General features: G+C 70.1%; 35 protein-coding genes (1 of these 35 running past the window's edge). 21 read left to right on the top strand and 14 right to left on the bottom strand.

Translation table 11 applies throughout. The features are described 5' to 3' along the window. Window positions 1-444: 444 nt before the first annotated feature. The gene (locus tag M0G41_RS15030; RefSeq protein ID WP_248210693.1) at window positions 445-693 is read left to right on the top strand and encodes a DUF6868 family protein; all 249 of its coding nucleotides are present in this window, start codon (window positions 445-447) and stop codon (window positions 691-693) included. Window positions 694-828: 135 nt separating this feature from the next. Here the strand turns inward: M0G41_RS15030 and rapA are convergent, their stop codons facing one another. The 5 genes from rapA to M0G41_RS15005 form a co-directional block, all read right to left on the bottom strand. Continuing rightward, window positions 829-3696, bottom strand: a complete 2868-nt coding sequence (gene rapA, locus M0G41_RS15025) for an RNA polymerase-associated protein RapA (RefSeq protein ID WP_248210691.1) — start codon at window positions 3694-3696, stop codon at window positions 829-831. Next, entirely contained in the window at window positions 3693-5660 is a 1968-nt protein-coding gene (locus tag M0G41_RS15020) for a M13-type metalloendopeptidase (protein WP_248210690.1), read from the bottom strand. The genes rapA and M0G41_RS15020 overlap by 4 nt, the downstream gene beginning before the upstream one ends. Before the next feature lie 195 nt (window positions 5661-5855). Next, window positions 5856-8603, bottom strand: coding sequence for a M16 family metallopeptidase (locus M0G41_RS15015; RefSeq protein ID WP_248210688.1), 2748 nt, complete (start codon window positions 8601-8603; stop codon window positions 5856-5858). 689 nt (window positions 8604-9292) lie between these two features. Then, entirely contained in the window at window positions 9293-10684 is a 1392-nt protein-coding gene (locus tag M0G41_RS15010) for a M16 family metallopeptidase (RefSeq protein ID WP_248210687.1), read from the bottom strand. Between the two features lie 14 nt (window positions 10685-10698). Then, entirely contained in the window at window positions 10699-12036 is a 1338-nt protein-coding gene (locus tag M0G41_RS15005) for a M16 family metallopeptidase (RefSeq protein ID WP_248210686.1), read from the bottom strand. A 118-nt stretch (window positions 12037-12154) separates the two neighbouring features. Between M0G41_RS15005 and M0G41_RS15000 the strand changes: the two genes are divergently transcribed. From M0G41_RS15000 to M0G41_RS14955, 10 genes are all read left to right on the top strand, one after another. Next, window positions 12155-13561, top strand: coding sequence for an MBL fold metallo-hydrolase RNA specificity domain-containing protein (locus M0G41_RS15000; protein ID WP_248210685.1), 1407 nt, complete (start codon window positions 12155-12157; stop codon window positions 13559-13561). 3 nt (window positions 13562-13564) lie between these two features. Further along, the gene (locus tag M0G41_RS14995; RefSeq protein WP_248210684.1) at window positions 13565-14977 is read left to right on the top strand and encodes an FGGY family carbohydrate kinase; all 1413 of its coding nucleotides are present in this window, start codon (window positions 13565-13567) and stop codon (window positions 14975-14977) included. Window positions 14978-15038: 61 nt separating this feature from the next. Further along, the gene (locus tag M0G41_RS14990) at window positions 15039-15869 is read left to right on the top strand and encodes a ferredoxin--NADP reductase (protein WP_248210683.1); all 831 of its coding nucleotides are present in this window, start codon (window positions 15039-15041) and stop codon (window positions 15867-15869) included. Window positions 15870-16008: 139 nt separating this feature from the next. Continuing rightward, the gene (locus tag M0G41_RS14985; RefSeq protein ID WP_248210682.1) at window positions 16009-17442 is read left to right on the top strand and encodes a M28 family peptidase; all 1434 of its coding nucleotides are present in this window, start codon (window positions 16009-16011) and stop codon (window positions 17440-17442) included. 568 nt (window positions 17443-18010) lie between these two features. Further along, window positions 18011-23407 (top strand): beta strand repeat-containing protein, encoded by a 5397-nt coding sequence (locus M0G41_RS14980; protein ID WP_248210681.1) that lies wholly within the window; start codon window positions 18011-18013, stop codon window positions 23405-23407. Window positions 23408-23428: 21 nt separating this feature from the next. Next, entirely contained in the window at window positions 23429-23938 is a 510-nt protein-coding gene (locus tag M0G41_RS14975; protein WP_248210680.1) for a phage tail protein, read from the top strand. 9 nt (window positions 23939-23947) lie between these two features. Continuing rightward, the gene (locus M0G41_RS14970; RefSeq protein WP_248210678.1) at window positions 23948-24466 is read left to right on the top strand and encodes a phage tail protein; all 519 of its coding nucleotides are present in this window, start codon (window positions 23948-23950) and stop codon (window positions 24464-24466) included. Between the two features lie 10 nt (window positions 24467-24476). After that, on the top strand, window positions 24477-25004 hold the full coding sequence (locus M0G41_RS14965) for a phage tail protein (protein WP_248210677.1): 528 nt from the start codon (window positions 24477-24479) through the stop codon (window positions 25002-25004). A 2-nt stretch (window positions 25005-25006) separates the two neighbouring features. After that, window positions 25007-25339 (top strand): twin-arginine translocation signal domain-containing protein, encoded by a 333-nt coding sequence (locus M0G41_RS14960; RefSeq protein WP_248210675.1) that lies wholly within the window; start codon window positions 25007-25009, stop codon window positions 25337-25339. Between the two features lie 63 nt (window positions 25340-25402). Next, complete coding sequence (locus tag M0G41_RS14955; protein WP_248210674.1) at window positions 25403-25876, top strand: GNAT family N-acetyltransferase; 474 nt, start codon at window positions 25403-25405, stop codon at window positions 25874-25876. On the opposite strand, the gene M0G41_RS14950 is transcribed toward M0G41_RS14955, so the two are convergent. The 3 genes from M0G41_RS14950 to M0G41_RS14940 form a co-directional block, all read right to left on the bottom strand. Beyond that, window positions 25869-26171 carry a DUF6916 family protein gene (locus M0G41_RS14950; protein WP_248210673.1) on the bottom strand — a complete coding sequence of 101 codons (303 nt, stop codon included), beginning with the start codon at window positions 26169-26171 and terminating at the stop codon, window positions 25869-25871. The genes M0G41_RS14955 and M0G41_RS14950 overlap by 8 nt on opposite strands. A gap of 1878 nt (window positions 26172-28049) precedes the next feature. Beyond that, a complete protein-coding gene (locus tag M0G41_RS14945; RefSeq protein WP_248210672.1) occupies window positions 28050-29975 on the bottom strand; it encodes an acetyl-CoA hydrolase/transferase C-terminal domain-containing protein in 1926 nt (641 codons plus the stop codon). After that, a complete protein-coding gene (locus M0G41_RS14940) occupies window positions 29975-33076 on the bottom strand; it encodes a sensor histidine kinase (RefSeq protein WP_248210671.1) in 3102 nt (1033 codons plus the stop codon). Before M0G41_RS14940 ends, M0G41_RS14945 begins: the two co-directional genes overlap by 1 nt. Before the next feature lie 142 nt (window positions 33077-33218). On the opposite strand from M0G41_RS14940, the gene M0G41_RS14935 reads away from it, so the two are divergent. The 5 genes from M0G41_RS14935 (at window position 33219) to murD (ending at window position 40287) form a co-directional block, all read left to right on the top strand. Then, window positions 33219-33794 carry a hypothetical protein gene (locus tag M0G41_RS14935; RefSeq protein WP_248210669.1) on the top strand — a complete coding sequence of 192 codons (576 nt, stop codon included), beginning with the start codon at window positions 33219-33221 and terminating at the stop codon, window positions 33792-33794. Then, on the top strand, window positions 33791-34387 hold the full coding sequence (locus tag M0G41_RS14930) for a hypothetical protein (protein WP_248210668.1): 597 nt from the start codon (window positions 33791-33793) through the stop codon (window positions 34385-34387). Before M0G41_RS14935 ends, M0G41_RS14930 begins: the two co-directional genes overlap by 4 nt. 567 nt (window positions 34388-34954) lie before the next feature. Beyond that, the gene (locus M0G41_RS14925) at window positions 34955-37585 is read left to right on the top strand and encodes a bifunctional aspartate kinase/diaminopimelate decarboxylase (RefSeq protein ID WP_248210667.1); all 2631 of its coding nucleotides are present in this window, start codon (window positions 34955-34957) and stop codon (window positions 37583-37585) included. Further along, window positions 37578-38939, top strand: coding sequence for a UDP-N-acetyl-alpha-D-muramoyl-L-alanyl-L-glutamate epimerase (gene murL, locus M0G41_RS14920; RefSeq protein ID WP_248210666.1), 1362 nt, complete (start codon window positions 37578-37580; stop codon window positions 38937-38939). The genes M0G41_RS14925 and murL overlap by 8 nt, the downstream gene beginning before the upstream one ends. Continuing rightward, complete coding sequence (gene murD / locus M0G41_RS14915; RefSeq protein ID WP_248210665.1) at window positions 38920-40287, top strand: UDP-N-acetylmuramoyl-L-alanine--D-glutamate ligase; 1368 nt, start codon at window positions 38920-38922, stop codon at window positions 40285-40287. Before murL ends, murD begins: the two co-directional genes overlap by 20 nt. Window positions 40288-40579: 292 nt before the next feature. Here the strand turns inward: murD and M0G41_RS14910 are convergent, their stop codons facing one another. Next, the gene (locus tag M0G41_RS14910; protein WP_248210664.1) at window positions 40580-42631 is read right to left on the bottom strand and encodes a response regulator; all 2052 of its coding nucleotides are present in this window, start codon (window positions 42629-42631) and stop codon (window positions 40580-40582) included. A gap of 129 nt (window positions 42632-42760) precedes the next feature. Between M0G41_RS14910 and M0G41_RS14905 the strand changes: the two genes are divergently transcribed. Beyond that, window positions 42761-43288 carry a SixA phosphatase family protein gene (locus M0G41_RS14905; protein WP_248210662.1) on the top strand — a complete coding sequence of 176 codons (528 nt, stop codon included), beginning with the start codon at window positions 42761-42763 and terminating at the stop codon, window positions 43286-43288. A 46-nt stretch (window positions 43289-43334) separates the two neighbouring features. Here the strand turns inward: M0G41_RS14905 and M0G41_RS14900 are convergent, their stop codons facing one another. Then, a complete protein-coding gene (locus M0G41_RS14900) occupies window positions 43335-44009 on the bottom strand; it encodes an SOS response-associated peptidase (RefSeq protein WP_248210660.1) in 675 nt (224 codons plus the stop codon). Window positions 44010-44164: 155 nt separating this feature from the next. Between M0G41_RS14900 and M0G41_RS14895 the strand changes: the two genes are divergently transcribed. Continuing rightward, entirely contained in the window at window positions 44165-44746 is a 582-nt protein-coding gene (locus M0G41_RS14895; RefSeq protein ID WP_248210658.1) for a hypothetical protein, read from the top strand. A 2-nt stretch (window positions 44747-44748) separates the two neighbouring features. Beyond that, window positions 44749-45306 (top strand): cob(I)yrinic acid a,c-diamide adenosyltransferase, encoded by a 558-nt coding sequence (locus tag M0G41_RS14890; protein WP_248210657.1) that lies wholly within the window; start codon window positions 44749-44751, stop codon window positions 45304-45306. Here M0G41_RS14890 and M0G41_RS14885 read toward each other — a convergent pair. Genes M0G41_RS14885 through cobT form a run of 3 tightly spaced genes read right to left on the bottom strand, consistent with a single transcriptional unit; the run spans window position 45282 to window position 47625 of the window. Further along, complete coding sequence (locus M0G41_RS14885; RefSeq protein ID WP_248210655.1) at window positions 45282-45830, bottom strand: histidine phosphatase family protein; 549 nt, start codon at window positions 45828-45830, stop codon at window positions 45282-45284. The two genes, M0G41_RS14890 and M0G41_RS14885, sit on opposite strands and share 25 nt — an antisense overlap. Further along, window positions 45827-46594 (bottom strand): adenosylcobinamide-GDP ribazoletransferase, encoded by a 768-nt coding sequence (gene cobS, locus M0G41_RS14880; protein ID WP_248210653.1) that lies wholly within the window; start codon window positions 46592-46594, stop codon window positions 45827-45829. The genes M0G41_RS14885 and cobS overlap by 4 nt, the downstream gene beginning before the upstream one ends. After that, window positions 46591-47625: a nicotinate-nucleotide--dimethylbenzimidazole phosphoribosyltransferase gene (gene cobT / locus M0G41_RS14875; protein ID WP_248210651.1), complete on the bottom strand. Its 1035-nt coding sequence runs from the start codon at window positions 47623-47625 to the stop codon at window positions 46591-46593. The genes cobS and cobT overlap by 4 nt, the downstream gene beginning before the upstream one ends. Window positions 47626-47705: 80 nt before the next feature. Here cobT and M0G41_RS14870 point away from each other — a divergent pair, with 80 nt between their 5' ends. Then, window positions 47706-48452, top strand: a complete 747-nt coding sequence (locus M0G41_RS14870; protein ID WP_248210649.1) for a sulfurtransferase — start codon at window positions 47706-47708, stop codon at window positions 48450-48452. Window positions 48453-48755: 303 nt separating this feature from the next. Further along, entirely contained in the window at window positions 48756-49385 is a 630-nt protein-coding gene (locus tag M0G41_RS14865; RefSeq protein ID WP_248210648.1) for a response regulator, read from the top strand. Between the two features lie 47 nt (window positions 49386-49432). Here M0G41_RS14865 and rne read toward each other — a convergent pair whose 3' ends face one another. Next, window positions 49433-51641, bottom strand: partial view of a ribonuclease E gene (gene rne, locus M0G41_RS14860; RefSeq protein WP_248210646.1) — the 3' portion only. Its footprint extends 1001 nt past the window's final position; only the last 2209 of its 3210 coding nucleotides appear in the window; its start codon lies off the right edge, out of view; it ends in the stop codon at window positions 49433-49435.

Genomic DNA, 51641 nt, shown 5'->3' with positions numbered 1-51641 from the left:
TCGTGCTCTGCAAATGGGGCGGGGAGCCGCTCTACATACGAGGTCAGCCAAAGCTGCCCCAAGGAGCAAGCGGCTTCCCCGGAAATCGACCGGTGGTATAGGCGAATCTGAAGCCGGATCCAATGTACAAGGAGCCAGCTTGCTGGCGATCGTCCCATCCGGGGCGCCTATCGCCAGCAAGCTGGCTCCTACAGCGGGACCGGGGCGAATGCGAACTTCGCGCCCGGAGTTCACCTTCCGCTACGCACACTCCTGGCCGAAATCAGCCGGTCACCCCGCTGCATGCCGAGTTCAGATTGGTCGACCAAGGTGTTGAATCGGTTGGGCAAGGGTGGTCGGGTCGCGGGCGTTTGGAAGGGAGTGGGTAGGTCGGCTTGATCCTTCGCAAGCTGGCGCCGGGCGAGGTCGATACGATGAGGTGCCGCCCTGTGCGAGGCCCCGCTCATGGACACCGACTTCCTGTTCCGCTTCCTGCTCTGCTCGCTGGCGGTGAACTACGCGATCCTGGTGATCTGGTTCCTCGCCCTGGTCTTCTTCCGCGATGGGATACGCGCCCTTCACGGGCGCTGGTTCCGACTCTCGGAGCCGGTCTTCGACGCTCTCCACTACGGCGGCATGGGCCTGTTCAAGATCGGCGTCATCCTGTTCAACCTGACGCCGTTGATCGTGCTGTGGTGGATGGAGGGTGGCTGAGCAGGAGCGGCTCCGGAGGAGGGCCCGCAGCGGAGGCGATGTCAGAGCGGTGCGCCAGGACGGCGCCCTGATCGTGCGACTGGTCGAGCGGCGTCCTATGCTTGCACCCGCTGCGCCGCGGCGTGGCGCAGCGGATCAGCTGGCCAAACGCAGGAAATCCGGGCTGACCACCAGGCGCAGGGCGTCGAGGCGGGGGCGCGCCTGGGGCAGGGCGGCGAGCACCGCCTCGCGTTCGGCTTCGAGGCGGGCGATCTCGTCCTCACGCACCGCCGGGTTGATCCGCGCCAGTGCGGCCAGGCGCTCGACCTCGTGGCCGAGCAGGCTGTCCGCGGTGGCGGCGGCCTGTTCGGCGCGCTCGCCGGCCAGCTTGGTGGCCTCTTCGCCGGCGCGCTTGAGCATCGGCGGCAGCAGGGTGGCGATCGGCTTGCGCAGGCGCTGCAGGTCGACGAGGCGGTCCGCCGCGCGCTCGATCGAGCGGGTGCTGGGATGGAAGCCTTCGCGCAGCTGCAGGCGCGTATCCACGGCCACCACCACCGGTTCGGGCGGCAGGAAGCGTCCGACCTGCAGGGCGCGGTCGGCGATGCACTCGAGCACATAGACCGCCTCCAGCACCACGGTGCGCGCAGGCAGGGCGTCATCGACCAGGAAGGCGGCGTTGCCGGACTCGGCCGAGAGCAGCAGCTCCTGCGCCGACAGCACCATCGGATGGTCAGGGCGCAGATAGAGCAGGTCGTCGCGGGCCAGCGCCTGGGCGCGGTCCAGCGTCGCCTGGCGCGGGCCGTCCTTGAACTCTTCGAAGGCGTCCAGCGTCAGGTACTCGGGATCGAGCAGGACGACGCCCGGAGCAATCGTCTCGTTATGCACGCCGAACTGCTCGAACAGGCGCAGCGGGTAGTCGTCGACGTGGGCCAGGTCATCGTCCAGGCGCAGGGCCTGCAGCAGTCGGCCCTTGGCGGCGCCACGCTGGCTGGCGATCTCCAGCAGGCGATCGCGACCGTTCTGGATCGCCTCGCTCAGCTCGGCGTGGCGCGCGCGGGTGGCGGCCACCAGCTCGGCCAGCGCCGCGTCCTGTTCCTCGTCGTCGGCGTCGAGGCTGGCGAGGTCGATCAGGTCCTGACCGAACTCGTGCAGCAGCTCGCGGCCGTCGGCGCAGACCTGCTCGAAGGCGCCGAGGCCCTCGTCGAACCAGCTCAGGAGCAGCTGCTGCGGGCTGCCCTCGACCACCGCGGCGTGGATCTGCACATGGCCGCGCTGGCCGATGCGGTCGAGGCGGCCGATGCGCTGCTCGAGCATGTCCGGATCGGCCGGCAGGTCCCAGAGCACAAGGTGCTGGGCGAACTGGAAATTGCGGCCCTCGGCGCCGATTTCCGAGGCGATCAGCAGGCGGGCACCGTCGGCCTGGGCAAAGAAGGCCGCGTTGCGATCGCGCTGCAGCAGATTCATGTCTTCGTGGAAGCGCGCGACCTGGAGTCCGGAGCGCAGGCGCAGGGCCTCTTCCAGCGCCTGCACCTTGGACCGCGAGCGGCACAGCAGCAGGCACTTCGCGGGCGCGATGCGTTCAAGCAGCGCGAGCAGCCAGTCAAGCCGCGGATCGCGGGTGTAGTCGTGCTCCGGCTCGGCGTGCCCGGGCACGCCGACGTCGGCGAGGAACTCGGCGAGCAGACGGCCGAGCAGGGCGCGGTCCTCGCCCGCCGGCAGGGTGGCGAGATGCTTGATGCGCTTGGGGAAGCCGCCGACCGCGGCGCGGCGGTTGCGGATCATCGAGCGACCGACGCCGTGGCGATCGACCAGCTCGTCGACCAGGCGCGAAACGGCCAGGGCGCGGCGCTCCTCGCTGGCGGCATCGATGTCGTCGAGGTGGCGGGCCAGGGACTCGGGGTCGCTGCTGAACAGCGGTGCCAGCGCCTCGCGCTGGGCGGTGTCGGGCGCCGCGCCATCGAGCAGGGACTCGACCGCGGCGGAGACCGAGATCAGCTGGTCGCTCTCGGCGAGGAAGGTTTCGAGCGAGGCATAGCGCGCCGGGTCGAGCAGGCGCAGGCGGGCGAAGTGCCCGCTGCGGCCGAGCTGCTCCGGCGTGGCGCTGAGCAGGATCACGGCTGGTACCTTCTCGGCCAGCGCCTCCACCAGCCGGTAGGCCGGGCTGGCCTCCTCGGGTGACCACTCCAGATGGTGCGCCTCGTCGACCACCAGCACGTCCCATCCGGCTTCCAGCAGCTGCTCGCGGCGCTCGTCGTCGGCGGCCAGCCAGCCGATGGCGGCGATCACGCCCTGCTCGTCCTCGAACGGGTTGCTGGCGTCGCCGCCCAGCTCCATCGACTCGCAGCGCTCCTCGTCGAAGATCGCGAAGCGCAGGTTGAAGCGGCGCAGCAGCTCGACGAACCATTGGTGGACAAGGGCCTCGGGCACCAGGATCAGGGTCCGGGAGGCACGGCCGCTGGCCAGCAGCTGGGCCACGATCAGGCAGGCCTCGATGGTCTTGCCAAGGCCTACCTCGTCAGCCAGCAGCAGGCGTGGCGGACGACGCGCGGCGGCGATCTCGGCCACCCGCAGCTGGTGCGGGATCAGATCGATGCGCGCGCCGAGGATGCCCCAGCCCGCATGCGCCTGGGCCTGGGCGCGCCGCCGCAGGGACTCGAGGCGGAATTCATAGGCACGGTTGCGGTCGACGCGCCCACCGAGCAGTCGGCTGTCGGCCTTGGAGACCGGCTGCTCGGCGTCGAGCTGGCCTTCTTCGTACCAGTCGCTGCCGCCGCGGTAGCGGAGCAGCCCGGCGGCCTCGGCGACCTCCTCGACGTCCAGTTCGCGGCCGTCGATGCGGATCCGCTCGCCGGCGCGGAAGTTGGCGCGGGCCAGCGGTGCACTGGTCATCGCGTACTGGCGCACCACGCCGGTACCGGTGAAGACGATCTGCACGCTGCGCGCGACCACGCGCATGACCGTGCCGAGGCCCAGTTCGGGTTCGGCCGTGGAGAACCAGCGCTGGCCGGGGACGAAGGGACTCACTGCGCCGCATCCTCCGTGGCCGCCCACAGCTGGACCCGCGACGGCGCCTGCAGCATGGGCTGGCCGGGCTTGCAGCCAAAGGCTTCCGCGAACCCCGGCAGATGGGGCAGGGGCCCGATAGCGCGGTAGCGCGCAGGCGCCTGCGCCGCGTGCAGCAGTTCGGCGCGGCGGGCATCCTCGCTGGCGTTCTCGCGCCACAGGCTGGCCCAGGTGACGAAGAAGCGCTGGGCCGGAGTCAGGGCGTGCTGCGCGGGAACGGAGAGGTCCGCCTGGGCGCGACGGAAGGCGGCCCAGGCGAGCTCCAGGCCGGCGAGGTCGGCGACGTTCTCGGGCAGCAGGCGCGCGCCATCCAGCGGACGCTCGCCGAGGCCCGGATAGGCGGAGTACTGGGCGACCAGCGGCTGGGTGGCGCTGATCCAGGCCGCGCGCTCGGCCTCCTCCCACCAGGCGACAGGGGCGCCCTTGGCGTTGAAGCTGGCTCCGCCAAGGTCGAAGCCGTGGGCCAGCTCATGGGCGAGCAGGGCGCCGATGCCGCCGTAGCGCACCGCGGGTTCGGCAGCAGGGTCGAACAGCGGCGCCTGCCAGAGCCCGGGGCTGGCCAGCAGGCGGTTCTGCTCGCGCAGGTAACCGAGCTGCGGGCGCAGCGCGTCGGTCTGGCCGCCGGGAAGGAAGCCGCCGCCATGCCGCGGCTGCCAGCGGTTGATGGCCAGCACATTGCCGACCAGGGTGCCGGCGTCGAGGGTCAGCGAAGCGAGATCCGGGCGCTGACCGGGAATGCGCAGGTCCAGTTCCAGCGCCTTCAGCTTGGCCAGCGCGGTCTCGCGGGTTTCCTCGCTCCAGCGCGTCTGTGCCGGGATGGCCAGGGCCAGGCTTTCGCGCAGTTCGCCGAACAGGGTGCGGGCGGCCTCCTGACGGGCGGCGTCGAAGTAGGTGTCGATGTAGCGCTGGGCGAAGGCATCGCCGAGCCAGAGCTCGACGATCTCCAGCGCGCGGTCCTCGGCGGTGGCCGGGGGCTCGCTGCCGTGCAGGCCGCGGCGGACGAAGCGCTCGTACGGCTCGCGGAACGGGGCATCCAGGTAGGGGGCGAGCAGGTGGGCGAGGCGGAAACGCAGCCAGGCGCGCCACTGCACCGGGTGCAGCTCCTTGACCAGGCGTTCCACTGCCAGCAGCTGGTCGGCCCCGGCAAGTTCGATGCTGCGGTAGCCATCCAGCCCCTTGGCCCGGATCAGCTTGCGGAGGTCGAGCAGCGGGAAGCGCCGTTCGAGGTCGCGAAGGGACAGGGTCTCCGGCGCCGGCGCGGTCGCCGCCGCAGCCACCCGCGACTCGAGGTCGATGACCCAGGCCGAGTCGGAAGCCGGATCGGTGCTGCCCACCAGGGGCAGCAGGGATTCGATGTAGGCGCGGTAGCGGCCCAGCCACTCGCGGGTGGGGGCGTCCTGGCGGGTGTAGAACGCCGGGTCGGGCAGGCCGAGCGGCTGCGCCGTGATGCGCAGCACGTCCTTCTTGCTGCCGGCCGAGAAGCGCACCAGCACGGGGATGCCGCGTTCCTGGTAGGCGCGCAGCAGCTCGGGGACCTGGTCGCGATGCTCGAAACCCTGCAGTGCGGGCAGCAGGGCGGCCAGCGTGGTGTCGCGCGCAGCGCGCAGCAGGTTCTCGTCCAGCGTCGAGCGCGCAAGCAGGGCGATCGGCGTGTCGAGCGGGTCGGTCGGCTCGCGCATGATCGCCTGCAGAAGCGCGATCCGCTGCCCGCGGACCGCCGACTTCAGCTCACTGAACCGATTGATCCTCGAGGCATCGGCCGGGACGGGGGTGTTCTTCAGCCAGCCGCCGTTGGCGAACTGGTAGAGATCCGTGCAGGCCGCGACTTCGGTGGCGAAGTCGCGGGGGTCGAGCTTCTCGAGTGCGTCGGTCTGGCTGCTTGCCAGCGTCGCGGCGAGCAGCAGGGTAAGGCGAATGGCGGCCATGGGCCCTTGGTCTTGCGGCGAAGCCCGCGATTGTAGCCCCTGCGCCACGCTTCCTGCCTCGGGATTTTCGCCAGCGCCGCGCAAACGCCGCCCGGCCTTGCCATCGGCCGCGCCCGTCCGGGCTTCGATATTTAAGCCCGAACGGGTGGAGCATTGCGGCAGGCCGGAAGGCAGGCCCGACGCCAGTCGCGCGCCTTACTCCTCGCCCTTGCCTGCCGCGACCTTGGCGAAATCGCCGGCCATGAAGCGGGAGAACTTCAGCGGGCCGAAGTGCCTGCGAGCTGCGTCGTTCACCGCCTCGACGTCGAGCGACTGCAGGGCGCTGTCGAAGGCGGCCTCGAAGGCCATGTTCCGGTCGAGGTAGCGCTGCCCGCGCAGCATGCCGACCAGTGCGTTGTCCTCGCCCCGGCTGGTGCGCCGGGCTTTCAGCAGGCCATCCACCGCATCGCGGAACTCGGCCTCGGTGATGCCCTTCTCCAGCAGCAGGGCCAGCTCCTCGTCGAAGGCCGCGTCGACCTTGTCGATGTTCTCCGGCGCGGCGATGGCATAGGCGGCCAGCGTCGCCCGCTCGTCGAGGGCGCCGGCGCTGAACTGCGAACCGACGCCGTAGCTCAGGCCATCACGCTGGCGGATCCGATCGGCCAGGCGCGACTTCAGCGAGCCACCACCGAGCACATAGTTGGCGACGACCAGGGCGGGATAGTCCGCATGGATGTCGGAGATCGGCAGGTCGGCGCGGACGATCCACATGGCGTTGGCCTTGTCCGGCGCCTCCAGCTTCTCGCGGGCCGCCTCGACCTCGCGATACGGGTTGGCGATGCGGACGAAGGGCCGGCCGCGGGTGAAGTCGGCGAACAGCTGCTCCAGGCGGGCGCCGGTCTCGGCCGCGTCGAAGTCGCCGACCAGGGCGATCTCGCCGTCGCCGCTGCCGTAGAACTCGGCATGGAACCGGCGCAGCTCGTCCAGCTTGACCTCACGCAGTGCGGCGATCTGCTCGGCAAAGGTCTCGGCGTAGAACGGGTGACCCTTCGGCCAGGGACTGAAGTGGCGACCCAGCGCATTGGCGGCGATCGCCTGGGGCTCGGTCATCTGGCTTTCCACCCCGGTGATCAGCTGGGTCCGCAGCTGCTCGAATTCCGCCTCCGGGAAGGCCGGCTCACGAAGCAGCTCGGCGACCAGGTCGAGCACCTCGGGCAGGTGCTGGCGCAGCGTGTTGCCGCTGACGCTCACCGACTGCGCGGAGCCCGAGAAGCCGACGCTGGCCTTCAGCTCGTCCAGCCGGCGGGAAATGTCCTCGCGCGAACGCTTCGCACTGCCGCGGGTGAGCATCGAGCCGACCATCGAGCCGGCCAGCGCACGGCCGGTGACGTCCGCCTCGCTGCCGAAGCGGAAGATCATGCTGAACACCACGGTGTCACCGCGGGTTTCCTTGCTGAGCAGGGACAGCTCGGTGCCGTTCGACAGCTCGGCCAGCTGGGTGCGCGCATCGATGTTGGCGGGGGTCGCCTCGAAGGCCTCGCCGGCGGCCACGGCGGCCCGCCCGGTGTAGCCCTCGAGCAGCTCGGAGGCGGGCTTGGCTTCGCTGATCTCGGTGCGGTCGGGCTCGGCGGTCGGGATGAAGCGCCCCAGCGTGCGGTTGCTGCGCTTGAGGTAGTAGGCCGCCACGCGGTTGACGTCGTCGAGCGTCACCGCCTCGATCCGGTCGCGGGCGAGGAAGAACAGCCGCCAGTCGCCCTGGGCGATGGATTCCGACAGGCTCATCGCCAGCCGGTTGGCGTCATTGATGGTCTGCTCGACGCCCTTCTCGAAACGGCGCTTGGCGTCGTCCAGTTCGGCCTGGGTGATCGGCGTCGCGGCGATGTCCTCGAGCAAGGCGAGCATGCCCGACTCCAGCGCGTCGAAGTCGCCGTCCTTGGGTGCCTCGGCGAGGAACATCAGGTAGCCCGGCTCGGCCAGCGCAAGGTCGAAGGCGCCGACGAAGGTGGCGAGCTTTCCTTCGACCAGGGTCTTGTGCAAGCGGCCGGTCGGGGTATCGCCGAGGATGTCGATCAGCAGCGAGAGCGGGGCGAAGTCCTCGTGGCGACCGGAGGGGCCGTGGTAGCCGACGCCGAGGTAGCGGGTCTCGCCGACGCGGCGCACGTTGACCTCGCGCTCCCCATCCTGGGTCGGCTCGCGGGTGTAGGTGGCGGGAACCGGCGTGGCCGGCTTCCCGATCGCCCCGAAGGCCTTGGCGATCTCGGCAAGCGTGCGCTGTGGATCGATGCGCCCGGCCACCAGCAGGGTGGCGTTGTCCGGACGGTAGTAGCGGCGGTAGAAGTCCTGCAGCCGCTCGATGGGCATGTTCTCGATGTCGGCCCGTGCGCCGATGGTCGAGTTGCCGTAGTTGTGCCAGAGATGGCCGACCGAGGAGATACGGCTGATCAGCATGCCGACCGGGTTGTTCTCGCCGGCCTCCATCTCGTTGCGGACCACGGTCATCTCGGAGTCGAGGTCCTCGCGGCGCACCAGGGAGTTGACCATGCGGTCGGCCTCCAGGCGCAGCAGCCAGTCGAGGATCTCCTCGTCCGCGGCGAAGCTGGAGAAGTAGTTGGTGCGATCCAGCCAGGTGGTGGCGTTGAAGCGGATGCCGCGCTTCTTCATCTCGCCGGGGATGTCCTTGTGCGTCGGCGTGTCCTTGAACAGCAGGTGCTCAAGCAGGTGCGCCATGCCGGTCTCGCCGTAGTTCTCGTGCCGGGAGCCGACCTCGTAGGTGATGTTGACGGTCACCGTGGGCTTGCTCGGGTCCGGGAACAGCAGCACGCGCAGCCCGTTCTCCATCCGGTACTCGGTGATGCCCTCGACCGAGGTGACCTGCTTCATGCCCTCGGGCGGCGCGAGGGCCAGGGCGGGCGCCGCGACCAGCAGGCCAAGCAGAAGGGCAGCGAGGAAACGGGGTGTTCTCATCGGAATCTCCGGAACCGGACCAGATTCGGCGCCGCCTCGGCGCCAACGGGTCGGGAGTGTAACCGGAGCATGTCGACAGACGATCAGCCGTGGTCGTGCAGGCGACCAAACGCGGACATCCATAGGGTGCGGCTGGCCGCACCGGTCGTAGCGTCCGAACGCCCGTTTCGCTGCGGCCAGCCGCACCCTATGGAGCTTCGCCGACGCCCGACGAAGCCCGACTGCAGGAGCGCCCCCGGGCGCGACCGCGGAACTACGGATCCACCACAGACCGCGGTCAGAGCGGAACTCCGCGGTCGCGCCCAAGGGCACTCCCACAGTCGGATCTCGTTGAGTTGCGAGAGTGCGGTCGAAGCGGGGGAACCTGGACGCGACAGAAGGGCACGAAGCAGCCTTTCATAGGGTGCGGCTGGCCGCACCGGTCGTAGCGTCCGAACGCCCGTATCGGTGCGGCCAGCCGCACCCTATGGAGCTTCGCTGACGCCCGACGAAGCCCGACTGCAGGAGCGCCCCCGGGCGCGACCGCGGAACTACGGATCCATCACAGACCGCGGTCAGAGCGGAACTCCGCGGTCGCGCCCAAGGGCACTCCCACAGAACATCGGCCCAATTGATGCACCGGGGTGAATGTGAATTTCGCGCCCATTTTCGCCGACCGCCCGAGTCCCGGGCGGTCGGTGCACCGGGCCTCAGCGCTTCGGGATGAAGCGCGGGTCGGACAGGGCCATCTCGGTGACCTCGCCGTACTTCGCCGCGACTTCGCGGATCTGCGCTGCGTCGCCGATCAGGACGATGGCGAGGTGGTCGCGGGTCGGGAACACCTCGCGGGCGGCGTTGACCTGTGCGACATCCAGCGCCGCAAGCCGCGCGGCCAGGCCCTCGACCTCATCGCGGCCGAGCCCGTAGAGATCCAGCTCGGTCAGGCGGCCGGCGAGCTGGGCGTGGGTTTCCAGGCGCGGTGGAAACTGTCCCAGCATGTAGCGTCGGCCCGACTCCAGCATGGGCTGATCGATGCCCTGCGCATGCAGGCGGTCGATCACCTCGAGGGTCAGGTCCAGCGCCTGCGCGGTGGCGTCGGTGCGGGTGAACGAGGCGATCGAGGCGGCGCCGGGGCGGGCCAGACGATCGATCCGCGCGCGGGCGCCATAGGTCAGGCCGCTCTCCACGCGAAGCGCGGTGTTCAGCATGGAGGTGAAGCGGCCGCCGAACACGGTCTGCACCAGATCCTGGGCGGTGCGCTCGGGTGCATCGACGGCGGCGCCGACGTTGCCCAGCCAGAAATAGGTCTGGGTGGCACCGGGCTTGTCGACCAGCAGCACGCGGCGGCCCTCGACCCGGGGCGCGGCCTCGACGGCCGGGCGCTCGTCCTGGGCCTTGTCCCAGCCGGCAAGGGCTTTCTCCAGGCTTGCGCGCAGGCTCGCCGGCTCGAAATCACCCACCACGGCGATGGTCGCGCGATCGGCGCCGAGGTGGGCGGTGCGGAAGGCCTTGAGGTCGGCGAGGCTCACCGCGGCAAGGCTGGTCTCGTCGCCGCCGCTGGGTCGCGAATAGGGGTGTCCGGCGAACAGCCAGGCATTGCCATAGCTGCCGATCAGCTGGTCAGGGCCGCTGTCCTTGGCCGCCTTGATCGACTGGATGGCGCGGGTGCGCACCTTGTCGAACTCGGCTTCCTCGAGCTTCGGCCGCAGCAGCAGGTCGGAGACCAGCTCGACCATCAGCGGCGCGTCCTTGGCCAGGAACTCGGCGCCGATGACCAGCGACTCGCGGTTTGCCGAGACGCTCAGCCGGCCGCCGACGGCGTCGACCGCTTCGGCGAAGGCCGCAGCGTCGCGATCACCCGCGCCCTTCTGAAGCAGCTGGGCGAGGAGTTCTGCGGTGCCCTCCTTGCCCTGGCCGTCGGCCAGGCTGCCGCCGCGGATCTGCATGCTAAGGGCGACCATGGGGACATCGTCGCGCGGCATGGTGATCAGGGTGGCGCCATTGTCGAGCGTGCTTCGCTCGAAGGCCGGAAGCTTGATCCCGTCGCTGGCCGCGACAGGAAGGGCGAGGGCCAGGCCCATCAGGCAGTGGATCATTCGCATGGCAGGCTCCTGGCTCAGTCTTCGGCGGTGGGGACGAGGGTGCCCACCGTGCGGTTCTCGCGGCGCAGCACCCTGGCCGCGACGCGCTGGATGTCGGCGCTGGTCACCGCGGCGAAGCGCTCGGGCGCCTCGAACAGCTTGCGGTAGTCGCCGTGGAAGACCTGGTAGCTGCCCAGCGCCTGGGCCTTGCCGGAGATCGTCGCCTGGCTGCGCCAGAAGCTGGCCAGGGCCTGGTTGCGCGCCTTCTCCAGCTCGCTCTCGGCAATGCCCTCCTTGACCAACTTGTCGAGTTCGGCGTCGACCAGTGCTTCGAGCTTGCCCAGGTCACCGCCCGGCGTGCCGACCGCGTAGACCAGGAACAGCGAGGGATCGAAGCCGGGGCGGAACGAGGTGCCGGCCTGGACCGCGGCCTGGGCCTGCTCCACCAGGGCCTGGTTGAGTCGCGAGGAGCGTCCCTGACCGAGGATCGCAGCCAGCAGTTCCAGCGCCGTGCTGTCGGGATCGGCGGCGCGCGTGGCGTGGTAGCCCATGGCCAGGATCGGTACCTGGGCGGCCTTGTTCACCACCACCCGGCGTTCGCCCTGCTGCTCGGGCTCGACCGTGGTGACCGGGCGCGGCGCCGGCTGGGCGGGGATCTTGCCAATGTACTGTTCGGCCAGCTCGAACACCCGCCTGGGCTCGACCGCGCCGACCACCAGCATCACTGCGTTGTTCGGCGCGTAGTAGGTGCGGTAGAAATCGCGCAGCTGGTCGATGGTCCAGTTCTCGATGTCCGAAGGCCAGCCGATGACCGGGAACTGATAGGGATGGGCGACGAAGGCGGTCGCCATCAGCTGCTCGAACAGCGCGCCGAAGTTGTCGTTGTCGACCCGCGTGCGGCGCTCGGAGTAGACCACCCCGCGCTCGCTCTCGACCACCTTGGGGTCGAAGTCGAGGTTGGCCATGCGGTCGCCCTCGAGGTCGAAGATCGTCTCCAGCGAGGTCACCGGGAACCAGTCCTGGTACACGGTGAGGTCGTTGCTGGTGTACGCGTTGTTGCTGCCGCCTGCCGCCTCCATCTCGCGGTCGAAGGACCCCGGCGCGCGGCGCTGGGTGCCGTTGAACATCATGTGTTCGAAGTAGTGGGCGATGCCGGTGATGCCCGGGTACTCGTTGCGTCCGCCGACCTTGTAGAAGGTGTACAGCGCGACGTTTGGGATGTCATGGTCGGGCCAGACGATGACCTGCAGGCCGTTGTCGAGGGTGCGGCTCTCGATGCCGCGATCATCGGCGGCCGGTGCGGCGACAGCCGGCAGCGCGGCGCAGAGCAGGGCGCCGGCAAGCAGGCGGCGCAGGGATTGGACGAGGGGCATGGCGGGTCCCGCTGGTGGGCAAGCCCTGCCTTATAGACAGCAGGTACCGGCACGGCAAGTGCGCAAGGTCCTGCAGGCCCCGTGATACCTTTCAATCACGGCCCGCTGGAGATCCGCGATGGCGAGGAAGGCACTGATCCGGGTCCGCTTCCACGGGGCGGTCGGCGAGGTCACCGGCTCGCGGCACCTGGTCGAGGCGCTGGGGCATCGTGTGCTGCTCGACTGCGGGCTGATCCAGGGTGGTCGCGACGAGCGCGGCCGCAATGCAGCCGGTTTCGGCTTCGACCCGTCAGGCCTCGACGCCGTGGTCGCCAGTCACGCCCATATCGACCACATCGGCCGACTGCCCCTGCTGGTCAGGCGCGGCTACGCCGGGCCGATCTATGCCACCCGCGCCACTGCCGACCTTGCCCGCATCATGCTTGAGGACTCGGCGCGCCTGGCTGCCGCCGACGCCGAGCGCGACAATCGCGGCCGACAGCGTCGCGGCGAGGCCCTGGTCGAGCCGCTCTACCTGCTGCGCGACGTCCACGACACGCTGCGCCTGTTCAAGCCGATGGACTATGGCGAGCGCCGCGAGATCCTGCCCGGCATCACCCTGTGCTTCGAGGACGCCGGGCATATCCTTGGCGCGGCCATCGTCGAGCTGGTGGTGGAGCAGTCCGGCCAGCGCCGCACCCTGGTCTTCTCGGGCGATCTGGGCCCCGACCACGCACCGATCATGCGCGACCCGACGCCCATGCGGCAGGCCGACCTGGTGCTGATGGAAAGCACCTACGGCGACCGCAACCACCGCTCGCGCCGGGAGACCATCGACGAGCTGGGACGGGTGCTCGAGAAGGCCCACGAGGACGGCGGCAACGTGCTGATTCCCGCCTTCGCGGTCGGCCGCTCCCAGGAGCTGCTCTACTGGCTGGCGCGCTACTGGAAGGAGTGGGGGCTGGAGCGCTGGCAGATCATCCTCGACTCGCCGATGGCCGCGCGGGTGACCGAGCTGTACCAGCGGCATACCCCGCTGTTCGATGCGCAAACCCGGGCCATGTTCGAGAAGGGGCCGCATCCGTTCCGCCTACCCAACCTGCGCACCGTGGTCGACGTGCAGGACAGCATGGCGGTCAATCGCCGCGCCTCCGGGCAGATCATCATCGCCGGCTCGGGCATGTGCAACGGCGGTCGCATCCGCCACCACCTGCGCCACAATCTGTGGCGGGAGAACTGCGACATCATCTTCGTCGGCTACCAGGCCCGCGGCACCCTTGGCAGGCAGCTGGTCGACGGCGCCGACTTCGTCAATATATTCGGCGAGAAGATCCGGGTACGCGCCCGTCGCCACACCATCGGCGGGCTCTCCGCGCATGCCGACCAGGGCCAGCTGGCGGCCTGGTACGGGCATTTCAACGGGCATCCCCCGGTGGCGCTGGTCCACGGCGAGGACGAGGCGCGCGAGGCGCTGGCCGGCGTGCTGCAGAAGCAGTTCAGGGCCCGGGTCACACTGGCCCGGGCGCGCGGCAGCATCGAGGTCTGAGCGATGCCCCGGGCGGCCCACTGCCTGCTGCTCGATATCGGCGGCCAGTCGCTGCGTGCCGTGCTGGTCGATGAGCGGGGCGTTTTCGTTGCGATGGAACGGCGTGAGGTGGGCGTGGCGCATCCGCAGCCCGGCTGGGTCGAGCACGACGCCGAGGCCTTGCTGCGAGCCCTGCGTGACGCGATCGATGTGCTCGGCCACCTGTATGGCGAGACCGTCGCCGCGGTGCAGGCTGCCGGCATCAGCTGCCAGCGGGCCAGCATCGTCTGTTGGGATCAGGCTAGCGGTGAGGCGCTGTCTCCCGTGATCTCGTGGCAGGACGTACGCGGCGTGGCGCTGCTCGACGCGGCGGGCCTGGATGACGCAGAGGTGGCCCGGTGCACGGGCATGCGGCCCAGCGCATTCCTCGGCGCCAGCAAGCTGGCCTGGTGCGCCGCGCGGTTGCCCGCCGTGCAGCAGGCCCAGCGCGAGGGGCGGCTCGGCTGGGGCCCGCTGGGCAGCTTCCTGCTGTTCCGCCTGCTGCGTGAGGCGCCGTACGTCTGTCCGGCCAGTCTTGCCCAGCGCAGCCTGCTTTTCGAGCCGGCGGCGCACCGATGGAGCGATGCGCTGTGCGCCGCCTTCGGCATCGATCCCGCCAGCCTGCCCAGGCCCAGCACCGATCTGGCCGGGTTCGGAACGCTGCCGGTCGGCCATCTCGATGTCCCTGTCCGCCTGTGCGCCGGCGACCAGAACCTGCTGCCCGCGGCGCTGTCGCTTGCGCCGGGCGAGGCGGTGGCCAACCTCGGTACCGGGGCCTTCCTGCTCGCCGGGGCCGATGCCGACGAGGCCGACCTCCAGCACAGCGTGCTGCCCGGCCGCGCCGCGCCTTCCGCCCAGGTCCTCGAGGGCACCGTTAATGGCGCCGCCAGCGCGCTGGGCTGGTGGTCCAGCCAGGGTCGGCGCATCGAGTCCCCGACCCCGCCGTCACAGGCTGACACCCCGCACTTCCTTGATTCGGTGGGCGGGCTGGGTTCACCGCTGTGGCGAAGCGGCATCGCACCAAGGTTCTCCCGCCCGCCGCGCTCCGCGCAGGAAGGGCAGGCGGCCATCACCGATGGCCTCGTCCACCTGCTGCAGCTCAATCTCGAGCGCATGCGCTCGGCGGGACTGGCCAGCGGCCCGATCATGGCCGGTGGTGGACTCGCAGCCGACGACGGCTTGGTCCAGCGCCTTGCCGATCTAGCCGGCGTCGAGCTGCTGCGGCCGCTGCAGACCGAACTCAGCCTGGCAGGGGCCGCCGTCCTGCTCGGCTGCGAAGGCCCCGAACGACGCCGCATGCAGCGAATCAGGCCAGGGCCTGGCGCGGGTCTGGCCTCGGAGCGGTGGCGTGCCTGGCAGGCCTGGATGAACGAGATGCTGGATCCGCGCGCGGCCTGAGGGCGGTCCGTCGCGGGGCGATCGGCTACCCTATGCGCCGTTTTGCCGCTGTCCTGCGCCCATGCTGTCCGATACCCACGAGCACCCCACGCGCGTCGCCACCCGCGATGCCGCCAACAAGCCGTACTCCATCGAGATCGTCCAGAGCGTGCGCCACTGGACCGACTCGTACTTCAGCTTCACCACCACCCGCGACGATGGCCTGCGTTTCGACAATGGCCAGTTCGTGATGATGGGGCTGATGGTCGACGGCAAGCCGCTGCTGCGTGCCTATTCGATTGCCAGCGCCAACTGGGAGGAGCAGCTGGAGTTCTTCAGCATCAAGGTGCCGAATGGCCCACTGACCTCGCGCCTGCAGCACATCCGCGAGGGCGACGAGGTGCTGGTGAGCCGCAAGCCGACCGGCACCCTGCTGATCTCCGATCTGTGGCCCGGGCGCACCCTGTACCTGCTCGGCACCGGTACCGGCCTTGCTCCCTTCCTGTCGGTGATCAAGGACCCCGAAACCTACGAGCGCTTCGAGCACGTGGTGGTGACCCATGGCGTGCGCGGCGTCGGTGACCTCGCCTACCGCGAGTACATCGAGAACGAGCTGCCGCGCCATGAGTACCTCGGAGAGACCATCGCCGCCAAGCTCCGCTACTACCCGGCAGTCAGCCGCGAGGTCTTTGCCACCCGGGGAAGGCTGACCGAGCTGATGGACTCCGGGCGGATGGCCGCCGACCTGGGCCTGCCGGCGCTGGACGCCGAGCACGACCGGGCGATGATCTGCGGCAGCCCGCAGATGCTGGCCGACTTCCGCCGCATCCTCGACGCCCGCGGCTTCAGCGCCGCGCCGCGGATCGGCACGCCGGGTCAGTACGTCTTTGAACGGGCGTTCGTCGAGAAGTAGGCCGCAGGCGCCCGCCGGGCAGTCCGCGGGCGTTCCGTCCCGTCGGGAGCTCGCCGGAGCGCGTAGTGCGACCGCCACGGCTGACACCCCGCGTCGGCTTCGGCAAACTCGCGCGTTCCGCCCGCCAGGAACCGTTCCCATGCGCCTGCAGCTGTCCGCCGCCACCCTCCTGTTCACGCTTGTGGGCGCCGCCAGCGCCTCGCCGCGGATGGAGATCGCCGAGCGCCTGCGCGACCAGGCGATGGCGGGCAGCGAGGGCTATGCCATCGTCGAGTCGCTGACCACCGAGATCGGCCCGCGCCTCGCCGGCACCGAGGACGAGGCGAGGGCGGTGGCCTGGGCCGAGGCCAAGCTGCGCGAGCTGGGCTACGACAAGGTCTGGAAGGAGCCGGTAACCATCCCGCTCTGGCTGCGACGCCACGAGCGCGCCCGCGTGCTCGGCCCCTTTGCCCAGCCCTTGCTGATCACTGCGCTGGGGCACAGCGTCGGCACGGAGGGCCCGCTTCGCGGCGAGGTGGTGGAACTGCCTGATCTGTCCGCCCTGCGCGCCATCGACGATGATCGCCTGCGCGGCAAGATCGTCTTCATCAACCTGCGAATGGAGCGCCACCGCGACGGCGCCGGCTATGGGAAGGCCGCGGACGGTCGCTCGGAAGGCCCGCGCGAGGCCGCCGCCCGCGGCGCCAGGGCATTCCTGCTGCGCTCGGTCGGCACCGACAGCCACCGCTTCCCGCACACCGGCAACACCCGGCGCGCTGTCTACGGCCGCGACATTCCGGCCGCCGCCCTGTCCAACCCCGATGCCGACCAGCTCTCGCGGCTGCTCAAGCGCGGTCCGGTCGAGATCGAGGTCGACATCGACGCCGGCTTTGCCGGTGAGGTGGTCACCCACAACGTGATCGGCGAGGTCACCGGCAGCGAGCCCGACTCGGGCATCGTCCTGATCGGCGCCCACCTCGACTCCTGGGACCTCGGCACCGGCGCGGTGGACGACGGCGCCGGGATCGGCATCACCTTTGCCGCCGGCGCTGCCATCGCTGCACTGGAAGAGACGCCGCGGCGCAGCGTGCGGGTGGTCGCCTTCGCGGCCGAGGAGGTCGGCCTGCTCGGCGCCAAGGGCTATGCCGAAACCAATGCCGCGATCCTCGATCGCCACGTGTTCGCCATGGAAAGCGATTTTGGTGCAGGCCGCATCCACGGCTTCCGCGCCGGCATCCATGCGGAGAAATGGCCCGAACTGGAGCGGCTCGCCGGCGTGCTCGCCCCGCTCGGCATCGAGGTCGACCGTTCCCCCGGCGGCCCCGGCCCGGACATCCTGCCGCTCTGGGAAGGCGGCGTGCCCTGGGGCGCCCTGCGTCAGGACGGCACCGATTACTTCGACTACCACCACACCGCCGACGACACCCTCGACAAGATCGACCCCAAGGCCCTCGACCAGCAGGTCGCGGCCTATGCGGCCCTGACCTGGGCGATCGCCGACAGCGACATCGACCTGCGCCCGGTTCCGCCGCGCGCATCCAGCACCCCCGCCAAGCCGGTCGCCACCGAACCCGTCCCGCCCGCCGGCAGCTAAACGCGCGGAGGGGTGTTCGGGCGCGAAGCAGACGCACCGCAAGACCCGAATGCAGGAGCCAGCTTGCTGGCGATAGGCGCCCCGGACGGGACGATCGCCAGCAAGCTGGCTCCTACGCGAAACGCAGCTGCCAGGTCCGGTTTGCGCCGCAAAGCAAACCTTGCAGCAGTCAAATTGTGGGAGCGCCCTTGGGCGCGACCGCGGCGCTACGGATTCACCTCAGACCGAGGCCAGAGCGCGTCTCGGCGGTGGCGCCCGAGGGCGCTCCCACAGTCGGGCCTCGTTGGGCGTCAGCGAAGCCCCTTAGGGTGTGCCTTGGCGCACCTATACGGGCGTTCGGACGCTACGCCCGGTACGGCCAGCCGCACCCTATGAATGTCTGTTTCGCGCCCGAAACGGCCACTGCGCCCGCCGATACCAGGGGACGACGCAGCGGGCGATGGGGCCCCGGGCGGACTGCTGCGGGTATCGGGAATCCCCCGAGGGGCATACACTGCTGATTCAGCACGGTCGCGCCAAGGGGATTTTCATCGCGCGTTCCGGGCATCTGAACGACCAGGGGGTCGGAATGTTTCCTGTTCGCGCTGCGCTGGTCGCGGTCGTCCTCGTTTTCGCCGGCGTCGCGGCGCCGGTCCACGCCCAGGGCACGAGTTTCGAGCATCGGGTCTATCTTGATCTCGACAGCAATGCAGGCACCGGCTGCACCGTTGTCACGCCCGCTGGCACGGTCTCTGGCGTCGAGGTGCGGCTCACTGCCACGGTGAGCGGACAGCCGCCGCAGGTCTCTGCCGTCACCCGCGAAAGCTGCACGGGGGCGGTGTTTGGGGCACCGGTTGCGCAGCCCGCTGGCTACCCGGTCGGCCTGAACCTGGGCGTGGGCGGCAGTGACGTGGTCGAGTTCTCGACCGCGCTCGCCGGGCTCGGCAGTGGCGGTCCGGCACGGCTGATCTTCGCCTCCGGCAGCGCCACTGGAGCCGACCTGGTGGCCGCGGGAGGCTTCGGGCTTCCTGCGGCGCAGACCGCTCCGCAGGTCATCCCGGTCGGCGGCTTGCTGGCCGTGCTCCTGCTGGCTGCCGGCGTGTTCTGGCTGGCTCGCCGGCATCCGGCCCTGGGTTCGTCGATGGCGGTGATGCTGCTGCTCGGCGCGGGCGTCGCCTGGGCGGCCGGCTTCATCACCGATGGGCAGGTCGGCGACTGGGCCGGCGTCGCGCCCCTCGCCACCGATCCCGCCGGTGACACCACAAGTGGCGAATCGCCGATCGATGTAGTCGCCGTGTTCGCCGCCACCGAGGCCGGGCGCCTGTTCGTCCGGGTCGACGTGAACGATGCCCAGCCGCCCACGAACCTGCCGCCCACGGTCGACGATGCCGCTTTCAGCATCGCCGAGAACAGCGCCAACGGAACCACGGTGGGCAGCGTCATCGCCAGCGATCCCGACGCGGGCCAGGCCCTGTCCTATGCGATCACCGCGGGCAATGTGTCAGGCGCCTTCGGCATCGATGCCGCAGGCGCGATCAGCGTCGCCAATTCGGCAGCGCTGGATTTCGAGACGACCCCGTCGTTCAGCCTGACCGTCAGCGTTACCGACAATGGCTCGCCACAGCTGTCCGACACCGCGACGGTCACCATCAGCCTGAGTGACGCCAATGATCCGCCGACGGCTTCGGATGTGTCCTTCTCGCTGCCGGAGAACAGCGCCGATGCCACCGTCGTCGGCAGCGTAGTCGCCAGCGATCCCGACGCGAGCGCGCCCGACAACACCCTGGGTTTCGCCATCAGCGCCGGAAACACCGGAGGCGCCTTCGCCATCGATGCCGGCACCGGGCAGATAAGCGTTGCCAACACCACGCAGCTCGACTTCGAAACATCCCCCGCGTTCTCGCTGACCGTCACCGTCACGGATGGCGGAGCGCTCAGTACCACGGCCACCGTGTCCATCGGGCTGACCGATGTCAACGAGCGGCCGGTGTTCGCCGATGCCTCGCGGAACGTCGTCGAGAACAGCCCGGCCGGAACCGCGATCGGCGCAGCCCTCGCGGCCACCGACCCGGATGCCTCGGCGCCGAACAACGCACTGACCTATGCGATCAGCGCCGGCAACACCGGCAACGCTTTCCAGATCGACGCCGGCGGGCAGCTTCGGGTGCAGACCCCGGCCGCCGTTACCCTCGGCAACTCGCCGTTCACGCTGACCGTCGTGGCCACCGATGGCGGCGGGCTGGACGACAGCGCCGCGGTGACGGTCACCGTCACCGACATCAATGACGCGCCCAGCTTCGCTGCCGGACCCGACCAGACAGTGCTTGAGGACGCCGGCGCCCAGAGCGTTGCGTCCTGGGCCGGCGCAATCGATGACGGTGACCCTGCGGTGGTGCAGGCGTTGACCTTCAACGTGACCGGAAACACCAATCCCGGCCTGTTCGCCGCCGGGCCTGCGGTAAGCGCGACGGGCCAGCTCAGCTACACACCGGCCGCGAACGCGAATGGCAGCGCCCTGATCACCATCGAACTGCAGGACGATGGCGGCACGGCGATGGGCGGCGTCGACACCAGCGCGCCGCAAAGCTTCACCATCAGCGTGACCCCGGTCAACGACGCGCCGTCATTCGTCGCCGGCGCCGACCAGGCCGTGCTCGAGAATGCGGGTGCCCAGACGGTCGATCCCTGGGCCAGCGCGATCAGCGCGGGGCCTGCCGATGAGTCCGGGCAGACCTTGGCCTTCTCGGTCACCGGCAACACCAACCCCGCCCTGTTCAGTGCCGGGCCGGCGGTTTCTCCCTCAGGTGTGCTCAGCTTCACGCCGGCGCCCGGCGCCAGCGGCGCGGCGACCATCAGCCTGGTCCTCGGCGACAACGGCGGCACTTCCAATGGCGGCGTCGATACCAGCGCCTCGCAGGATTTCACGATCAGCGTGACCGCGGTGAACTCGGCACCGGTGTTCACCGTCGGCGCCGACCAGACCGTCAATGAGGACGCCGGCGCACAAACGGTGAGCGGCTGGGCTACCGGGATCGACGACGGCGACCCCGGCGTCACCCAGACCTTGACCTTCAACATTACCGGCAACACCAATCCCGGCCTGTTTGCCGTGGCCCCGGCCGTGTCGCCGACAGGGGAGCTGACCTATACGCCGGCAGCGGATGCGAGCGGGACGGCCAGCATTACCCTGACCCTGTCGGACGACGGCGGTACCGCCAATGGAGGCGTCGACACCAGCGCGGCACAGGGTTTCAACATCACCGTCAATGCGGTGAACGACCCGCCCACCGCCACCACCAAGTCGCACACCACGCACTCGGCGATCGAGCTGGAGATCGTCGCTGCCAGCCATACGGGCGAGTTGCTCGAGGGGGCCGCAGACGTGGATGACGCGGCGGGCGACCTGACCGCCGTGCTGGTCGCAGGCAGCGAGCTGCCCGCCGGTGCGGTGGTGACCATCACCGACGCCAGCACCGGCAGCTTCCGCTACGACCCACCGGGTGGCTACAGCGGCGCAGGCAGCTTCCAGTTCCGCATCTGCGACGACGGCGCGCCCGTTGCGCCGCAGCAGTGCAGCGCGGCGACCACCGTGAGCCTGACCATCACCGGCCCGGAGCTCTGGTTCGTCGACGACAGCGCGGCAGCCGGCGGCGATGGCGGCCTCAATGATCCGCTCAACTCGCTGGCCGACCTTCCGGCCGGGCGCGGGACCGGAGATCGCATCTATGTGTTGAGCGGCAATTACGCCAGCGGCATCTCGCTCAACCAGGATGAGCACCTGATCGGTCAGGGCCACAGCGGCAGCTCCTCGAGCCTGCTGGGCGTCGTGGCGGTGGCCAACGGAACGCTCGATGCCACACCCGCCGCCGGCGCCGCGCCCTCGATCGGCGGTACCGTGACCCTTGGGGGGAACAACGCCGTGCTGCGCGGCGTGGCGATCAATTCCGGTGCCAGCACCGGGCTTGCGGCCGGCGCGGTCAGCGGGGTCTCGGTCAGCGAATCCAGCGTCAATGCCGCCAGCGCCACGGCGGTGAATCTCAATGGCACCAGCGGCACGCTGGATCTGGCCTCGACCAGCTCCGGCGGCGGCAGCAGCGGCATCGTGCTCAACAACCTGACCGGCAGCTTCGGCTTCGGCATGGGCGCGCTCTCCGGCCACAGCGGGGTGAGCTTCCTCGGCACGGGATCGCTCGGCACCACCAGCTATTCGGGCAACCTCACCAGGACCGCCGCCGGCAACCTGGTCGAGATCAGCGGCGCTGCCACGGGCGATGTGACGCTGTCCGGGAACCTCAGCTGCAGCGGCAGCTGCGCAGGCATCGACGTGCTCAATCGGAGCGGGGGAACGATCACCTTCTCAGGCGTCAGCAAGGTGCTCAACACCGGGGCCAACACCGCGGTCAACCTCACCGGCAACGCCGGCGCCAGCGTCGGCTTCAGCGGCGGCGGGCTGGACATCGACACCAGCTCCGGCATCGGCCTGAATGCCAGTGGCGGCGGCACGCTGACCGTGACCGGCGGCGGCAACAGCGTGGCCAGCACCGCTGCGACCGCGATCAGCATCGTGAACACGACGCTTGGGGCGGGCGGGGCCGTGTTCGAGAGCGTGTCGTCCAGCAATGCCACGAATGGCATCGTGCTGAATACGGCGGGCAGCGGAGGGTTCACGGTCACGGGGACCCCCGGCATCGATGGCAGCGGAGGCACGATCTCCAACATCAATCAGCGCGGCGTTTCGGTGATCGCCACCGATCTCGTCAGTCTCAGCAACCTGTCCCTTTCCAACGCCAATCAGGTGGACGGGGGCGGATCTGGGACCTGCGACAATCTCGGCAACAACGGCGGCTGCAACGCGGCTATCCACCTCGACGACGTTGCAGGCGCAACCCTCCACAACGTGGACATTTCGGGCACGGTGGCCCAGTACGCCATCAATGGCCGCGACGTGGTCAATTTCGTTCTTCGTAGCAGCATCACCACCAACTGCGGCAATGGGGTGAACGAGGCCTGCCTGCGCCTGGTGAACAGCACAGGCACATCGGAGATCTCGAACACCGACATGGCTTTCGCATCGGATCGAATCGCCCAGATCGAGAACACGTCGGGATCGCTGTCGCTGACGGTCAGCAACAGCACCTTCCGCGATACCCAGTCCTCCGGGAATGGCGCGGACGGACTGGAGATCCTCGCCCGCGGCACCAGCAGCCTGACCGTGGATGTGGTCAACAGCCAGTTCCTGCGCAACCGGACCCATGGATTGCAGGTGCAGGTCGCGGACAACGCCTCGGTCGGCATCGACGTCACGGGGAGCCGGTTCGACCGCGGGACCGGCAGCGGCCTGGGCATCGACCTCGACGCATCGGGAAGCGGGAGCCTCACCTACAACGTGATCGGCAACCCGCTGATCAGCGCCAGCGGCGGCCATGCGTTCAATTCCTTCGCCACCGGGAATGCCGTGGTTCGGGGCCGGGTCAACAACAATCCCGACATCCAGGTGGGCGGATCGGGCACCTCCGGCACCGGCATCCGGCTCAACGCCAACGAATCGGCGGACATGATCGTCGAGGTCAGCGGCAATACCGTGTCGAACATCGGATTCGACATCGGCATCGACGTCCAGGCGCGCGATCTCTTGGGCGCCGCCTGCGGCACGCTCTGCAGTGCCGGGCGCCTCGATGCGGTGATCGATAACAACAGCGTGACGCTCGTCGATGCCTTCGGTCTCTACGACATCCGAACCCAGGCTGAGAGTTCCAACACGACCTGCGCCCAGGTCATCAACAACACAACCAGTGGCGCCGGAACCGTGGCCTATCGCGCGCGTACCAGCGCGGCCGACTCGACCCTGCTGCTGCAGGGCTTCAGCGTCGATGCGACGACGACCTGGAATGGCAATGGCAATACGCCGGCGGGCTCGGTCAGCTCCTCGCACAACGGCACCCTGGCCGGCGCAACCTGCCGTACCGTCTCGCACCCCTTGCCCTGAGCCGTCACCGAGGAGCACCCCGTGTCCGAACCCTTCCTCGCCGAGATCCGCATGGTCGGATTCAACTTCGCCCCCGCTGGCTGGGCGTTCTGTGATGGGCAGATCCTGCCGATCAACCAGAACCAGTCGCTCTACTCCCTGCTGGGCACGAACTACGGAGGGGACGGGGAGACCTCGTTCGCGCTGCCGGATCTGCGAGGGCGGACGCCGGTGCACGAGGCCTCGAACCATCCGCTGGGCCAGAAGGGCGGGGAGGAATCGCACACGCTGAGCGCCGGGGAGATGCCGCAGCATGCGCATGTGCCGCGGGCGGCGACGGGCACCCTGGCCAATCCTTCTCCGATCCCCTCCAACAAGCTCCTGGCCGACAGCGCGCCGAACGAGATCTACCGTTCGCCGGACTCGCTCGTTCCGACGCGCAGCGACACCGTGGCCTCGGTGGGGGCAGGGCAGGCGCACAACAACATGCAGCCCTACCTGGCCGTCAACTTCTGCATTGCCCTGCGGGGCCTCTTTCCCTCGCACAACTGAGGCGTCCCGATGTCCGAACCCTATGTCGGTGAGATCCGCATGTTCGCGGGCAACTTCGCGCCCGCGGGCTGGGCGTTCTGCGATGGTCAGCTGCTGTCCATCTCGCAGAACGACGCCCTGTTCTCGCTGCTGGGGACGATCTACGGCGGCGATGGCGAAACCACCTTCGGCCTGCCCGACCTGCGCGGGCGCCTTCCGATCCACGCCGGAAGCGGGCCGGGCCTCACTCCGCGGACCCTGGGCCAGGGTGCAGGTACCGAGAGCGAGACGCTGATCGCGAACCAGCTGCCCCCGCACACCCATGTGCTCCAGGCGTCGAGCGGTCTTGCAAACTCGCCCGGCCCGCAGGGCAATGTGCTGGCCACTTCCACCGGCCTTGACCTGTTCATTGACGAGGCGCCCTCGGTCAGCCTCCATGCGACGGGCATGGACGCGACCGGCGGCTCGCAAAGCCACAGCAACCTGATGCCCTACCTGTGCGTGCATTTCATCATCGCGCTGGTCGGCATCTATCCCTCGTCGAGCTGAGGAGTCCGCCATGTCCGAGCCCTTCGTCGCCGAGATCCGGATCTTCGCGGGCAACTTCGCCCCGCGGGGCTGGGCCTTCTGCAATGGCCAGCTGCTGCCGATCGCGCAGAACACGGCCCTGTTCTCCCTGGTCGGCACGATCTATGGCGGAGACGGCGAGACGACCCTGGCCCTGCCCAACCTGCAGGGCAGGGCGCCGATGCACGCCGGAAACGGGCCGGGGCTGAGTGCGCGTTCTCTGGGGGAGGCCGGGGGCTCCGACACCGTCGGTCTGACCGAGTCGCAGCTGCCCAACCACACGCATGCGCTGAGGGCGAGCCCGAACCCTGCCGAAGCTGCAGCGGCCAGCCTGCCCGCTGGCGGCGGGCGCGGTCTGGCCCGGGTGGTCGGTGGCAGCGTCTACGCGGACCCCGCCAACCTCATCGACATGCCAGCGGTCGGCGATGCGGGCGGTAGCCAGGCCCACAACAACCTCCAGCCCTTCCTGGCGCTGAACTTCATCATTGCCCTGGTTGGGCTGTATCCCAGCGAGTCCTGATCATGAGCCGACGGCGATTCCTCAGCACCGCTTCGCTCGCCGCACTGGCGGCCGTTACTGCGCCGCCTGCCTGGGCGGGCCTTTGCGCACCGGTCGGGTCGTGGCGGGTGGGCGATTCCTTCCGCAGCGGCTGCGGCCGGCCGCTGAGGCTGGTGGCCATCGAAGCGGAACTCCGGCAGGGCGCCTGCCGCTCATTCGCCCTGCGCTTCCAGGGCGAAGGCTGCCAGTTCCTGGATGAGGGTCTGCATCGCCTGGATGGGCCCCAGGGCGAGGTCGACCTGTTCCTGCAGCCCTCGCGCGACGGCCTTGTCGCCTGGTTCAACCTGTTCGGCTGAGTGTCCGGTCCGCTCCAGAGCATCGCGCGATCGCTGGCTGCGGCGCTTCCAGAAGGGTGGACCTTGCGCGACGAGCGCGAAGCCGACCTGTCCTTCCTGCAGGCGCTCTACGCCAGCACGCGAACCGAGGAGCTGGCGCCGGTCCCGTGGACGGCCGATGAGAAGTCACGCTTCCTCCTCCAGCAGTTCCACCTCCAGCGCCATCACTATCGCACGCACTACGCGGAGGCCGGCTTCTGGCTGCTCGTGTCCTCGCTTGGTCCGCACGGCCGGATCTATGTCCACTGCAGTCCGGGCGAGCTGCGCCTGATGGATATCGCGTTGATGCCGGACCAGCGGGGCCGGGGCATCGGTACCGCCCTGATCCGCGCCCTGCAGGGCGAGGCGCGCGCCAGCGGACGACGCATCGGCCTGCATGTCGAGCCGGGCAACCCCGCGCTCGATCTCTATCGTCGCCTTGGCTTCGGGCATGGCGAGGTACGGGGCGCCTACCGCTTCCTGCAGTGGCCCGCGGACGCCCCTTCCGGCCTCAGTTGAACACCACCTCATAGCCCGGGCCGTCGGCCTGCGGGCCGACCGGGACGAGGAACAGTGCCAGGTCGCCCAGGCCCGGATGCCGCAGCGTGTACATGCCCTGCCCGAGGCGGGCGCCGTCGGGGGCGGAGAGGATCGCCGAGAAGGGCGGCGCGGCGCGCGGGCCCAGGACCACATGTGTCCTGACCGCGCACAGGCGCAGGGGCAGTGGCGGGCCGTCCTCGCGCAGGAGGGCAAGCGCCTGTCCCCCAAGGTCGGCAAAGGCTTCGGCGGTAATCTCGTTGATCGGTATACCCATGCGCCGAGCGTATAGGGTTGCCTCCTTCCGTCCAAGGGACGGAGTGCAAACCGCCATCCATCTGACCACGTTCGCCACGCCAGTTGACCGCCTTTGCCAGCATCTCTGGCCACGCCCGGCAGTTCGACTGACCACGACCGGCAGTGGTGTGACCGGCCGGAACCGGCTAGGAGTGCGCGCTCGCAGAGGCGAGATGTGGGCGCAAATTTGCCGTTCGCCCTGGCCGGCGAAATGGGCCTTTCGGGCGAAGCCAGATCAAGAACAGGATCAAGAGCTTTCAGACCGACCTGCGGTCGGCCCGAGTCACTTTCTCTTGATCGGCAAGAGAAAGTAACCAAAGAGAAGCCGACCCGACTTCCGCGCCGTCATTGCTGCGCAATGCCGGTCCCCTGCGTTGCTCGGAATCCGGCGGCCGGCGTGAACTCGCGCATCCATGCGCTCAAACATCCACGCCTTTCCCCGCCGGCTTCCTGCGCTACTCGGCGCTGCACACGGGACCCACGCGCAATGAGGTTTTCGAGATTCGAGGGCCACGTTCCGCGACACGCCGCCTGAAAAGGCTTGCCCGACCAGCCCACGGGCTGTGCGGCCAGGATGGCCGATCAATGGGGCCCCTGTCTGGCGGCGGGCGGGCGTAGAACAAGGCCCGCAGGGGCGAGCATAGGGACGTGCTCGCGTTCGCCCAGCGCAGGATGCGCTGTCGGCGAACCCTCGGAGCCCGCACGCGTACCTGGAGGGCAGGAAGCCCGGAAGGCGCCTGACCGGGGTGCCCTTTCTCTTGGTTACTTCTCTTTGGGCACGCAAAGAGAAGTGACTCGGGCCGGCCGAAGGACGGTTCGAAACGCCCTTGATGTTGATCTTGATCCGGCTCTGGATCCAGAAAGAAGGCCCCATTCGCCGGCCAGGGCGAACGGCAAATATGCGCCCAAAGTACACATCGCCGAACGCACGTTCTGGGTCGGTATCAGCCGGTCAGAAGACTGCCGGAAGTGGGCAAACGGCATGCCTATCGCGGTCAGAACGGCTGGCGACGCTGGTCATCCAGGCTGGCAAACCCCGGTCACATCGCTGGCAATACGCAACGGAGCGCAGCGAACGCGGGGCCTGGTATGGAGTCGCGCTGCGGGCGGCTGGCTCCAGCGCTGAGGATCGCGGTAGATCAAGGGCACCCGTCCTGCTTGGCCCCGGACACAGGTGGCGGCATGAAGTGGATACCCGTGGCGCCAGCCTTGGACACCATCGCGGCTCGCATGTGGAATGGCCCGAAGGAAGGACCGGTTCCGGCCACAAGTCGCGTTCGCAGAGGCGGGATCTGGGCGCGAAGAAGACATTCATAGGGTGCGGCTGGCCGCACCGGGCGTACCGTCCGAACGCCCGTAACGGTGCGCCAAGGCACGCCCTATGGGGCTTTGCCAACGCGCAACGAAACCCGACTGTGGGAGTGCCCCTGGGCGCGAACGCGGAAATCCGCTCTGGCCGCGGTCTGTGGTGAATCCGTAGCGCTGCGGTTGCGCCCAAGGGCGCTCCCAAATTTTGACTGCGGCAAGGTCTGCTTTGCGGCGCAGAACGGACCTGGCAACGCCGTGGCCTGTAGGAACCAGCTTGCTGGCGATCATCCCGTCCGGGGCGCCTATCGCCAGCAAGCTGGCTCCTACATTCGGGTTTTGCGGTACGTCTGCCTTGCGCCCGACGCGCGCTTCGGGGGGCGGCCGGGGCCGCGATCGCGCCCTGGGAGCTATCTGGGCAGGGTATCGAGACCACCGGTCGCCAGTTCCACCGGAACGGGTGTCGACGTCGCCCAACTGTCGGGTCACGGGGACCGGGAGCCACACCGGCGGCGAGACCCTCGGGTCGAGGCCCGGCCGCCCGCACCGCCGCTCAGTCCAGCGTCTGGTTGAGGGCGTGGCCGACGAGGCGCGCGCTGAGGCGTTCCTTCATGCCCGTCGGACGGTCCAGGCCCATGCGGACGAGGGCCTCGCGGTCGCGACAGGGGGCGTCGCGCAGGGCGCGCCAGATCAGGCCGGCCTTCCCGGCCCGCGCAGCTTGCTTCAGCCAGCCGAGCGCACGGACGAGACGCTGTTCGACCTCGGTGAAGTCGCTACCCAGCGGGTAATCGGGCAGCAGGCCGCGGCGGCGGAACGGGGCCAGACATGCGCGCAGGCGATCCGGGCTGTTGCGTAAGCTGTCCACGTCCGTCCCGGCGTACTTGCCCGCGGCTCGGGCGCGGGCGAGCAGGCCGGGGGCGAAGCGCGCGTCGGCGATGGCCGCCGTGGCAGCGACGCATTCGGCATCGCTGCGGTCGCGCAGGTCGGCGATGCCGTACTCCGTGATCACCACGTCGCGCAGGTGGCGCGGGATGGTCGCGTGGCCGTATTCGTAGACGATGTTCGAGCGGGTGCCCTCGCTGCCGTCGCGGATGGCGCGGCAGAGCAGGATCGAGCGGCTCTCGGCCAGGGCATGCGCCATGGCGACGAAGTTGTACTGTCCGCCGACGCCCGAGACCACGCGGCCGTCGTCCAGCCCGTCGGAGACGGCGGCGCCGAATACCGTGGTCATCATGCAGGTGTTGAAGAAGCGCGCCTCGCGACGCTGCAGTCGCTCAAGAATCTCCTGGCCGCCGTACAGCTCGTTGATGTGCGAGATGCGGGTCATGGCGATCGCTGCGCGCTGTTCGTCCGTACGCTCGCGCAGCCAGCGGTACAGGTTCTTCGAACCGAGGAAGAAACCTCCGTGCAGGTACTGGCCCTCGCGTTCGACGCGGGCCTTGTCCGCATCGCTGGCGCTGCCATCGGCAAGCCGCTGCATCAGGCTTGCATCGTCCACCACGCGCCGTTTCACCACGCCGGCGTCGATCAGTGTCGCGAAGCCGTCCATGACCATCTCGGAGGCGCCGAAAAGGCCCTGCTCGAACTCGCCGAGCCCGCCCCAGCGACAGACCAGCTCCGACTGTTCCACCGCAGGCCAGAGCGCGCTGACGATCTCGCGGTACTCGGCGTTGCGGGTGTGGCGCAGCACCAGTGCATGGGTCAGCGCATCGCTGAGCGCACCGATGCCGATCTGCAGGCTGCCGCCATCGCGGACCAGGGTGCTGGCAACGAAACCGATGGCGTACTCGGCCTCGCCCACGGGCTGGCGGGGCAGGGCAAACAGCTGGTGCGGACGGGTCGGCGGCTCGATCACCAGGTCGAACAGTCCTTCGGGCACCAGGGCTTCGCCGCCGAGGAAGGGCAGGTCGGGATGGACCTCGGCCAGCATCAGCGGGCGCGGCAGCCCAAGTCGCGCCAGCTCGTCGAGCAGGCCGAGGGTCACGTCCGGGTTGCAGCTGAAGCTCAGCCGGTCGCTGGCCGGGTCGCGGGCGAGCAACTGCACGATGACATTGGGTCGGCGCATGGCGACGCCGCGGGCGACGTGGGTGTAATTGAGGCTGATGTAGTCCTGCTGCGCCCGCGGGCAGCCGAGCAGGGCGCCGCTTTGCAGGTAGAACTCATGGATCCGCACGTGGGCCGGAAGCTCGCCGCGCTGGCGGTCGGTGACGTAGTCCAGCACCGGGTAATCGGTGCCGAAATGGCGTGCAAGGAAGGGGGCGAGGAAACGGCGCTCGAGGTCCGATGCGGGCGACGGTGGGGTGAGCGACAGCGCGGTCAGCACGGTCAGCGACCGCTGCGGATCGGACTTGGCCCGCGCATACATCGCGTTGAGCAGGCCGTTGGGCTTGTCAAGGCCCAGCGGGGCCGCGACGGTCCAGCTACCCTCCAGGGCGGCCAGTCGTTCGAGCGCCGGGGCGTAGCGGACGTCAGCGCCCATCAGTCCTTGTCCGGATAGGCCGCAGGCAGGCGGAACCAGAAACGGGTGCCTTCGCCGGTGCGGCTCTCGCAACCGACGCTGCCGCCCATGCGCTCGACGATGCGGCGCACGATCGACAGGCCCAGCCCGTGGCCGTCGCCCCCGACCCGGCCGAGTCGCGAGAAGGGCTGGAACAGCCGGGCCTGGGCTTCGGCCGACAGGCCCTGGCCGCGATCCTTTACCCAGACTTCCACCAGATCACCCATCCGGGTCGCTCCGATCTCGATCTGCGGTGGCTCACCGCCGTACTTGAGGGCGTTGGCGATGTAGTTGCTGAGCACCCGCTCGACCCAGGGCGCGAAGCCGCGCACTTCGGGCATGCCGGAATGCGTTTCGATCTGAGCCCCTGTGACGGTGACCTCGGCGGCGAAACCCTTCAGTGTCTCCTCGATCAGAGGACCGAGCACCAGCGGCTGCAGGGCGACCTCGGAATCCGAACGGGCGCGGCCCAGCAAGAGCAGGGAGTCGATGATCTCGACCATCTTCAGCCCTGCGGCGTGGATGCGGACGAGCATGTCGAGGCGCTGTTCGTCCGGCATGCCGTCGCCGATCGTACGTACCAGCGAGCTCATGCCGACCACGGTGGCCAGCGGGTTCTTCAGGTCGTGGGCGACCGAGTGGGCGTAGGCGTCGAGTTCGACGTTCTGTTCCTGGAGCATGCTGGCCTGGCGCTGCAGGTCGGCGGTGGCCTGGTCGACGCGCCGCTGCAGCTCGGCGCGCTGGCGTTCGAGGCGTCGGATGCGCAGGCGCACGGCCAGCGCGGCCAGCGCGCCGCCGAGAAGCAGGGCGGCGATCCGGAACAGTGGATGCTCCCACCACCAGGGTTCGACCTCGAGCGCCAGGCGCGCCTCCTCGGGCCCGAAACTTCCCGCCGGGCTGGCCGCCTGGATGCGCAGAAGGTATTGCCCCGGCGCCAGATTGGTGAACTGGGCGCTGCGTTGGGTCTGGCTGTCGACCCAGTCCTCGTCGAAGCCTTCCAGCCGGTAGCGGTAGCGGATCTTCTTCGGGATCTGGAAGTTGAGTCCGACGAAGCGCACTTCGACACGCTGCGCCGCAGCGGGCACGACGACGCCGGACCGCCAAGGGCGCACCTGACCATCGATGCGCAGCTGCTCGATGCGTACCCGTGGTTCGACGCGGTCGAAGCGTTCGAGGTCGACCGGGTCGACATGCACCACGCCACCCGCTGTGGCAAACCAGAAACGGCCATTCCGGGAGGCCAGTGCCGGCAGGCCTGCGGCGCCATTGCCCTGCGAACTGGCCATTCCGTCGGCTTCGCCGAACAGCTCCCAGCTGCGCAGCGGCACGCCCTGCCGGAAGGCCTCGTCTGCCTCGCCCCGGCCGATCCGCAGCACGCCCCGGTTGCTGCTGAGCCAGTAGTTTCCCCCGCTGTCGAACTGGATGGAGAACGCTGCGCCGATCGGCAGCCCGAGGTCTCCGCCCAGCAGTCGCCAGCGGCCATCCTCGAGGCGGGTGATCCCGCGGTCATGTGCGACATGCAGGCGACCGGCCGCGTCCTCGGCGAATCCGTAGATGCGCAGGCCGCCTACCGCGCTGTCCTCCTCGACGGCGACGAAACGCGGACCTTCCTGCCGCACGAGGCCGGCAGCCGTGCCCACCCAAAGTACGCCCGCCCGGTCCCGATGCAGGCTGAGCACGCTTTCGCTGGGCAGCCCATCGGCGGCGTCGAATCGCTGGATCGCGTCGTCCTTGAGGCGGGTCAGGCCGCGGCTGGTGCCGATCAGCAGGGCGCCATCCGCGTCCGTCAGCAGGGCGCGGACCTGGCTGCTCGGGAGGCCTTCCTCGCGACCGAAACGGCGTTCGACCTCACCGTCGCGCATCCGCACGACGCCGTTGTAGTAGGTGCCGATCCACAGGGCGCCGTCGGCGCCCAGGCTCGCACTGAGTACCGATTCGCCCTCCAGCGCGCTGGCCACCACACGGTCGCCCTCCGGGCCGCGCTCGATCCAGAACAGGCCGCTGCTGGTGCCGGCGAGGATACGGCCGTCGGGCAACTCGAGCAGGGTGCGGGTATAGGGGTCAGTCAGACCGTCCCGCTCGGTGACCGAGATGAAGGGCGCTTCGCGCAGACGGAACAGGCCTCGGCTCGTGCCGACCCAGAGGCTGTTTTCGCTGTCCTCGAACAGGGCGACCACGCGATTGCTGGGCAGCCCCTGATCGCTGCCGAGGTGTTCGACGCCGCGCCGCCCCACCCGAAGCAGGCCGTGGGTCGCGGTGCCCAGCCAGATCTCGCCGACCCGGTCGACGAGGATCGCTTCATAGGAATCCATGGGCAGGTCGTGGTGCAGGGGCTCGATCCGCCCGGCGCTCAGGCGCCAAGCCCCGCGCTCGCTGCCGATCAGCAGATGGCCCTCGCGATCCTGCGCCAGGCTGAGCACCCCGTCGCTGCCGAAGGCCTCTGCGCTGCCCACTGCGACCAGGCCCCGGCCGTCGTCACGGAAGAGCCCGGTGTCGGTGGCGACCCAGAGGGTGTCCTGCTGCCGCAGCACGGCGAAGACAATGCCTCGCGAGATCGCCTCGGCGCCGGCGTAGGGCTGGCTGCCTTCGCCCTCCCGCCACTGCCACAGGCCCTCCCCGGCGGTGCCGATCAGGGCCTCGTCCACTCCGACCTGCAGGGCATAGATGGGCAGGCTCGGCATGCGGCTGCCCTGATCGGCGACGCGCCAGAGGGGCGCATCGCGATGCAGCAGCTCGCCGCGTTCGGTGCCGGCGATCACCCGGCCCTCCGGGTCGCGTTCCAGTTCGGTCGAGGCCCGTCCGAGCAGGCCGGTCACCGCGCGCTCGTCGACCACTTCAAACTCATGGCCGTTGAAGCGGACGGTACCCTCCCAGGTCGCCAACCAAAGGTATCCATCGGCGGACTGGGTGATGTCCAGCACCAGATTGTGCGGCAGGCCTTCTGCGGTGCCCCAGCTTTCCTGGTGGTAGCTGGCCAGCGCGGTGCCCTGGGCCCGCAGCGGCCCGGAGACGAGCAGCAGGCAGAGCAGGGCCCCGATCCGGACCCGGGTCATCCGCCGAGCGCTGCGCGGACAGCAGGTCATCGCGCGCGGACTGCGTCGTGGTGGTGAAAGGGCTTCACACTGGGACCTCGCTGCGGATCCACGCGGGATGGGGCTAGCCTGCACTTCGGACTCGGGCGGGATCAAGCATCAGGGCGTTCAGCGTAAGCTTCACGCGCCCACCATGGCTGAAACGAGGATCCCGATGGCGGCCATCGACTACACGCCCGGCAAACTGTTGGACTTCCTGCGCGAGGCGCCCTCTCAGGGGCTGCTCAATCCCGCCGTTGCGCGCAGCCGGGCCAACGCGATCGAGGCGCTGTTCACCGAGTTGACCGACGAGGAGCGCGCCGACCTGCGCAGGGTCGATGCCGAACGCCTGGCCGCGCGCGCGCACAAGATCCAGGGCAGCACGATCCGCCCCGAGGCTGTCGCCCTCTACAAGGAGCGTGTACACGAGGCGCTGCAGGATTACTTCGCCTGGCTGGAGAACCCGAACAGCTTCGCCTCCAACAGCGGCCATGCCCTGCGTCGCGAGATGCGCAGCTTCATGAAGCCGGCCACCGAGCAGGAAGCACGGGCGCTGGAGGACATCGCGCTGGCCACCAGCGAGCGGCGCAAGGACATGGTCTCGGTGCCGTTGCGCGAGGGCGTCACCGTCTACATCACCCACCTTCCGCTCGACCTAAGCGCCGCCGAGGCCGAGCGCCTGGCCGGCGTGGTTCGCGCCCTCGCCGTCGCCGGGGAGTCGGCGCAGTGAAGGGCAGCCATCGCCTGCTGGCCATTCCGATGGCCCTGCTGGCCATCGCCGGCCTGGGCCTGATCGCCTTCTACGTGTCGCCCGGCAACGAGAGCGCGTTCAAGGAGAACATGGTCCCGCAGCTGATCGGCTTCTGCATGGAAGGCTTCTTCCTGGTCGGCCTGCTCTCGCTGCTGCAGAAGTCGCAGGAGCGCCGTCAGCGCCGCGAGCTTTGGCTGAGCCTTCGCGGTGCGCTGCGCGGCTTTCTCTCCAAGCTGGACATCGCCCTGCTGCCTCCGCATGCCGAGCCCGCCCCGACCGTGGTGCTGGAGACCGACCTCAAGATCGTTACCCGCTTCCTGCGCGAGCTGCCCAACTCGCGCCTCGAGATCGAGGACATGGTGGCGCTCAAGCGCGAGGGCACCGAGTCGCTGGGCCTGGCCCGCGACATGATCCCCGTCGCCGCCCAGCTCAGCGCCCGCCACATGCGCTGGTGGATCGCCATCGTCAACAGCATGCGCCAGCTTGCCCAGGCCCGAAGCCGCGAGTCGGTCGAGGCCGCGGTCTACCTGATGCTCGAGAACATCTGCGAGTTCGACAACGTCGAGCTGTGAGGGCGGCGGCAGATTCGGGCACGAAGCGGACGTACCGCAAAACCCGAATGTAGCCAGCTTGCTGGCGATAGGCGCCCCGGACGGGACGATCGCCAGCAAGCTGGCTCCTACACGCAACGGCGTTGCCAGGTCCGGTTTGCGCCGCGAGGCAGGCCTTGCCGCAGTCAGATTGTGGGAGCGTCCTTGGGCGCGACCGCAGCGCCACAGGTTCACCACAGACCGTGGCCAGAGCGGATTTCCGCGGTCGCGGCCAAGGGCACACTCCCACAGTCGGGCACCATTGGGGTCGGCGAAGGCCTATAGGGTGCGCCTTGGGCGCACCGATGCGGGCGTTCGGACGGTACGCCCGGTGCGGCCAGCCGCACCCTATGAATGCTTTCGTGCGCCCGTTCTGCGCCTCTCCGGCGTGGCTGCAATGGCTAGGATCCGCCGCCTGCTCCTGTGCCCATGCCATCCGGTCATGAACGCGGCCGGGCAGGGTGGGCATCGCCCCGTGGCATGCGCCGGCGGGCTTTGGCATGCTGCGCTGCAGCGAAGGCCGGCTCCCGGCCGTGACGGCAGGAAACCATGAGCGAAGGGCAGGGCGTCCCGGCGGCGTCGCGCTGGGTTGTTCTCAAGTTTGGTGGCACCAGCGTGTCGCAGCGCACGCGCTGGGACCAGATCGGAGCGCGCATCCGCGAGCGCCGGGCCGAGGGGCATCGGGTGCTGGTGGTGGTCTCGGCGCTGTCCGGGGTGACCAATGCGCTGACCTCGCTGGTGGCTCCGGGAAAACCCGAGGCCGGGCGGGTCGCCGAGGCCGCTGCGCTGGCCCAGCGCCATCGCGACTTCGCCGTGACCCTCGACCTTGACGCCGAGACGGTCATCGGCGACCTGCTGGCGCGGCTTGCCGCGCTCGCCGTCGACTCGCGCGCGCAGGCCGAGGAGGCGCTGCAACTCGCCTGGCAGGCCGAGGTCTTCGGCCTCGGCGAGCTGCTTTCCTCGCGCCTCGGCCAGGCCTATCTCGCCGCCGCCGACCTGCCGCTGCGCTGGGCCGATGCCCGCGACTGGCTGCGCGCGGTGCAGCTGCCGCACCAGAGCGCCTGGGCCTCACGGCTGTCGGTGAACTGCCGCATCGATGCCGATGCCGACTGGCGCCAGCGCTTCGCGGCGCAGGGCGACTGCCTCATCACCCAGGGTTTCATCGCCCGCGACGAGCAGGGCGGGGACTGCATCCTCGGCCGCGGCGGCTCGGACACCTCGGCGGCCTACTTCGGCGCCCTGCTCGGCGCCGACCGGGTCGAGATCTGGACCGACGTGCCGGGCATGTTCAGCGCCAATCCCCGGGTGGTGCCCAAGGCGCGTCTGCTCTCCCGGCTGGACTACGCCGAGGCCCAGGAGATCGCCACCACCGGGGCAAAGGTGCTGCACCCTCGCTGCATAGGCCCCTGTCGCGAGTCACGCGTGCCGCTGTGGATCCGCGACACCGAACACCCGCAGCTGGCCGGCACGGTGATCGACGCCAGCGCGGCGACGATGCCCGGGGTCAAGGCGATCAGCTCGCGCAAGGGCATCGTCCTGGTCTCGATGGAGACCGTCGGCATGTGGCAGCAGGTCGGCTTCCTCGCCGATGTTTTCACCACCTTCAAGAAGCACGGCCTGTCGGTCGACCTGATCGGTTCGGCCGAGACCAATGTCACCGTCTCGCTCGACCCCAGCGACAACCTGGTCACCTCCAACGTGCTCGACGCGCTGTGCCGCGACCTCGAGCAGATCTGCCGGGTCAAGGTGATCGCCCCGGCCGCCGCCATCACCCTGGTTGGCCGCGGCATGCGCTCCCTGCTGCACCGGTTGTCGCCGGTGCTGGCCAGCTTCGGCCGAGAGCGCGTGCACCTGATCTCGCAAAGCTCCAACGACCTCAACCTGACCTTCGTCGTCGACGAGGCGCTGGAGTCAGGGATGATGCCGCACCTGCACGAGCAGCTGGTGCAGTCGGGCGCCATGCCGACCTGGGAGCAGCAGGTATTCGGCCCCAGCTGGAGCGAGCTGCGCGCGCCACCGGCGCAGGCCGAGCCGCTGTGGTGGGAGCGCGCCACGGCGACGCTCAAGCGCCACGCCGCCCACGGCACGCCGCGCTACGTCTATCATCCCGGGATCGTCCGCCGCCGCGCCCGTGAGCTGGCCGGCATCGGCGCCATCGATCAGCGTTTCTTCGCGATCAAGGCCAATCCGCACCCCGGCATCCTGCGCGTGCTGGAGGCCGAAGGCTTCGGCTTCGAATGCGTCTCGCTGGGCGAGCTGCGCCACGTCCGCGAGGCCCTGCCCGGGCTCTCGCCCGAGCGCATCCTCTTCACCCCGAGTTTCGCTCCGGTCGACGAGTACGCCGCGGCGCTGGACGGCGGGGTCAACGTCACCGTCGACAATGCCGCCCTGCTGCGCGCCGCGCCCGGCGTGTTCCGCGGCCGTCGCCTGCTGCTGCGCCTCGACCCCGGCTTTGGCGAGGGCCACCACGAGAAGGTCCGCACCGGCGGCCGCGAGGCCAAGTTCGGCCTGCCGCTGGACGGCCTGCCCGAGTTCCTCGCCGCGCTGCGCGAGGTCGATGCGCGAATCATCGGTCTGCACGCGCATATCGGCAGCGGCATCCTCGAGGCCGGACACTGGCGCGAGGTCTACGCACGCCTCGCCTCGGTGGCCGACAGCCTCGGCAGCGTCGAGGTGATCGACGTTGGCGGCGGCCTGGGCGTCAGCTACGAGCCGGGCGGTGACCGCTTCGATCTGGACGGCTATGCCGCCATGCTGGGCGAGATGAAGGCCACCTGGCCGCAGTACCGGCTCTGGGTCGAGCCCGGCCGCTACCTGGTCGCCGAGGCCGGGGTGCTGCTGGCGCGGATCACCCAGGTCGTCGAGAAATCGGGCGTGCGCCGCATCGGCCTTGATGCCGGCATGCACAGCCTGCTGCGCCCGGCGCTCTACAATGCCTGGCACCGGATCGAGAACCTCTCGCGCCAGGGCGAGTCCGAGGGAGAGCCGGCCGAGGTGGTCGGACCGATCTGCGAGACCGGCGACGTGCTCGGGCGCCGGCGCCGCCTGCCCGACAGCAGCGCGCCGGGCGACCTGGTCGCCATCGGCCATGCGGGTGCCTACGGCGCGGTGATGGCCAGCCGGTATAACCTTCGCGGCCTGCCCGAGGAAGACCTGATCGAGGAACCGCTGGATGAGTGAGTGGCGCTTCGCCCGCGAGGAGATCAACTGCTTCCGCTTCGTTCGCGCCGGCTTCGATGCCGCCAGCGGCGAGGCGCAGCTGGTCTATGCCTTCGATGATGGCCCCGAGCTGATCGAGCGGCTGCGGTTTCCCGGCGCGCCTTTCGTGCTCGACGCGCCGCGCCAGCACGCGGTCGAGCGCGCCCTCCGCCTGGTTCACCTGATTGCCGGCGTCAGCTACTTCAAGGCCGCCGTGCCCGGCGAGATCCGTCTCGACGAGTCGCCGATCGATGCCGGCACCGCCACCTTCCTGCAGTCGCTCTACGAGCATGGCCTGGGTGAGTTTGCCCACCGCAACGGCCTGTCCCTGCGCGGCAGGCTGAACTTCCCGCATATCGCCGGCGCCGGCAGCTCGGCGACCCGCCTGGGCCTGGGAGAGGGCGCCCTGGTGGCCATCGGCGGCGGCAAGGACTCGCTGGTCAGCATCGAGGCCCTGCGCGGGGCAGGCGTGGCCCAGACCGTGGCCTGGGTCGGCTCGGCCCCGCTGATCCGCGCCTGCGCCGAGCGCACCGGCCTGCCCATGTTGCAGGTCGAGCGCCAGCTTGCACCGCAGCTGTTCGAGTTCAACCGGCAGGGCGCCTGGAACGGCCACATACCGGTGACCGCGATCAACTCCGCGATCCTGGTGCTGGCCGCCGTCCTGCGCGGTGAGCGCAACGTCGTGTTCAGCAACGAGCGCTCGGCCAGCTACGGCAGCCTGATCCCCGGCAGCGGCGAGGTGAATCACCAGTGGTCCAAGGGCTGGGCCTTCGAACAGGCCTTTGCCGCCGAGGTGCGGCGCACGGTGGCCGCCGACCTCGACTATTACTCGCTGCTGCGGCCGCTGTCCGAGCTGGCCGTGGCCCGGCAGTTCGCCCGCCGCGACCACTACGACGCGCACTTCTCCAGCTGCAACCGCAATTTCCACCTGCTCGGCGAGCGCCCGGCCAGCCGCTGGTGCGGGGTCTGCCCGAAGTGCCATTTCGTCTTCCTGGCGCTGGCGCCATTCCTGTCCAAGCCGCGTCTGGTCGGCATCTTCGGCCGCAACCTGCTCGATGAGTCGGGCAACGCGGCCGGCTTCGACGCGCTGATCGAGTACCGCGACCACAAGCCCTTCGAGTGCGTGGGCGAGGGCCGCGAGTCGCGGGCCGCTTTCGCCTGGCTGGCGGCGTCATCGGTCTGGCGGGAGGACGCCCTGGTCGCCCGCTTCCGCGAGGAGATCCAGCCGCGGCTTGATGCCGGTGAGCTCGGTCTGGAACCGCTGCTGGCGATCTCCGACGAGCACGCCGTGCCGCCTGCCATCTGGGAGCGCGTGGGTGCGGCTTTCCGCGCTTGAAGGTCGCCGCGTAGCGCTCTGGGGCCTGGGCCGTGAAGGCCGCGCCGCCTGGCGCGCCTTCCGCGCCCGCTGGCCGCAGGCGCCGCTCGCAGTGTTCTGCCCGCAGGCCGAGCATGCCGAGGCGCGCGCGCTGAATGATCCGCAGCTTCAGGTGTTCGGCGAGCCCGACGCCGAGGCGCTGGCTCGCTTCGAGGTAGTGATCAAGTCGCCCGGGATCTCGGCCTATCATCCGGCCCTGCTGGAGGCGGCCTCGCGCGGCACCGGCTTCACCTCGGGCACCGCACTGTGGTTCGCCGCCCAGCTGCCCGGCAGGAAGCTCTGCCTTACCGGCACCAAGGGCAAAAGCTCGACCACGGCCCTGATCGCCCACCTGCTGCGCCGCGGCGGTCGCTGCGTGGGGCTCGCCGGCAATATCGGCCTGCCGCTTCTTGAACTGGTTGATCCACCGAAGGTTCCGGATGTCTGGGCGATCGAGCTGTCCAGCTACCAGACCGTTGATGCGGTCGCGCCGGACGTGGCCGTGGTGCTGAACCTCTATCCCGAGCATCTCGACTGGCACGGCGGCGTCGAGCGCTACTACGCCGACAAGCTGGCCCTGGTCACCCGCGCTTCGCCGCGCCGCGTGGTGCTGAATCACCGCGATGCCCGCCTGCGCGAACTGGGCGTGAGCCTACCCGGCGTCACCTGGTTCGGTCGCGAGGACGGCTGGCACCTGCGCGAGGCCGAGGTCTGGCGCGGTGATCGACGCGTGCTGGGCGATGACGCCCTCTCGCTGCCCGGCCTGCACAACCGGCTGAACCTGTGCGCCGCGCTGGCGGCGATCGAGGCGCTGGGCGAGGACGCCGAAGTCCTGTCCCCGGCCGCTGCCGACTTCCGCGGCCTGCCGCACCGCCTGCACCGGCTGGGCGAGCGCGGTGGCGTCGAATACGTCGATGATTCGATCAGCACCACGCCCGAGGCCAGCCTTGCGGGTCTCGCCTGCTTTGCCGGGCGCCGCGTCGCCGTCCTGCTTGGCGGCTTCGAGCGCGGCCTGCCCTGGGAGGGCGTCGCCGAACGCATGGGTGAGTCCCCGCCCGTGCTCGCCGTCTGCCGCGGCCAGAACGGCCCACGCATCGCCGCCTCACTGCGCCGCGAGCGTGCCGATCTGAATCTCATCGAAGTCGACACGCTGGAGCAGGCCATCAGCGCCGCCGCGGAGGCGGCAGGCGAGGGCGGCGTGGTCCTGCTCTCGCCGGGCGCACCCAGCTTCCCCGAGTTCCGCGACTATGCCGAACGCGGCAGGCGATTTGCCGAGCTGGCCGGATTCCCCGCCGAGCTGGCGAAGATCGAGGGCCTGGGCATCGCCTAGCGCGAGGCGCCGCGACCCCCGCGCCATCGAGCCAGACGAAGACGCGCTCCGCGCGGCGCATAGGGTGCGGCTGGCCGCACCGGGCCTACCGACCGAACGCCCGTATCGGTTCTCCAAGGCACACGCAAGGGGCTTCGCTGACGCCGGAAATGCATCGCAGAACCCGCTGGGTCTGCGCCGCCGAAGCGGCGTCGCTCGGCGCCGCCATGTCGCTGCCCTGCCTCCTTCCCGCTCCTTGCCTCGACGAGGCATCCGCCTCGCGAGTTGAGCGAGGTCCTTCCGCGGCAGGGCACTAGTCGCCGCCCTCGTCCTCGATGCGCGGCTGGGGCGCGGCAAGCGCGTCGCCCTGCAGGTAGTCGATGCCGAGGTTCCAGAGGCCGGAAACCGCCTTCATGCTCTCGACGCCATCGACCAGCAGGCGCCGGCCGGTGCCGCGCCACTGGCTGATCAGCTCGGACAGCTGGGTGCCCGCGGCGTGGAGGATCGCCTGGTGCGGCAGGCGCAACAGGCCGATCGGCGCCGACTGCAGCTCCTGCAGGGAGATCACGCTGCCGCTGGTGTCGGCGGCAGCGAGGGTCATGCCCAGGCTGCCCAGTTGGCGCAGGACCTCTGCATGCTCGCCGCGGTGCAGCACCTCGATATCGACTTCCAGCAGCAGGTCGCCCACCGCCTCGGGACGACGCTGCTTCTCGGCACGCAGCCAGGCGAACTGTCGCTCGTCGAAACCGTCGAGATCGACCTGCACCAGCACCCGCGCGGCAAGGCCACGCTGTCGGCGATCGTCGAGAGTCTCGATCGCGTGGAACAGGGCCATGCGGTCGATCAGGCCAAGCTGGCCCTCCTGACGGGCAAGCTCACGGTACTGGCTGCGTGGATAGCCTTCGAGCGGGCTGCGCAGATCGGCCAGCTTGCTGATCAGCGAGTAGTGCTCCTGCTCGCCGCGCAGCTGCAGCATGGGCTGGAACTCGAAGCGCGGCAGGCCACCGCGGGCGAGGTCCTTGAGCGCCTGGGTGATGACCATGATGCGTTCGGGCGGCAGGGCCGAGGGGTCGCGCGACAGCACGCCGTCGGCCCGCCCGCCGCCGAGACGCCGGGCCATGGCCAGAGCGGCGAAGGCCTGCTTCAGCCAGGCCTCGCGGCGGTCGCCCTGCGACGTGTCGGGTGGCAGGGCATAACCGATCGATGCGCGCAGCGAGTGCTCGGCGCCCTCGATGTTGAAAGGGGTGCCGCTGACCGCGTCGAGCAATCTCGGCAGCAGCGCCTCGAGCTCGTCGCGGCTGCCGCGCGAGACCAGGAGGCCATAGCCCAGTTCCTCCCACAGGGCGTAGCTGTCGCCGGCGGCGAGGCAGCCCGCAAGGCGCTCGCCAAGCTGGCGCTCCAGGGCGTGGGTGCCGGCAATGCCCAGCGCCTCGCGCAGGGTGGCACCCTCATCGATACGCAGGGCGAGCAGCAGTTCCCAGTCGGCAGCCGGCTGGCGCAGTCGGGTTTCCAGCAGTTCGAGAAAATGGGATCGACGCAGCCGGCCCTGGCCGGCGCCGGTATTGGGGCGAAGCTGCCGGTTAAGGGTGCGGGCGCGCTTGACCCGCGAGCGGACCGCGGCGACCAGTGCGTGCGGCCGGACCGGCTTGGGCAGGAAATCATCGGCGCCGACGCGCAGGGCCGCGCTGCGCGCGCTGGGCCGGTCCTCGCCTGAGAGGAACACCACCGGAAGCAGCGGGGCGATGTCACTGGCACGCAGGGCCTGGACCACGGCAATGCCGTCGATGTCCGGCATGTGCAGGTCGAGCAGGACCAGGTCGGGGCGGAAGCGGCGTACCTCGTCGAGAACGGCGCTGGACTCGGCCAGCTCCTGCACGCGCATGCCGACCTTGCGCAGGATCGCCGAGCAGAGCATGCGGGTCTCGCGGTCGTCGTCGACCAACAATACGCGGAAGGGCTCGGTGTCCTGCTGCAGCAGCCAGTCAACAAGGGCGCGGCCGAGCAGGGGGTCGGTGCTGCGCTCGACGAACCAGTCGGCGCCACCGATCAGGGCGTCCAGGCGCTCCTTGGGGCGGCCGAATGCGGCCAGCAGCAGGCTGCCGGTGGCCACGCCCGACAGGCTGAGCTTGCCGAGCAGCTCGGCGATCGGCGCGGCGAGACTGGCCGGGACCATGACCGCGTCGGGTGCGCTTTCGCGCACCGCCTCCACCCACTGTTCTGCCCGTTCGAAGCGCCGGACGCGCCCGCCATGGGTGCCCACCGCGGCCTCCAGGTTGGTGGCCATGGACTCGCCGCCGCCCAGCAGGTCAAGGCATAGCGCCCGGCCCGTGCCGGGGGACAGCCTGATGCCTGCGGAGTCGGGCATGCCTGCTACCGGAAAGGAGATGGCGCAATGATAGGCGCTGCGGGCACCCGCTGTGCAGGAAGCGGGCGTGACCCGGTTCGCAGAGGTGGATAGGCTGGCCCCGTTACGACCACTTACCGCGGAATGCATATGCCCAAACGCCTGCTCCTGCTGATGCTTATGCTGGTCCCCGGCCTGGCGTCCTCCGCGTCCGGGGTGATCCTCGTGCGCCATGCCGACAAGTCGGCCGAGGGCGGAGCCGACCCGGCGCTCAGTCGCGATGGCGAGCTGCGGGCCCAGGCGCTGGCCGAGGCTCTGGCCGACGCCGGGGTCGAGACCATCCTGGTCACGCCATTCCGGCGGACCCGTGACACCGCCGCGCCGCTGGCCGTGCGCCTGGGCGCCAGCCCGCGCGTCGTCGAGGTGGCCGCCGGCGGCACGGCCCATGTCGACGCCGTCGCCGCTGCGGTCAGGGACGCCCCCGGCGTGGTGCTGGTGGTCGGCCACAGCAATACCGTCCCGGCCATCGTCCGTGCGCTGGGCGGCCCCGAACTGCCTGACATCTGCGAGGCGCGCTACGACAACGTGTTCGTGATGACTCTGGCAGGGCCGTCTCCCACCCTGCAGCGCTGGCGCTACGGCGCCCCCAGCCCGCCGCCAGGTGAGGGCTGCCTGTAGCCGACCACGCGTTTGCCCGGGTGGACGCAGCGCAGCGAGCTGCGCTCTACAGGAGACTCCGGACAGGCTTGACCAGGCCGGGGCCCTGTTCGCGGACGTTGCCGACGCGGCGGTCCACCGGGTGCCAGGCGAGCTGCGGGCCGGGGGCGGCGTGGGCGATGCCGGCGGCGTCGTCGGCGCTGCCGCGGCACCATTGCGCACCGAGCTCGGGATCGAGCATCAACGGCACGCGGTGGTGCAGGGCGCTGACCGGGCCGTCCGCCTCGCGGGTCACGATGCTGACGCTGGGCAGCTCGCCGAAGCGCGGGTGCGGGGCCTCCCAGAGCGCGGCGAAGAGCAGGATCGGCGCGGCCTCGTCGTGGATGTAGAAGGGCTGCTTGGCCTTGCCCTCGGCCTTCCACTCGTAATAGCCCGAGGCCGGGACGAGGCAGCGGCGGTGACGGAAGGCGCTGCGGAAGGCCGGCTTCTCGGCCATGGTTTCGGCGCGGGCGTTGAAGGTGCTGTAGGCGATCCTCGGCTCCTTCGCCCATCCGGGCAGCAGGCCCCAGCGCATGCGCGCGCCCTCCAGGGCATCCTCGCCCGGGCGCAGGGCCCAGCAGGGCTGAGAGGGCGCGATGTTGTAGGCAGGCTCGATCGCCTCTTCGGCCGCGAGCAGAGGGATCGGCTGCATGAAGGCCACCACCTCGGCCCAGCTCGCCTGCTGCGTGAAGCGTCCGCACATGCCGCGTCTCCCGAGTCGCGCGGGTCCGGATCCTACGTTACCCCAGGGCGCAGGGGCCAAAGTGGCCTCGCCTGTCGATGATCGACGGCGATGCCCCCCTGCTGGACGGGGCCATGGGCTAAAATCCCCGGCTCGACCCTGACCGGAAGCTGCCCATGCCGTCGCGCCGACTTTCTATCGCTACCGTTTTCGTGCTGCTCGCCGGCGCCATGGCGCTGACCCGCGTGCATCACTTCGGGGCGATCCCGGACGCCTCCTGGGCGGTGTTCTTCGTCGGCGGGTACCTGCTCCGCGGCCAGATCCGATGGGCGTTCCCGCTGCTGATGGCGCTGGCCGTGGTGGTCGACTACCTGGTGATCAGCCGCGCCGGCCTCGATTTCTGGTCGCACTACTGCGTCTCGCCGGGTTACTGGTTCCTGCTGCCGGCGCATCTCAGCCTGTGGCTGGCCGGCAGCTGGCTGGCCGCCCGCAAGTCGCCGCTGGGCCTGCGCGCCCTGCAGTTCGCCGCTGCGCTCTGCGTGGGCGTGGTGCTCTGCCACCTGTTCGCCCAGGGCGGTTTCTACTGGCTGAGCAGCAGCGTTGCCGAGCCGACCGTCGCCGGCTGGTGGAAGAACTACACCGACTGGCTGTGGCCTTACTTCCGCAGCACCGCGCTGTACGTGCTGCCGCTGGCCGTGATCGAGGGCCTGCGCCTCGGCCTGCGCCAGCGTGACCCCGCGGACGCCGTGGCGCGCTGAGCGTGGGAAACCGCCTTTCCAAGATCTATACACGCACCGGCGACGACGGTACCACCGGCCTCGGCGACGGTTCGCGGGTGGCCAAGGATTCGGCCCGGGTCACCGCCTATGGCACGGTCGACGAACTCAACAGCCAGATCGGCGTGGTGATCGCCTCGGATACCGCCGAGGACATCCGCGAGCTGCTGCTTGGCGTGCAGCACCAGCTGTTCGACCTCGGTGGCGAGCTGTGCATTCCCGGCCATTCGGCGATCCACGAGGCCGATGTCGAGCGGCTGGAGCAGACGCTCGATCGCTTCAACGCCGACCTGCCGCCGCTGAAGGATTTCATCCTGCCCGGTGGTGGCCTGGCCGCGGCGCACTGCCATGTCGCGCGCACCGTCTGCCGGCGCGCCGAGCGTGAGCTGGTCACCCTCTCGCATCACGACGCCGTGCGCCCGGAGGCGATCCGCTACCTGAATCGCCTGTCCGATCTGCTCTTCGTGCTCTGCCGCGTGCTCGCCCGGGCCAGCGGCCACGGCGAGGTGCTCTGGAATCACGCCCGGCGCACGTCGTCCTGACGGCGCCAGTAGATGCGGATCGCCCGGCCGTAGGGCACCGGCTCGACGGCGGCCTTCTCGGCCGGCCAGCCGGCCACCACGTGCCATAGCGCGCGGATCACCCCGGCGTGGGTGACCAGGATGGTCGGCCCGGTAAGGCCGTCGACCACGTGCGAGACCCGTTCGATCAGGTCGCCGAAGCTCTCGCCGCCGGGCGGCCGGAAGCCGACCACGTCGCGCGACCAGGCGTGCAGCTGCTCGCGGTCGAGGTCGGTCCAGCGCCGCGTCTCCCAGTCGCCGAAGTCGATCTCCATCAAACGCTCGTCGACGGCGAGTCCGCCGTGGCGCGGGCTCAGCACGCGGGTTGCCAGGCGCAGGCAGCGCTGCAGCGGGCTGGTCAGGATCGGCCAGTCGGGCAGCTGGGCGCGCAGCTGCGGCAGGGCGGCGTCGATCTCGTCGAGGTCGGCCGGCCAGTCGTGCTGTCCATAACACAGACCTTGGCTGCCGTTCACCGGCAGGTGGCGCAGGGCAACGATCGGATTCATGCGGCCACCGCGACGAAGGCCAGCAGGAAGGCGGTCTCGCCGAGCTGTTCGCAGGCGCCCAGCGCGTCGCCGGTGTAGCCGCCAAGGCGCCTGCGGTACCAGCGCCGGCAGACCCCGTGCACGGCCGCCACCGCCAGCAGGCCGGCCAGCGTCGCCAGCGGCGCGATCCAGCCGAGCAGTGCCGCGGGCAGCGCCGCGAAGCCGAGCATCCAGCGCAGGGCCTCGGCCGATTGCGGGGCGGCGACGGGCTTCGCCTTGCTGTCATCGAGGCGCACATAGTCGAGGCGCGCCATCAGGCTGGCCGCCCCGCCGCGTGCGGCCGGGTGCATCAGGAACAGGGCGAGGGCGCCGAGCCCCGCGCCCAGCGAGGCCAATGCCGCCCAGCGAAGCCCCGTGTTCAGGAGCAGGGCGAGGCTGCCATAGCTGCCGATGCGCGAGTCACGCATGATCTCCAGGGCCCGCTCGCGCTCGACCCGGCCGCCCAGCGCGTCGCAGGTGTCGGCCAGGCCATCCTCGTGGAAGGCGCCGGTGAGCAGCACGCCGGTGGCGAGTGCGAGGCCCGCTGCGATGGCAGGTTCGAAAGTCCCACTGGCCACCCAGAACACCCCGGCGCAGGCCGCGCCGACCAGCCAGCCGACCAGCGGGAAGTAACGTGCGCTATGGGTCAGCCAGGCCGGGTCGAACTCGGCCATCGCCGGCACCGGCAGCCGGGTGAAGTACTGCAGGGCGACCTGGAACAGGCGCCATTGATGGGCAAGGCTCATGTGCGCTCGGTCACGCCGGCGCCGGCGAAGGTAGCCATGTCGGCGAGCAGGGCGCAGGCCGCGCGAAGCAGCGGCAGGCCGAGGATCGCCCCGCTGCCTTCGCCCAGGCGCAGGCCGAGGTCAAGCAGCGGCTCGGCCTGCAACTCCGCCAGCCAGCGGGCGTGCGGGGCCTCGGCCGAAACATGGGCGAAGACCAGGTAGCCGCGCAGGGCGCGGTCGATGCGCAGGGCCATCGCCGCGGCCGCGGTGGCGATGAAACCGTCGACCAGCACCACGCTGCGCGCCGCCGCCGCGCCGAGCATGGCGCCGCAGAGGGTGGCGATCTCGAAGCCGCCGTAGCGCGAGAGCAGCAGGCGAGGATCCTCGCTGCGGCCCTGACGGGCGACCGCGTCGGCGACGACGGCCTGCTTGCGAGCAAGCCCGGGGTCGTCGAGACCGGTGCCGCGCCCGGTGCACTGCGCGGCATCCAGCGCGGTGCTGGCGTGCATCAGGGCCGCGGCGCTGGTGGTGTTGCCGATACCCATCTCGCCGAAAGCGTAGGCCCGGGCCGGCAACGCGTCGATCAGCGCCGCGCCGTTTGCAAGCGCGGTCTCGACCTGCTGGGGGGACAGGGCAGGCCCCTCGAGCAGGCTGGCCGTGCCGGCGCCGAGGCGGCGGTCGAGCAGCTGCGGGTGCGGCGTCGGCTGGGCGCTCAGTACGCCGCAGTCGACCACGCTCAGGGCACAGTCGAACTCGCGTGCCAGCACCGAGATCGCCGCGCCGCCGGCGAGGAAGTTCGCCACCATCTGCGCGGTGACCGCCTGCGGATAGGGCGAGACGCCCTGCGCCGCGACCCCGTGGTCGGCGGCGAAGACCAGGCAGCGGGCGCTGTCCAGGCGCGGCCTCGGCACGTTCTGGATCAGGGCCAGCTGCAGGGCCAGCGTCTCCAGCCGGCCCAGCGATCCCGGCGGCTTGGTCTTGCTGTCCAGCTCGGCACGCACGGCGTCGGCCAGCGGGCCACGCCAGTCGAGGGCGGTGATCGGGGCAGGCATGGGGATGGGCGGCAACAAAGGCCGCGGATTATCCCCCATCCGCGTCCCGAGGGCATGCCGAACGGCTACCATGCGCGCCCATGATCCTGAATGTCGCCGCCTACGCCTTCTGTCCGCTCAGCGACCTGCCGGCCGCCCGCGAGCGCCTGCAGTCCGCCTGCGAGGCCGCGCGGCTGAAGGGCACCGTGCTGCTGGCCGAGGAAGGCATCAACCTGTTCCTTGCCGGCGACGAGTCGCCTTTGCGTGCCCTCATCGAGGGGCTGCCCAGCCTGGTGCCCGGCGTAGAGGGCCTGAACATCAAGTTCAGCTGGAGCAGGGCGGTGCCGTTCGCCAGGCTGAAGGTGAAGATCAAGCGCGAGATCATCGCCTTCCGCCAGCCCGGAATCGAACCGCGCGCCGGCCGCGCGCCCTCGGCCGATCCCGCCACCGTGCAGCGCTGGCTGCGCGCCGGCCGCGACGACGCCGGCCGCCGCCTGGTGCTGATCGATACCCGCAATCGCGAGGAGGTCGGCCACGGCAGCTTCCGCGGCGCGATCACCCTGGCGATCGACGACTTTGTCGACTACCCCGCTGCCGTCGAGGCGCACCGCGCTGACTGCGAGGGCGCCACCGTGGTCACCTTCTGCACCGGCGGCATCCGCTGCGAGAAGGCCTCGCTGTGGATGCAGCAGGCCGGCTGGGAGCAGGTCTACCAGCTGGAAGGCGGCATCCTCGGCTATTTCGAGGCGGTCGGCGGCGAGGGCTGGGACGGCCGCTGTTTCGTCTTCGACCAGCGCGTCTCGCTGGACCCCGCCCTCAGTCCCGGCTTTGACGCCGCCCCCGACTGAGGAGGCCCTTGCGCCGGGTCGGCGATGATTAAGCATCCTTGAACGGCCGATTCGGGCGCAAGGTTCGCATTCGCCACGGTCCCGCAAACGTGCGCGCTCCCACAGTCGGGCTTCGTTTGGCGTCAGCGAGTCCCATTGGCTATGCCTTGGCGTACCGACACGGGCGTTCGGACGGTGCGCCCGGTGCCGCCAGCCGCACCCTATGCGTCGGACGGCGCTGCGCAGGCCTGCGGGGCGCGGACTTGAGCCGGTCCGGGGTGCATGCGAGGATCGATCCGGGGATAGTCACCTGCGGGGGGCAGGATGATTGATGTGCTGCTGATCGACGATCACGGTCTTGTGCGGACCGGGATCCGGATGCTGTTGGAAGGAACCGGGGACTTCAATGTTGTGGCCGAGGCGGCCGATGGCGAGGAGGGGATTCGCCTCGCACGGCAGCTGGCGCCGGATCTGGTCATCTGCGACCTGCATCTGCCGGGAATGAGTGGCCTTGAGGTCACCGAGCGGCTGGTGCGCGCGAAGGCGGGGCAGAAGGTGATGATCGTGACCATGCAGGAGGAGGGGCCGCTGCCGCGGCGCCTGCTGCATGCGGGGGCGCTGGGCTACGTGGCGAAGGCCTGCGCCCATGAGGAGTTCCTGCGCGCGGCGCGGGAGGTGGCCCAGGGGCGCCGCTACCTGTCTGCCGAGATCGCCCAGCGCCTCGCGCTGGAACCGCCTGGCGCCGAGCAGTCACCCTTCGACCTGCTTTCGCCGCGGGAACTGGAGGTGGTGAAGATGCTCTGCCAGGGCAAGCGCGGGGCGGATATCGCCGAGACGCTGCACCTCAGCCCGAAGACCGTGTCCACCCACAAGCAGCGGCTGCTGGACAAGCTGGGCGTGGAGGACGTGGTCACGCTTTCAAGGCTCGCCAGCCAGCACGGCATCGTGGCCTGATTCAGGGAGGCGGCGACCGCGCCGGGCGCGGTCGCCTCCGGGCTTGCTTAGCCGTTGCTGGCCTTCGCAGCGTCGGTGCCGCTGTCCGGGGCATCGGCGCCCTCAGCGGACTCGGCTTTGGCCTTCGCCTCGGCGTCGGATTTGGCCTTGGCAGCGGCTTCAGCCCGCGCCCTGGCCTCGGCTTCGGCCTTTGCCTTCGCCGCGACCTCAGCCTCGGCGGCGGCCTTCGCCTCGGCCTCAGCGGCAGCCTTCGCCTGGGCTTCGGTCTCGGCGTCAGCGTCAGCGCTGGCATGGGCCGCAGCTTCGGCGTTCTCCGTGCCGGGCGCCGGCTCGCTGGCAACCTTGCCCGCTTCGATACGGGTCAGGCCTTCGGCGGGTGCCTTGGCCAGCTCGGCCTGGGCTACCGGGACCTCGGCGCTGCCGGGTTCGGGCGTGGCAGTCTTGCTCGCCGCACCGGCCTGTTCAGTCGGCACGGGTGCCGGCGTCGGTGCCTGGGGCTTCTCGGCCGCCGGGGACTCCGTCGATGCCGCCGGGGCGCCGGACTCCACCTTCGGCTGCGCGGCCTCGGTCGGCTGGGTCGGTTTCGTATCAACCGAAGCTGCCGGGGCGCCGGCCTCGGCGGGCGCTTCGGTCGCGGCCCTGGCCTCCGGCTTCGACTCGACCTTCGCGGCCGGGGCCGGGGTTGGCGCCGGGGCTTCGGCCGGCATCCGGGTGTCCTGCGCGGCGGGCTTCTCGACCTCGGCGTCAGCCGTCTTCGGCTTTACCTCGGCGGTCGGAGCGGGAGCCGGGACGGGAGCCGGAGCGAGCACCGGTGCGGGGACCAGGGCTGCGGCGCTGGCAGCCGCCGCGGCGCTGCGCGAGGGCTTGTCCTCGGTGGCACTGTCATCGGCGCCCTCGGACTCGTCCTCGAAGTCGAGCTGGCCCTGCTCCTGGTCGACGCCCTCGACGCTGGAGGCGCCGTTGGTTTCCTGCTGGCGACGACGACGACGTCCGCCACGACGGCCGCGACGGCGTCGGCCGCCGCCTTCACCGGCAGTGCCCTCGGCGTTGTTCGCAGCCTCACCGGCCGGCGTTTCGCTGGCGCCCTTGCTCTCGGTGGCCGGGGCCTCGCCGTCCTGGGGGATAGCCGCGGCGCCGGAGGCGGCGATGGCGGCCAGCTTTTCCTTGTCCTTGTCCTTCTCTTCGCCGCGCGGGGTATCGGCCTTGCGCGGGTTGGCCTGCTTGTCGCGGCGGTTCTCGTCGCGCTGCTGCTTGGGCAGCGGGGCCTCGCCGCGCTGGCCGCCCTTGCCGCCGCGCGTTTCATCGCGCTGGGCCTCGGGCTGCGCGTCGCGCTGCGTGTCGCGGTCGCGCTGGCGATCGCGATTGCGCTCGCGGCGCTCGCCCCGCTGGCGGTCGCGCTGGCCACGCTCCTCGCCATTGCGCTTGCCGTCACGACGCTTGCCGTCGCGCTCGGGTCGCTCGGTCTGCGCAGGCTTCCTGGCCGGGATCGGCTCGGCGGCCGGAGCCACCGAAGGCGTGCCGCGGAAGAAGCGCACGATGCGCGAGATCAGGCCCTCGGAGTGGGTCGGTACCGGCGTCGATGCAGCCGCGGCCACCGGGGCGGCGGGGCTGGTGGCCGGTGTTTCCGTCTCGTCGCTCTCGCTGCGCACTGGCGCCGGCGAGGGCGGCTTGACGTTGGTCACCGCCGGGGCCGCCGGGATATTGAGGTTGGCCCGGGTCAGCTGGTGGGTTTCCAGCCGGCGCGGCGTGGCGCGGTGATAGCTTGGCTTGGCCGTCTCTTCCCCCATCTCGTTCTCGCGGATGCGGGTGACGTGGAAGTGCGGCGTTTCCAGCTGGGCGTCGGCGACGATCACTACGGGTACGTCGTGGCGGGTCTCGATCTCGACCAGCGGCCGGCGCTTCTCGTTCTGCAGGTAGTTGGCGATTTCCTGCGGGGCCTGCACCAGCACCTGGCCGGTGTTGTCCTTCATCGCCTGCTCCTCGACCAGGCGCAGGATCGAGAGCGACAGCGACTCCACCGAACGCAGCCGGCCGTGGCCCTCGCAGCGCGGGCAGACGATCTGGCTCGATTCGCCCAGCGAGGGGCGCAGGCGCTGGCGCGACATTTCCAGCAGGCCGAAGCGCGAGATACGGCCGACCTGGACGCGGGCGCGGTCCTGCTTGAGCGCTTGGGCGAGGCGGTTCTCTACCTCGCGCTGATGCTTGTTGCTGCTCATGTCGATGAAGTCGACGACGACCAGGCCGCCGAGGTCGCGC

Origin of the sequence: Pseudomarimonas salicorniae, assembly GCF_023156535.1 — a bacterium.
Taxonomy (GTDB): Bacteria; Pseudomonadota; Gammaproteobacteria; order Xanthomonadales; family Xanthomonadaceae; genus Pseudomarimonas; species Pseudomarimonas salicorniae.
Note: the sequence above shows the minus strand (reverse complement) of the source record. Positions and strands in the feature narration are given on the sequence as shown.

Excerpts from the sequence above, each read along its gene's own strand:
- M0G41_RS15030 (WP_248210693.1), top strand. The coding sequence starts at position 445 with ATGGACACCGACTTCCTGTTCCGCTTCCTGCTCTGCTCGCTGGCGGTG.
- M0G41_RS15020 (WP_248210690.1), bottom strand. The coding sequence starts at position 5,660 with ATGGCCGCCATTCGCCTTACCCTGCTGCTCGCCGCGACGCTGGCAAGC.
- M0G41_RS15015 (WP_248210688.1), bottom strand. The coding sequence starts at position 8,603 with ATGAGAACACCCCGTTTCCTCGCTGCCCTTCTGCTTGGCCTGCTGGTC.
- M0G41_RS15010 (WP_248210687.1), bottom strand. The coding sequence starts at position 10,684 with ATGCGAATGATCCACTGCCTGATGGGCCTGGCCCTCGCCCTTCCTGTC.
- M0G41_RS15005 (WP_248210686.1), bottom strand. The coding sequence starts at position 12,036 with ATGCCCCTCGTCCAATCCCTGCGCCGCCTGCTTGCCGGCGCCCTGCTC.
- M0G41_RS15000 (WP_248210685.1), top strand. The coding sequence starts at position 12,155 with ATGGCGAGGAAGGCACTGATCCGGGTCCGCTTCCACGGGGCGGTCGGC.
- M0G41_RS14995 (WP_248210684.1), top strand. The coding sequence starts at position 13,565 with ATGCCCCGGGCGGCCCACTGCCTGCTGCTCGATATCGGCGGCCAGTCG.
- M0G41_RS14990 (WP_248210683.1), top strand. The coding sequence starts at position 15,039 with ATGCTGTCCGATACCCACGAGCACCCCACGCGCGTCGCCACCCGCGAT.
- M0G41_RS14985 (WP_248210682.1), top strand. The coding sequence starts at position 16,009 with ATGCGCCTGCAGCTGTCCGCCGCCACCCTCCTGTTCACGCTTGTGGGC.
- M0G41_RS14980 (WP_248210681.1), top strand. The coding sequence starts at position 18,011 with ATGTTTCCTGTTCGCGCTGCGCTGGTCGCGGTCGTCCTCGTTTTCGCC.
- M0G41_RS14970 (WP_248210678.1), top strand. The coding sequence starts at position 23,948 with ATGTCCGAACCCTATGTCGGTGAGATCCGCATGTTCGCGGGCAACTTC.
- M0G41_RS14965 (WP_248210677.1), top strand. The coding sequence starts at position 24,477 with ATGTCCGAGCCCTTCGTCGCCGAGATCCGGATCTTCGCGGGCAACTTC.
- M0G41_RS14960 (WP_248210675.1), top strand. The coding sequence starts at position 25,007 with ATGAGCCGACGGCGATTCCTCAGCACCGCTTCGCTCGCCGCACTGGCG.
- M0G41_RS14950 (WP_248210673.1), bottom strand. The coding sequence starts at position 26,171 with ATGGGTATACCGATCAACGAGATTACCGCCGAAGCCTTTGCCGACCTT.
- M0G41_RS14945 (WP_248210672.1), bottom strand. The coding sequence starts at position 29,975 with ATGGGCGCTGACGTCCGCTACGCCCCGGCGCTCGAACGACTGGCCGCC.
- M0G41_RS14940 (WP_248210671.1), bottom strand. The coding sequence starts at position 33,076 with ATGACCTGCTGTCCGCGCAGCGCTCGGCGGATGACCCGGGTCCGGATC.
- M0G41_RS14935 (WP_248210669.1), top strand. The coding sequence starts at position 33,219 with ATGGCTGAAACGAGGATCCCGATGGCGGCCATCGACTACACGCCCGGC.
- M0G41_RS14925 (WP_248210667.1), top strand. The coding sequence starts at position 34,955 with ATGAGCGAAGGGCAGGGCGTCCCGGCGGCGTCGCGCTGGGTTGTTCTC.
- murL (WP_248210666.1), top strand. The coding sequence starts at position 37,578 with ATGAGTGAGTGGCGCTTCGCCCGCGAGGAGATCAACTGCTTCCGCTTC.
- M0G41_RS14910 (WP_248210664.1), bottom strand. The coding sequence starts at position 42,631 with ATGCCCGACTCCGCAGGCATCAGGCTGTCCCCCGGCACGGGCCGGGCG.
- M0G41_RS14905 (WP_248210662.1), top strand. The coding sequence starts at position 42,761 with ATGCCCAAACGCCTGCTCCTGCTGATGCTTATGCTGGTCCCCGGCCTG.
- M0G41_RS14900 (WP_248210660.1), bottom strand. The coding sequence starts at position 44,009 with ATGTGCGGACGCTTCACGCAGCAGGCGAGCTGGGCCGAGGTGGTGGCC.
- M0G41_RS14895 (WP_248210658.1), top strand. The coding sequence starts at position 44,165 with ATGCCGTCGCGCCGACTTTCTATCGCTACCGTTTTCGTGCTGCTCGCC.
- M0G41_RS14885 (WP_248210655.1), bottom strand. The coding sequence starts at position 45,830 with ATGAATCCGATCGTTGCCCTGCGCCACCTGCCGGTGAACGGCAGCCAA.
- cobS (WP_248210653.1), bottom strand. The coding sequence starts at position 46,594 with ATGAGCCTTGCCCATCAATGGCGCCTGTTCCAGGTCGCCCTGCAGTAC.
- cobT (WP_248210651.1), bottom strand. The coding sequence starts at position 47,625 with ATGCCTGCCCCGATCACCGCCCTCGACTGGCGTGGCCCGCTGGCCGAC.
- M0G41_RS14870 (WP_248210649.1), top strand. The coding sequence starts at position 47,706 with ATGATCCTGAATGTCGCCGCCTACGCCTTCTGTCCGCTCAGCGACCTG.
- M0G41_RS14865 (WP_248210648.1), top strand. The coding sequence starts at position 48,756 with ATGATTGATGTGCTGCTGATCGACGATCACGGTCTTGTGCGGACCGGG.